The 56,893-nt window shown below is 53.4% G+C and carries 56 protein-coding genes (1 of these 56 cut by a window edge); 37 read left to right on the top strand and 19 right to left on the bottom strand.

The window, feature by feature from the left end:
- The 7 genes from RBB47_RS13945 to RBB47_RS13975 all read left to right on the top strand — a co-directional run.
- Positions 1–187, top strand: the 3' end of a protein-coding gene (locus RBB47_RS13945) for an ABC transporter ATP-binding protein (protein ID WP_305986421.1). It extends 1,700 nt beyond the left edge of the window; only the last 187 of its 1,887 coding nucleotides appear in the window; its start codon lies beyond the left edge, outside the window; it ends in the stop codon at positions 185–187.
- On the top strand, positions 187–2,070 hold the full coding sequence (locus RBB47_RS13950; RefSeq protein ID WP_305986481.1) for an ABC transporter substrate-binding protein: 1,884 nt from the start codon (positions 187–189) through the stop codon (positions 2,068–2,070). The genes RBB47_RS13945 and RBB47_RS13950 overlap by 1 nt, the downstream gene beginning before the upstream one ends.
- Before the next feature lie 52 nt (positions 2,071–2,122).
- Entirely contained in the window at positions 2,123–2,785 is a 663-nt protein-coding gene (locus RBB47_RS13955; RefSeq protein ID WP_305986422.1) for an O-methyltransferase, read from the top strand.
- Between the two features lie 79 nt (positions 2,786–2,864).
- Positions 2,865–3,890, top strand: a complete 1,026-nt coding sequence (locus RBB47_RS13960) for an ABC transporter permease (RefSeq protein WP_305986423.1) — start codon at positions 2,865–2,867, stop codon at positions 3,888–3,890.
- A gap of 2 nt (positions 3,891–3,892) precedes the next feature.
- A complete protein-coding gene (locus tag RBB47_RS13965; RefSeq protein WP_371932790.1) occupies positions 3,893–5,068 on the top strand; it encodes an ABC transporter permease in 1,176 nt (391 codons plus the stop codon).
- Between the two features lie 65 nt (positions 5,069–5,133).
- Positions 5,134–5,724: a trans-aconitate 2-methyltransferase gene (locus tag RBB47_RS13970; protein WP_305986425.1), complete on the top strand. Its 591-nt coding sequence runs from the start codon at positions 5,134–5,136 to the stop codon at positions 5,722–5,724.
- 153 nt (positions 5,725–5,877) lie between these two features.
- Positions 5,878–6,420 (top strand): hypothetical protein, encoded by a 543-nt coding sequence (locus tag RBB47_RS13975; RefSeq protein ID WP_305986426.1) that lies wholly within the window; start codon positions 5,878–5,880, stop codon positions 6,418–6,420.
- Between the two features lie 21 nt (positions 6,421–6,441).
- On the opposite strand, the gene RBB47_RS13980 is transcribed toward RBB47_RS13975, so the two are convergent.
- Positions 6,442–6,729: a DUF1330 domain-containing protein gene (locus RBB47_RS13980; protein ID WP_305986427.1), complete on the bottom strand. Its 288-nt coding sequence runs from the start codon at positions 6,727–6,729 to the stop codon at positions 6,442–6,444.
- Positions 6,730–6,873: 144 nt separating this feature from the next.
- On the opposite strand from RBB47_RS13980, the gene RBB47_RS13985 reads away from it, so the two are divergent.
- Positions 6,874–7,764: a LysR family transcriptional regulator gene (locus RBB47_RS13985; protein ID WP_305986428.1), complete on the top strand. Its 891-nt coding sequence runs from the start codon at positions 6,874–6,876 to the stop codon at positions 7,762–7,764.
- 275 nt (positions 7,765–8,039) lie between these two features.
- On the opposite strand, the gene RBB47_RS13990 is transcribed toward RBB47_RS13985, so the two are convergent.
- The 5 genes from RBB47_RS13990 to RBB47_RS14010 form a co-directional block, all read right to left on the bottom strand.
- Complete coding sequence (locus RBB47_RS13990; RefSeq protein WP_305986429.1) at positions 8,040–8,492, bottom strand: isoprenylcysteine carboxylmethyltransferase family protein; 453 nt, start codon at positions 8,490–8,492, stop codon at positions 8,040–8,042.
- Positions 8,493–8,499: 7 nt separating this feature from the next.
- The gene (locus tag RBB47_RS13995; protein WP_305986430.1) at positions 8,500–8,853 is read right to left on the bottom strand and encodes a nitrile hydratase accessory protein; all 354 of its coding nucleotides are present in this window, start codon (positions 8,851–8,853) and stop codon (positions 8,500–8,502) included.
- A complete protein-coding gene (gene nthB / locus RBB47_RS14000) occupies positions 8,840–9,499 on the bottom strand; it encodes a nitrile hydratase subunit beta (protein ID WP_305986431.1) in 660 nt (219 codons plus the stop codon). Before nthB ends, RBB47_RS13995 begins: the two co-directional genes overlap by 14 nt.
- Positions 9,496–10,122 (bottom strand): nitrile hydratase subunit alpha, encoded by a 627-nt coding sequence (gene nthA / locus RBB47_RS14005; protein WP_305986432.1) that lies wholly within the window; start codon positions 10,120–10,122, stop codon positions 9,496–9,498. The genes nthB and nthA overlap by 4 nt, the downstream gene beginning before the upstream one ends.
- A 110-nt stretch (positions 10,123–10,232) precedes the next feature.
- A complete protein-coding gene (locus RBB47_RS14010; protein WP_305986433.1) occupies positions 10,233–10,790 on the bottom strand; it encodes a GNAT family N-acetyltransferase in 558 nt (185 codons plus the stop codon).
- Positions 10,791–11,090: 300 nt separating this feature from the next.
- Between RBB47_RS14010 and RBB47_RS14015 the strand changes: the two genes are divergently transcribed.
- The gene (locus RBB47_RS14015; RefSeq protein WP_305986434.1) at positions 11,091–11,606 is read left to right on the top strand and encodes a peptide-methionine (S)-S-oxide reductase; all 516 of its coding nucleotides are present in this window, start codon (positions 11,091–11,093) and stop codon (positions 11,604–11,606) included.
- A 182-nt stretch (positions 11,607–11,788) separates the two neighbouring features.
- Here RBB47_RS14015 and RBB47_RS14020 read toward each other — a convergent pair whose 3' ends face one another.
- From RBB47_RS14020 to RBB47_RS14040, 5 genes are read right to left on the bottom strand one after another with little or no spacing between them, the layout of a single operon-like run.
- A complete protein-coding gene (locus tag RBB47_RS14020) occupies positions 11,789–12,547 on the bottom strand; it encodes a polysaccharide deacetylase family protein (RefSeq protein ID WP_305986435.1) in 759 nt (252 codons plus the stop codon).
- Positions 12,544–13,725, bottom strand: coding sequence for a glycosyltransferase family protein (locus RBB47_RS14025; protein ID WP_305986436.1), 1,182 nt, complete (start codon positions 13,723–13,725; stop codon positions 12,544–12,546). Before RBB47_RS14025 ends, RBB47_RS14020 begins: the two co-directional genes overlap by 4 nt.
- Positions 13,703–14,821 carry a glycosyltransferase family 4 protein gene (locus RBB47_RS14030; RefSeq protein ID WP_305986437.1) on the bottom strand — a complete coding sequence of 373 codons (1,119 nt, stop codon included), beginning with the start codon at positions 14,819–14,821 and terminating at the stop codon, positions 13,703–13,705. The genes RBB47_RS14025 and RBB47_RS14030 overlap by 23 nt, the downstream gene beginning before the upstream one ends.
- Before the next feature lie 21 nt (positions 14,822–14,842).
- Positions 14,843–16,063 carry a glycosyltransferase family 4 protein gene (locus RBB47_RS14035; protein WP_305986438.1) on the bottom strand — a complete coding sequence of 407 codons (1,221 nt, stop codon included), beginning with the start codon at positions 16,061–16,063 and terminating at the stop codon, positions 14,843–14,845.
- 43 nt (positions 16,064–16,106) lie between these two features.
- On the bottom strand, positions 16,107–17,324 hold the full coding sequence (locus tag RBB47_RS14040) for a glycosyltransferase family protein (protein WP_305986439.1): 1,218 nt from the start codon (positions 17,322–17,324) through the stop codon (positions 16,107–16,109).
- A 282-nt stretch (positions 17,325–17,606) separates the two neighbouring features.
- On the opposite strand from RBB47_RS14040, the gene RBB47_RS14045 reads away from it, so the two are divergent.
- The 12 genes from RBB47_RS14045 (at position 17,607) to RBB47_RS14100 (ending at position 32,018) form a co-directional block, all read left to right on the top strand.
- Entirely contained in the window at positions 17,607–20,126 is a 2,520-nt protein-coding gene (locus RBB47_RS14045; RefSeq protein ID WP_371932787.1) for an ABC transporter transmembrane domain-containing protein, read from the top strand.
- A gap of 99 nt (positions 20,127–20,225) precedes the next feature.
- Positions 20,226–20,684, top strand: coding sequence for a cyclic nucleotide-binding domain-containing protein (locus tag RBB47_RS14050; RefSeq protein WP_305986441.1), 459 nt, complete (start codon positions 20,226–20,228; stop codon positions 20,682–20,684).
- Positions 20,685–20,694: 10 nt separating this feature from the next.
- Positions 20,695–21,519, top strand: a complete 825-nt coding sequence (locus RBB47_RS14055) for an MBL fold metallo-hydrolase (RefSeq protein ID WP_305986442.1) — start codon at positions 20,695–20,697, stop codon at positions 21,517–21,519.
- 254 nt (positions 21,520–21,773) lie between these two features.
- Positions 21,774–22,994 carry a site-specific integrase gene (locus RBB47_RS14060; RefSeq protein ID WP_305986443.1) on the top strand — a complete coding sequence of 407 codons (1,221 nt, stop codon included), beginning with the start codon at positions 21,774–21,776 and terminating at the stop codon, positions 22,992–22,994.
- 69 nt (positions 22,995–23,063) lie between these two features.
- Positions 23,064–24,422 (top strand): hypothetical protein, encoded by a 1,359-nt coding sequence (locus tag RBB47_RS14065; RefSeq protein WP_305986444.1) that lies wholly within the window; start codon positions 23,064–23,066, stop codon positions 24,420–24,422.
- Between the two features lie 210 nt (positions 24,423–24,632).
- The gene (locus tag RBB47_RS14070) at positions 24,633–24,968 is read left to right on the top strand and encodes an excisionase family DNA-binding protein (protein WP_305986445.1); all 336 of its coding nucleotides are present in this window, start codon (positions 24,633–24,635) and stop codon (positions 24,966–24,968) included.
- An 11-nt stretch (positions 24,969–24,979) separates the two neighbouring features.
- Positions 24,980–25,702, top strand: coding sequence for an HNH endonuclease signature motif containing protein (locus RBB47_RS14075; RefSeq protein ID WP_305986446.1), 723 nt, complete (start codon positions 24,980–24,982; stop codon positions 25,700–25,702).
- The gene (locus RBB47_RS14080) at positions 25,699–26,025 is read left to right on the top strand and encodes a hypothetical protein (RefSeq protein WP_305986447.1); all 327 of its coding nucleotides are present in this window, start codon (positions 25,699–25,701) and stop codon (positions 26,023–26,025) included. The genes RBB47_RS14075 and RBB47_RS14080 overlap by 4 nt, the downstream gene beginning before the upstream one ends.
- Positions 26,018–26,560: a hypothetical protein gene (locus tag RBB47_RS14085; protein ID WP_305986448.1), complete on the top strand. Its 543-nt coding sequence runs from the start codon at positions 26,018–26,020 to the stop codon at positions 26,558–26,560. The genes RBB47_RS14080 and RBB47_RS14085 overlap by 8 nt, the downstream gene beginning before the upstream one ends.
- Entirely contained in the window at positions 26,554–28,038 is a 1,485-nt protein-coding gene (locus tag RBB47_RS14090) for a DEAD/DEAH box helicase (protein ID WP_305986449.1), read from the top strand. The genes RBB47_RS14085 and RBB47_RS14090 overlap by 7 nt, the downstream gene beginning before the upstream one ends.
- Complete coding sequence (locus tag RBB47_RS14095) at positions 28,035–28,970, top strand: toprim domain-containing protein (RefSeq protein ID WP_305986450.1); 936 nt, start codon at positions 28,035–28,037, stop codon at positions 28,968–28,970. The genes RBB47_RS14090 and RBB47_RS14095 overlap by 4 nt, the downstream gene beginning before the upstream one ends.
- Positions 28,971–30,869: 1,899 nt before the next feature.
- On the top strand, positions 30,870–32,018 hold the full coding sequence (locus RBB47_RS14100; protein ID WP_305986451.1) for a hypothetical protein: 1,149 nt from the start codon (positions 30,870–30,872) through the stop codon (positions 32,016–32,018).
- A gap of 258 nt (positions 32,019–32,276) precedes the next feature.
- Here the strand turns inward: RBB47_RS14100 and RBB47_RS14105 are convergent, their stop codons facing one another.
- Complete coding sequence (locus RBB47_RS14105; protein WP_305986452.1) at positions 32,277–32,513, bottom strand: DUF1902 domain-containing protein; 237 nt, start codon at positions 32,511–32,513, stop codon at positions 32,277–32,279.
- 2 nt (positions 32,514–32,515) lie between these two features.
- Positions 32,516–33,400 (bottom strand): Abi family protein, encoded by an 885-nt coding sequence (locus tag RBB47_RS14110; protein WP_305986453.1) that lies wholly within the window; start codon positions 33,398–33,400, stop codon positions 32,516–32,518.
- Between the two features lie 752 nt (positions 33,401–34,152).
- Here RBB47_RS14110 and RBB47_RS14115 point away from each other — a divergent pair.
- The 3 genes from RBB47_RS14115 (at position 34,153) to RBB47_RS14125 (ending at position 40,083) form a co-directional block, all read left to right on the top strand.
- Positions 34,153–36,702, top strand: coding sequence for a lytic transglycosylase domain-containing protein (locus RBB47_RS14115; protein WP_305986454.1), 2,550 nt, complete (start codon positions 34,153–34,155; stop codon positions 36,700–36,702).
- Positions 36,703–36,739: 37 nt separating this feature from the next.
- Positions 36,740–38,077 (top strand): hypothetical protein, encoded by a 1,338-nt coding sequence (locus RBB47_RS14120; RefSeq protein ID WP_305986455.1) that lies wholly within the window; start codon positions 36,740–36,742, stop codon positions 38,075–38,077.
- Between the two features lie 479 nt (positions 38,078–38,556).
- Positions 38,557–40,083, top strand: coding sequence for a B12-binding domain-containing radical SAM protein (locus RBB47_RS14125; protein ID WP_371932788.1), 1,527 nt, complete (start codon positions 38,557–38,559; stop codon positions 40,081–40,083).
- Positions 40,084–40,543: 460 nt separating this feature from the next.
- Here the strand turns inward: RBB47_RS14125 and RBB47_RS14130 are convergent, their stop codons facing one another.
- Together RBB47_RS14130 and RBB47_RS14135 are read right to left on the bottom strand one after the other, a co-directional pair.
- The gene (locus tag RBB47_RS14130) at positions 40,544–41,095 is read right to left on the bottom strand and encodes a hypothetical protein (protein ID WP_305986457.1); all 552 of its coding nucleotides are present in this window, start codon (positions 41,093–41,095) and stop codon (positions 40,544–40,546) included.
- Positions 41,096–41,518: 423 nt separating this feature from the next.
- The gene (locus RBB47_RS14135; RefSeq protein ID WP_305986458.1) at positions 41,519–41,935 is read right to left on the bottom strand and encodes a hypothetical protein; all 417 of its coding nucleotides are present in this window, start codon (positions 41,933–41,935) and stop codon (positions 41,519–41,521) included.
- 429 nt (positions 41,936–42,364) lie between these two features.
- Between RBB47_RS14135 and RBB47_RS14140 the strand changes: the two genes are divergently transcribed.
- The 3 genes from RBB47_RS14140 to RBB47_RS14145 all read left to right on the top strand — a co-directional run bounded on the left by RBB47_RS14140 (position 42,365) and on the right by RBB47_RS14145 (position 44,689).
- On the top strand, positions 42,365–42,763 hold the full coding sequence (locus tag RBB47_RS14140) for a DUF4375 domain-containing protein (RefSeq protein WP_305986459.1): 399 nt from the start codon (positions 42,365–42,367) through the stop codon (positions 42,761–42,763).
- A gap of 151 nt (positions 42,764–42,914) precedes the next feature.
- The gene (locus tag RBB47_RS31020; RefSeq protein WP_371932789.1) at positions 42,915–43,211 is read left to right on the top strand and encodes a YrhB domain-containing protein; all 297 of its coding nucleotides are present in this window, start codon (positions 42,915–42,917) and stop codon (positions 43,209–43,211) included.
- 1,211 nt (positions 43,212–44,422) lie between these two features.
- On the top strand, positions 44,423–44,689 hold the full coding sequence (locus tag RBB47_RS14145) for a hypothetical protein (protein WP_305986460.1): 267 nt from the start codon (positions 44,423–44,425) through the stop codon (positions 44,687–44,689).
- 390 nt (positions 44,690–45,079) lie between these two features.
- Here the strand turns inward: RBB47_RS14145 and RBB47_RS14150 are convergent, their stop codons facing one another.
- Positions 45,080–45,313 carry a hypothetical protein gene (locus RBB47_RS14150; RefSeq protein WP_305986461.1) on the bottom strand — a complete coding sequence of 78 codons (234 nt, stop codon included), beginning with the start codon at positions 45,311–45,313 and terminating at the stop codon, positions 45,080–45,082.
- A gap of 203 nt (positions 45,314–45,516) precedes the next feature.
- Here RBB47_RS14150 and RBB47_RS14155 point away from each other — a divergent pair, with 203 nt between their 5' ends.
- On the top strand, positions 45,517–46,128 hold the full coding sequence (locus tag RBB47_RS14155) for an imm11 family protein (RefSeq protein ID WP_305986462.1): 612 nt from the start codon (positions 45,517–45,519) through the stop codon (positions 46,126–46,128).
- Between the two features lie 307 nt (positions 46,129–46,435).
- Here RBB47_RS14155 and RBB47_RS14160 read toward each other — a convergent pair whose 3' ends face one another.
- From RBB47_RS14160 to RBB47_RS14170, 3 genes are all read right to left on the bottom strand, one after another.
- Positions 46,436–46,969: a hypothetical protein gene (locus RBB47_RS14160; RefSeq protein ID WP_305986463.1), complete on the bottom strand. Its 534-nt coding sequence runs from the start codon at positions 46,967–46,969 to the stop codon at positions 46,436–46,438.
- On the bottom strand, positions 46,962–47,525 hold the full coding sequence (locus RBB47_RS14165; RefSeq protein ID WP_305986464.1) for a hypothetical protein: 564 nt from the start codon (positions 47,523–47,525) through the stop codon (positions 46,962–46,964). The genes RBB47_RS14160 and RBB47_RS14165 overlap by 8 nt, the downstream gene beginning before the upstream one ends.
- Positions 47,526–47,630: 105 nt before the next feature.
- Complete coding sequence (locus RBB47_RS14170) at positions 47,631–47,918, bottom strand: transcriptional regulator (RefSeq protein ID WP_305986465.1); 288 nt, start codon at positions 47,916–47,918, stop codon at positions 47,631–47,633.
- A 277-nt stretch (positions 47,919–48,195) separates the two neighbouring features.
- Between RBB47_RS14170 and RBB47_RS14175 the strand changes: the two genes are divergently transcribed.
- The 9 genes from RBB47_RS14175 (at position 48,196) to RBB47_RS14215 (ending at position 56,589) form a co-directional block, all read left to right on the top strand.
- Positions 48,196–48,471 (top strand): hypothetical protein, encoded by a 276-nt coding sequence (locus RBB47_RS14175; RefSeq protein ID WP_305986466.1) that lies wholly within the window; start codon positions 48,196–48,198, stop codon positions 48,469–48,471.
- 106 nt (positions 48,472–48,577) lie between these two features.
- Complete coding sequence (locus RBB47_RS14180; protein WP_305986467.1) at positions 48,578–49,267, top strand: hypothetical protein; 690 nt, start codon at positions 48,578–48,580, stop codon at positions 49,265–49,267.
- A 347-nt stretch (positions 49,268–49,614) separates the two neighbouring features.
- Entirely contained in the window at positions 49,615–51,405 is a 1,791-nt protein-coding gene (locus tag RBB47_RS14185; RefSeq protein ID WP_305986468.1) for a hypothetical protein, read from the top strand.
- Between the two features lie 68 nt (positions 51,406–51,473).
- Positions 51,474–52,493 carry a hypothetical protein gene (locus tag RBB47_RS14190; protein ID WP_305986469.1) on the top strand — a complete coding sequence of 340 codons (1,020 nt, stop codon included), beginning with the start codon at positions 51,474–51,476 and terminating at the stop codon, positions 52,491–52,493.
- Entirely contained in the window at positions 52,493–54,562 is a 2,070-nt protein-coding gene (locus tag RBB47_RS14195) for a hypothetical protein (protein ID WP_305986470.1), read from the top strand. The genes RBB47_RS14190 and RBB47_RS14195 overlap by 1 nt, the downstream gene beginning before the upstream one ends.
- 191 nt (positions 54,563–54,753) lie before the next feature.
- Positions 54,754–55,185: a hypothetical protein gene (locus RBB47_RS14200; protein ID WP_305986471.1), complete on the top strand. Its 432-nt coding sequence runs from the start codon at positions 54,754–54,756 to the stop codon at positions 55,183–55,185.
- 17 nt (positions 55,186–55,202) lie between these two features.
- Positions 55,203–55,622 (top strand): terminase small subunit, encoded by a 420-nt coding sequence (locus RBB47_RS14205; protein WP_305986472.1) that lies wholly within the window; start codon positions 55,203–55,205, stop codon positions 55,620–55,622.
- 282 nt (positions 55,623–55,904) lie between these two features.
- Positions 55,905–56,168, top strand: a complete 264-nt coding sequence (locus RBB47_RS14210; protein ID WP_305986473.1) for a hypothetical protein — start codon at positions 55,905–55,907, stop codon at positions 56,166–56,168.
- A 43-nt stretch (positions 56,169–56,211) separates the two neighbouring features.
- Positions 56,212–56,589: a hypothetical protein gene (locus RBB47_RS14215; RefSeq protein WP_305986474.1), complete on the top strand. Its 378-nt coding sequence runs from the start codon at positions 56,212–56,214 to the stop codon at positions 56,587–56,589.
- Positions 56,590–56,893 lie beyond the last annotated feature (304 nt).

A 56,893-nucleotide genomic window follows, 5' to 3' on the forward strand; every position in this document is an offset into this window, starting at 1 on the left:
GGATCTGTCAACTCCGCTGGATTTTGCAGCGCTTGATGCCAACAGGGCATCCGAGCCGCATCTCTGGCCAGAACCATTCCGGATCACCGATGACACGGAACCGTCGCTGGTGGAAATGGAACCGGATCACTTTGTCTGCGCACCCGGACTGAAGAACTCCGGGGCACTTGAGGGGACTGCTGCATGATGTTTGTGAACTTGACGAGGACAGGGCTGTTTCTGGCAGCCGTGTTGAGCGCAGCCCCGCTGGCGGCGTTGGAACTCAAAGAAACGCCGGGACTTGACCCTTCGCTGCCGCCGATTGCCGAGCGGGTGCCGTCAGAACCACTGGTCGTCGATCTTGAAGCCAAGGGCCGTACCATCGGCAAGCACGGCGGTTCGCTCGATACATTTATCGGCCGTGCGAAGGATGTCCGCCTCATCAATGTATGGGGCTATGCCCGCTTGGTCGGGTATAACAAGGAGCTTGAACTTGTTCCTGATATTCTGCAGGACGTTGAGGTCGAGGATGGCCGGATCTTTACGTTGCACACACGTGAAGGTCACAAGTGGTCCGACGGTGATCCCTTCGATGCAGAGGATATCCGCTATTACTTCGAAGATGTTGTCAGCAACGACAAGCTGACGCCGTCCGGTCTGCCGCCATTCCTTCTGGTCAACGGCAAGGGACCGAAATTCGAGGTTCTTGACGACACGACTGTCAGGTTTACCTGGGACGAACCGAACCCGCTGTTCCTGCCTGAACTGGCAAAGTCCAGACCGCCCTTCATCTATCGTCCGTCGCACTATCTCAGCAAGTTCCACGAGAAATACGGTGATCCAGCATTCATCGAAGCGGAAGCGGCAAAGGTCAAGGCCCGCAGCTGGGCGCCGCTTCATGCGAAGAAGGACGACATGTACAACGCCCGCAATGTCGAACTTCCGTCTCTGCAGCCCTGGGTTCGTCAGCGTGACGACAGCGATCTGCGCTTCATTCTGCAGCGCAATCCCTATTACCACCGGGTCGACAGCACCGGCCAGCAGCTGCCCTATATCGACCAGATCGTCATGACCGTCGCGGACGGAAAGCTCATTCCGGCAAAAGCGCAGGCTGGCGAAAGCAACCTCCAGGCCCGCAATCTCAGCTTTTCCGATATTACGGTGCTGAAGAAGGGCGAAAAGCTGAACGATTATGTGACCGCCCTTTGGTCGAACACCAAGGGATCGGAGATCTCGATCCTGCCGAACCTGACAGTGAAGGATCCGGGTTGGCGCGAATTGGTTCGCGACACGCGGTTCCGCCGTGCGCTTTCACTTGGCATTGACCGCACCCTCTTGAACCGCGTTCTGTTTTTCGGGCTAGGAACGGCTGGCAATGACACGGTTCTGGCATCCAGCCCGCTCCACAAGGCGGAATACACGAGCAAATGGGCCGACTATGATCCAGAGCAGGCAAATGCGCTTCTGGACGAAATTGGCCTGACCGAACGCAACGGTGAGGGCATCCGGCTCATGCCCGACGGGCGCCCGCTTGAAATCATCGTCGAAACCGCCGGCGAAGCACAGGTGCAGGAAGACGCATTGGAACTGGTGACTGAGATGTGGCGCGAGATCGGCATCAAGCTCTATGCAAAGCCGAGCCAGCGCGACAACCTGCGTGAGCGTTCCATCACAGGTCAGCTTTTGATGTCTGTCTGGTGGGGACTGGAAAACGGCATACCGACCTCCGAAATGCCGCCGGATGATCTTGCACCCGTTCATGGCGATGTCCTGTCGTGGCACGCGTGGGGCGACTACTATGAAACAGGTGGCGAGGGCGGTGAAAAGCCTGACTGGCCACCCGCAGCGCGGCTGATGGAGCTTTATGAAGCCTGGCTTGTTTCCAAGACCCCGGAGGAACGGACCAAAATCTGGGAAGAAATGTTGCAGATCCACGCAGACGAAACGATCCGGATTGGTCTGGTGTCTGGCGTGCGGCAACCCGTGGTCGTCAACAATGTAGAAAACGTCCCCCTGGAAGGTATATATGGCTGGGACCCCGGCGCGCAGTTTGGCATCCATCGCATGGATGAATTCTTTATGTCGGAGTAAGTTGTCAGGCGCATGAGCCGGCAAAGGAATTCCAGTTGTAACAGGAGGAAGAATGGCCGACCGGTTGGAGATGACTTCAGACCTGATCGACTATGTATGCCAACAGGGAACGCGGGAAACAGCACCACTCGAAACGTTGAGAAAGCACACGCAGAGCCTGCCTGAGGCCGACATGCGTGTGCCGCAGGAACAGGGCCAGCTTCTTCACTTTCTAATCAAGACGCTCAATGCCAGGAAGGTGATGGAGCTCGGTGTTTTCACGGGCTACAGCACATTGTGGATGGCGTCGGCCTTGCCGCCGGATGGACGCCTGATTGCGATCGACAAGCGCAAGGACTGGCAGGATCTGGCCGAAGTGCACTGGGAAAAAGCCGGAGTGCGCAGCAAAATTGATTTCAGAGTCGGTCGCGCCGAGCGCACAATGGCAACTCTGCTGGAAGAAGGAGAAGAGGGCAGTTTCGATCTGATTTTCGTCGACGCCGACAAGAAGAGCTATTCCACCTACTATGAACTTGCGCTGCGCCTGTTGCGCACCGGCGGGATCATGGTGTTCGATAACATGCTGCGTCTCGGCGATGTGATCGACCCGAATATCTCCGATCCGGCAGTGGAGGACATACGCCTGCTCAACAACAAACTGCGGGAAGACGAGCGAGTGGTGATATCGATGCTGCCCGTGTCGGACGGGCTGACGCTGGTTTTGAAGACGTCATAATTTCGAAATGGAAGTCGACCTTAAGTGCGGGGCGAAAAAGGCGCACTGAACAAAAGCTGCGGGGCTGAGGGGAACGTAGGTGATTTATTATATTATTCGCCGGATTTTGATGATGATCCCGACATTGTTGGTGATCAGTTTTCTGACTTTCTTCATCATCGAACTTCCGACTGGCGACTACATCTCCAACCAGATCGCGGCATTGAAGGCATCCGGAGAACAGTCCTCGATTGCCAAGCTTGAATTCCTGCGCAAGGAGTTCTCTCTCGACAGGCCGTTTTTTGAAAGATACCTGATCTGGGTTGGTCTGTGGCCCGGACCGCACGGCTTCGACGGTCTTATTCAGGGCAACTGGGGCTGGTCCTTTGAATTCGACAAGCCAGTCGATCAGGTTGTCGGACCTACGCTGCCGCTGACGATTGTGCTCAACTTCGCGACGATCCTCTTCGTTTACGTCGTTTCCTTTCCAATCGGCATCTACTCGGCAACGCGGCAGTATTCCTGGGGCGACTACGGCTTCACCTTTTTAGGCTATATCGGCCTTGCGACCCCGAACTTCCTGTTGGCGCTCATTCTGCTTTACCTGTTCAACCGATGGTTCGGACTGTCGGTCGGCGGGCTCATGGCACCGGAATACATCGACCAGCCCTGGAGCTTCGACAAGGCCATGTCGGTGCTTGCCCACCTGATCGTTCCCACCATCGTGATCGGAACCTCGGGCACGGCGGCGATGATCCGGCGGCTGCGAGCAAACCTGCTCGACGAATTGCACAAGCAATATGTCACGACGGGCCGGGCCAAGGGGCTGAAAGAAAACCAGCTGCTGGTCAAGTATCCGCTGCGCATGGCCATCAACCCGTTCATTGCAGATATCGGCAACCTGATCCCGTCGCTTGTCTCTGGCTCGGTGATCGTGTCCGTGGTGATGAGTCTGCCGACCGTCGGCCCCGTACTCTTGTCGGCGCTTCAGTCGCAGGATCAGTTCCTCTCGGGCTTCATCCTGCTGTTTGTTGCGGTCCTGACGCTCATCGGAATGCTGATCTCAGACCTCCTTCTGGCGGTTCTTGATCCGCGAATCCGTCTCGGCGGGAGGGCGTCGTCATGACCATGGACGCAAGGGATGGCGCCCCGCCGCGCAACGTTGAGCACTACGTTGATCCGACGCCGTTCAATCCGACCGTTACGGAGGAGATGACGCCGGAGCAGGAGCGTTACTATCAGGCGTCCCAGTGGCAGATTATGTGGTGGAAGTTCAAGCGCCACAAGCTTGCCGTCTGGTCGGGCGTCATCCTGATCATCTTCTATCTCTGTGTCCCGTTTGCCGAAGTTATTGCGCCCTATGGTGCCAACACCCGGGACAGCCAACACCTCTTCGCGCCACCCCAACCGCTGCACCTGTTCCATAACGGCGAGTTTGTCGGTCCTTTCGTCTACGGCATGACGTCGGAAATCGACATGGAAACCCTGCAATGGGTGTTTACCGAGAACGAGGACGACGTTCAGCCGGTCCGGTTCTTCTGCCGGGGGGCGTCCTACAAGTTCTGGGGTCTGTTCGACGCGGATTTCCACCTGTTCTGCCCTGCCGAAGGAGGAACGCTCTTCCTGATCGGTACCGACCGTCTTGGCCGTGACCAGTTTTCCGGCCTTGTCTATGGCGCGCGCCTGTCCCTGACGGTCGGGCTGGTCGGCGTCACCATCTCGATTGTTCTCGGGCTCTTCTTCGGCGGCATTGCCGGTTATTTCGGCGGCATTCTGGACAGCATCATCCAGCGCATGATCGAGATCATCCGCTCCTTGCCGGAGCTGCCACTTTGGATGGCGCTGTCAGCCGCCTTGCCGGTGACCTGGAGTCCAGTCTGGATCTATTTCGGCCTGACGATCATCCTGGGACTGCTCGACTGGCCGGGGCTCGCGCGCGCGGTCCGATCGAAACTACTGTCCCTGCGAGAAGAGGAATACGCCAAGGCAGCGGTGCTGATGGGGGCCAAGCCGAAGCGGGTGATCACACGGCATCTTCTGCCAGGCTTCACCAGCCACATCATCGCATCCGCTACCCTGTCGATCCCGGCCATGATCCTGGGCGAAACGGCACTGTCCTACCTAAATCTCGGTCTGCGCAGGCCGGCCGTTTCCTGGGGTGTTTTGCTGAACGAAGCCCAGAATATCTCCGTCGTCACGGTCTATCCCTGGCTGATGGCACCGGTGATCCCGATCATTATCGTTGTGCTTGCGTTCAATTTCCTTGGAGACGGTTTGCGCGACGCGGCAGATCCCTATAAGTGATGCGCATAAAGCTTGATTTGAAACGGCGGGCCGCTTTGGCCCGCCTTTGCTGTTAGGAAGCCGCCATGTCGAAAAACGCTACCACTGCCGAAGGCTGGGACGAGGAATACGAAGCCGGGCGCTGGGCCTTCCTGCGCTCGCTTCCCGAAAGCGGCCGCTATGGCATCATCGGCATGTGGCTGTCCCTGACCGGTTCCATGGACGAGGTCCTCGATATCGGTTGCGGTGAGGGGTTGCTTTATGAGCGCCTGCAGCCGATGGGCATCAAGCGTTACGTCGGCATGGATCTTTCCCCGGCGTCTCTTGAAATCGCCAATGTCGACCCGGACATTGCCTCGCTGAGGGCAGGCGACATGCACACGTTCGAGCCGCAGGATGGCGAGACCTTCTCCGCCATCGTCTTCAACGAAGTGCTCCACTTTGCCGATGATCCCGCCGCCGTCGTCAGCCGCTATGTACCCTTCCTGAAAGAGGGCGGCGTGATTGCGCTGTCCATGTATTCCCCGAAACGGCCTGAATCAGGCGCCAACAAGCTGATCAACAGCCTCTGGGCAGCGACAGACGATGAAGCGAAATGGGACGTCCTCGACGACTACCGCCTCGTCTCGGACAAGAAGGGCGTCACCTGGCGCATGCGGCTGGTGAAGCCGGTGTAACACCTGCTCTTTCCGTGGTTACGCGTCGTTCGGAACAGGAGCTTGGGAAACGGCTTGAGGTTGTTTTCTAGCTGGCTGTAGCGGCCAAAGTGTCGCCGCATGAGGCTGAGAAGGTTGTTGCAGAGAATGGATGCTTCAACCGGAGGGCTCACTTTGAGACTACTTTGTTTGTTGTTTTTGATCGGCACGTTGTCGATACCGGGTGCGCAAGCCTGCACGTATTTCGATGCATCCACGGACGAAGAGTTTTTCCGAAAGGCTGACAGGGTTTTTGCCGGATTTGTCACGGGCGTGGAATATCGACGTCCTCCAAAAGGATCTCCGCAAACTTCTGAATGGGGTACGGGTTCTGAACATGCACCCTTCGGTTGGATATTCGTCGAATATGAGCTGCGAGATGTGTTGAAGGGGCCTAAAGACGATCCGGCGCCGGTCGTCACCTGGAACCTTTACTTTGGTGGTTGCGGTGTTCCGATAGCCGCAGGAACCGAGATGATGTTTTTGGTGTCCGAATTCGGCCCAAGTCTGACTGACGAAGAACGCAAGTTTTTTCCGGACGATGCAATCGGCATGTTGCTTGTCAATTCGCCCATGCTGTCACCAAACCACGTCGGTCGGGACACTGAAATCGAGCGTTGGCGGGAAATAGCGCAACGCGTGCAGGAAAGTGCCTCTCCTAAAGAGAAGCGGCCCTGAGAAACCAGGGCCGTTCAGTATTCATCCCGGCAGCACCACTATCGTCGACTTGCCGCCCTTGTTCCGGAGCGCATGAATGTCGGCGAGGTCCGGGTCTTCGCGCCATGCCTTGGCAGCCTCAACGCTCGGGAATGAGAGAAGTGCGGCAATATTCGGAGTGTCGCCGGCGGCTTCAAGGACGGTGATTTCGGGCGAGGCGGCAACGACGCTGCCGCCATGTTTTGCAAGCGCGTCTGCCGCCTTTTCCCGGTAGGCGCCGAGGCTCTCCTTGTCGGTAACGGTGATCATGGCGAGGGCTTGTACGGTCATCTGCATTCTCCATATTCGAAAGACGTGGACGCTATCTCGAAACCTGTCTGTGAAAAATTCATCAATTTCCAAACAGAGCTGTGCAAAAATGCACAGGCCTGAAAAAGCGATTGAACAGCTCAGTTTGAGGGTGATCGATACCGAATGGATAACTGGGACGACTTGAAATTTGTGCTCGCCGTTGCCAACGCGGGCAATGTGACCAAGGCCGCGAAAGAGCTCGGGGTTACCCACTCGACAGTGTCACGGCGCTTGTCGGCACTGGAAGAACGGATGGCAACACGGCTGTTCGAGCGGCTCCCGGAAGGATTTGTTCCGACAATCGCGGGCGAGGAGGCCGTTGCCGCCGCAAAGCGCATGGAGGCGGAGATCCTGGCGCTCGACACACGTATCACCGCTCAGGACACCGAGTTGGAAGGGCCCTTGCGGGTGACCGCCCCCCAGCTCCTGTTCCAGGTACAGCTTGCGGAAATCATGCAGCAATTCACCGAGCGGCATCCGCGTATCGAACTGGAAATGGTTGCTGCGAACGAAAAACTCAGCCTTCACCGGCGGGAAGCGGATATTGCGGTCCGGGTAACGGACAATCCGGGTGAAACGCTGTTTGGCCGGCTCGCGACCGGTCAGAGACGTTGCTACTACATGTCCCGCAGTTTCGCCCGCAGGCACCGGGAGACCATAGAAGCGAGCCATGACAGCGCGCGGCTCTCCTGCGTGACGTTCAAATGGTGGGGGCGGGGCGTGCCCAAGGAGATCCGCACCCGGTATCCTTCCGCGTATATCAGTCTGGTCGCCGACGACATGATCGCGCTCCTCGCAGCCGTCAAGGCGGGTATGGGCGTCGGGAGATTGCCCTGCTTCCTGGGCGATCCCGACCCGGATCTTGTCCGCGTGCCGGGCATGGAACCGTCGCGCTATCTCGACATCTGGGTGCTGACGCATCCCGATCTCAAGAATGTCGCACGCATTCGAACATTTCTGCGGTTTGCCGCAGATGCCTTCAAGGTAAGAAGCAGTTTCTACATGGGCGACTGACCAGGGTCAGGATCCATTCATTTGGTTGAATTGGCGCAGCAAACGGCGATGAGCTGTTAGGAAAAGTGCGACAAGCGGGCTTCCTGCCCGGTTGAGCGGTTTGACACCGCAGATCGAAGCCGTTTTTGCGTCCCTGGGGGATAGGGTGAATTTGCCCGGCAACGTCGTTGCAAACCTTTGGAAATCGGACGGTTTCCTGCAACTTTGCGCCTCGTATCCGAACAAATTCATCCCCACCAATTCAGCCAAATGAGTGGGTCCTGACCCTTGAGCGGTCAGATCCAGCGGCGCACCTTGTTCCTGTAATCCTGATAGGCTTCGCCGAAGAGCATCTCCAGCTGTTCTTCCTCGGGTCTGATCTGGAATTTGGTCAGATACCAGACGAATCCCGGCACGATCAGGAGCGACAGCAGGGTTCCGAAAAAGAGAGATATGGCAATCAGAAGAAAAAGCAGCCCGAGGTACATGGGGTTGCGGCTGATGCGGTAGATGCCGTCGGTCACAAGCGCGCTGGTATTTTGCGGCGCCATCGGATTGACGGTCGTCCTCCGGCGCATGAAGGCAAGAAGAGCAATCATGTCCGGGACAAGGCCGAGACCGAAGACAATCGCTGCAAGCATGACCTGTCCCGGAAAGGAAATGGTCAGTCCCGGCAGCCAGGACGCGGCCGCATAGGTGATCACTGCGGCAACGAACAGAACCAGCGGTGGCGGGACTTTCAGGTGCATCGACCGTTCACCGTACAAGCTCGATCGGCTGACCGTGCGGCGTTGCCCTGGCGGCGTCGTCCCAGGCGGCCTTGAGGTCTTTGAGCTGATCGCTGCCGGCAACACCTTTGGCGCCAAGGATTGTTTCAAAGGCATTGAGCCAGTGGTCATAGTAGCCAAGGGCCGCGTCGCTGCCGTCGCCATCCTTGGCAAGTTCTGCCCCGAGCACCTCGGCCCACTCGCGCCATTCGAAGACACCAGCTTCGTGCGCCTTCACCGTCATCGCGAAGACCCGTGCTTCCCAGGGAGCCCCGAAAACCGGGCCCCCGTCCTGGTCCAGCGGCAGGCGTGGTATCGACTGGATCGTCTCAGACAGGGTCAAGGTAAGGCTCCCAAAGATCGAGGCGCACAGTAAGCTTCGGGTCGCTGTCCGGCCCCCAGATGTCTGGCCCTTCGAAAACGACGCCATATAGCCAGGTTGGCTGTTCGCCAAGCCCCTGTGCGTTCGTGTCCGGAAAGACGTGAACGCCGTGGACTGCCTCGATTGTTCCAACGGTATCGCGGGCATAGCGCGGCAGGCGGGTATGGTGTTCCGGGTTCATGCGTTTGGTCCGGATCCTGTCGCCCGGTTTGAACCGCGCCGGCTGGTTCTCCGGCCTGTCCACCGGCCCGCCTCTGGCCAGAATGCCGGCAACGTTTTCCGCCTTCATCACCTGCTTGATCTCTTTCGCAGGTGAGGTGGCATGACCAGCGTCAATTTCATCCCGGCCGGCAAGACCGTTTTCAACGAGCAGCTTTTGCAGCCCAAGTGTCCAGATTTCGTAATAGCTGGAGGACAGGTAAACCGGGGGCGGAAGCGACTCCCTGGCGAAACGCGAACGGTCGAGCGTCCATGAGCCGGTGGCGCCCATGGCCAGTGTGACCGCGAAGGCGCGTTCTTCCCACTTGGCGTGGAAGTTCGGCTCGTTTTCCTCCAGTTCGATGGGACCGAAGCCCATCTGCCCGCCGAGATCGTGCGCGCCGTTCATGCGGCCTCCTCCAGCTTGGAGGGATCAAGAGCGAGGCCCGTGCCGATCATGCTGTCGCGGGTGACGAGTTCGGCGAGTTTTTGCTCACTCCATCCGTCAGTCCCTGCAGGACGTTGCGGCACAACGAGGTAACGGACTTCCGCAGTCGAGTCCCAGACCTTGATGTTCGTTTGCTCAGGCAAACTCACACCAAATTCGGCAAGCACGCCGCGTGGGTCGCGTACGGCGCGGGATCGGTAAGGGGCTGATTTGTACCAGACCGGCGGCAGTCCGAGCACTGTCCACGGATAGCAGGAACAAAGGGTGCAGACGACCATGTTGTGGGTTTCTGCCGTATTCTCGACCGCCACCATGTGTTCGCCCTGGCGTCCCGTAAAGCCGAGCTCGGCGATCGCAGCGGTCGCGTCGTTCATCAAACGGGCATGGTAGTCGGGATCCGCCCAGGCTTTTGCCACCACCATGGCACCGTTTTTCGGACCGATTTTCGTCTCATAGGTCTCGATCAGCTCGTCGAGCGCGGGCGGATCGATATAGCCCTTTTCGGTCAACAGCGTTTCCAGAGCGCGCACGCGCAACTCGATATCGGATAGCTCTGAATGCTCATGATCATGATCGTGGGACACGGAGGGCTCCTTGGTCGGTTGGGCACATTTGATGGTCCCCGGCGCAACCTGTCAATCGGCCAAGTGCGCCAGGGTGATCAATCCGATTTGAACAGGCCGGCGCCATTCGGTTAGCGCGCCGTCCTAATCCGCGCCATCGAGTAGGCATCGACAAATTGCCCCGCACGAAAGGCAAACTCTGACAATGTGCCTTCGATCTCGAAACCGAAACGACGGTAAAGCTTGATGGCAGGTTCGTTGTCAATGAAGACGGTCAGCTCCAGACGGCGCAGGTTCATCCAGTTGTCCGCGATATCGATCATCTCTCCCATTAGGGCGCTGCCGATGCCGCGGCCCGAATAGGCGTCGTGCACGCCCATACCGAGGCTGGCCGCATGGCTTCGGCGGCCCTCGTGGCGGGAGAAGCCTCCGTGCGCAACAAGCCGTCCATCCATCAGTCCCACCAAAGAGACGGCCGTGTTGCTGTGTTGTTGCAATCTCTGCTCCACCCCGGCAAGGCTCGGGTAGGGCAGCCGCAGCGTTCCGGCGCGAAAGGTCGGCTGGCTCTGCAGTTCTACAATACCTTTTGCATCGCCTGGCGCGGTTGCGCGAATGGTCAAACCCTCTGGCCAAACGCGCACAGGGTCGCCCGGTTTGTCTGGAGGGGATGGCGTTTCGTTGGGTATCATCAGTGCTCTCATTCCTGAAAGGCTCGAGAGCAGGACCTCAAATGTTCAACCCTGCATCTCGGAGCAAGGTTGCAAGGGGTCGTTTCAGAACTCAGACACGAACGACCGCCTCGCGTTCCCTGCGGGAACGACGATGGACATGGTCAGTAGATGTGTCGTCATGGTTTTCATGGCGCGACAATTACCAATTGTGAGTCCCTTGTCAATTCGCCACCAGATAAATTGGATTGGGGGCAACTGCGACAATGCGTTTTGAAAGTCGCTCTGAAAGCGGCAGAGTTTGGGGTCAGGACCAGGACCATGATGACGGAGGCAGAGGTGAAGATCGGGTTGGGCGGCGGATGCCACTGGTGCACGGAAGCCGTCTTTCAGGCAATCGCCGGAATTTCAAAGGTGGAGCAGGGCTTCATTCGCTCCGATCCGCCAGATGACAGCTGGTCGGAAGCCGTCGTCGTGACTTTCGACCCGGTCGCCTTGCCGCTGGAAAGCCTGATAGAAATCCACCTCAGAACCCATTCCAGCACCTCGCACCACAAGATGCGGGGCAAGTACCGGTCGGCGGTCTACGTCTACGATGCCGGGACGGGCGTCAAGGTCGGACGTATTCTGCGCGCCTTGCAGCGGGAGTTCGAAGACCCCCTTGTGACCTTGGTGCTCACGCTGACGGAATTCAAAGCGTCCGATCAACGATTCCAGAATTACTACGCCACCGACCCGGACCGGCCCTTCTGCAAGACCTATATCGACCCGAAACTGGCACTGCTCAGAAAGCGCTTTGGAAGCAGTTTGCGGGAGAATACCGAAGCTGCTGAGTAGCTATTGACAGTCATCCCCGACTTGATCGGGGATCCAATGGCCGTTCAATCCGAGACCTTCATGTCACGTCTCCCCGGGACGGCATCAAGCGCACTTTACTTTCACAAGTGCTTCGGAATTGAGTGGATCCCCGATCAAGTCGGGGATGACACCGCGAATTGAAGTGGCACCCAACCATTCAATTACCCAAACAACGCCTTCACTCCCGGCCACTCCGCGCCGTTGTGATGCGCTGCAATTGCCAGAAACTCTTCCAGAAATTCAAAACAGCCTTCGTCGTGCGCCAGATGGTGTGTCAGCAGTCCGACCGGTTCGGCGCGCACATTTCGCCGGCGCGTGAGCTGCAGGTCGAAGCGCAGGCGAGCGCTTTCCCAACCGATGAAGCGGACCTGCTTCTTCCATTTCAAAATGTCGATATGCGATTGAACCTGGTGGTCGCGCGGGAAGTTGTGCCAGGTGAAAGTGGAGAGCCCTGGCAGCCCGATACCGGGAAGGCGCCGTGAGATCTCCGGGTCGATACGGTTCCAGGGTGGGACGATTGCCGGAATGAATTTTTCGCCAAAGAGCTGTTCGAGCCTGGTTCTGCCCTCGGCAAGCTGCGTCATCAATTCGTCCGGATCGCGCCGGGATCCGAGTTCGGCCGCTTTTTCACGCCTTTCCTTGAGCTGGAAATTTTTGTGCTGCCAGCCATGTTGCAGAACGACGGCGTGCGGTTCGCTGGCAAGCCGGTCCGCGAGCGCCTTTGTGGCATCCTTTGGAATGACGGCAAGGGCCAAGTCGATCCGGTGCTGATTGGCAAGCGCCAGCATCCGGTCGAGGGCAGGGGACGGCTCGATCGCATCGTCGTCCCGCCACCAGAACCTGACCTTGCGGCCACGGTCGGCAAACCAGTCGAGGTGTGCGGTCAATTCATTTTTGAAACGGTGCAGGTCGGACTTCATGCGTTTCGGGTTTCCAGGTCTTTGATCAGAATGTCGGCACTCTTGTCCGCGCCGCCGAGCAACACCTGGTGATGGCTGCGCGGCAGGGCAAGGGCATCGTCGATCGCCGCTGCGAGTCGTTCCGGCGTCAATCCCGTTTCGGGCGCAACGATCGCCCGTCCGTGCCGTGCGAGCGCTTCGGCGCGTTGGGTCTGCTCGGTCTCGTTCTCCTGCGCAAACGGAACGAACACTGCCGGGACACCAGCAATCAGGATGTCGAGAACGGTGTTATAGCCGGCCTGGCTCACCGACAGGCGTGCCCGTTTCAAGAGGTCCGGAAAATCCCGGCGGGCCCGCTCGACGATGACACCGTCCGTTGCACTTTTTTCGTATATGGCGAAGGCGTCGTCGGAAACGTCGTGGCCAATCAGGACGCGCCAGACAGCGTCTTCGGCGCGGCGGCAAAGCGGCCTGGCGTCAAGGGCGGCAGAGAGCAGACTTTCCGCCACCGCGCCGCCGCCACAGGAAATGACGATTTCGTCGTCCCCGTCTGCTCCCTTGGCTTCTGGACGTGTGTCTCCACCGACATACCCCGTGTAGCGCACCAGATGATCAACGCGTTCCGCAAACGGAAAGCTGTCGGCAAGCTGGATGAAATCCGGGTCGGCGTGGATCAGAACGCGGTCATAGTATTTGAGCGCCTGATCTGCCATCCATTCTTCTTTCCAGAGTTCTTTCTTGCGAACCAGAATATCTCGGATTGAAGTGGCAATGAGCGGCGGCCTGACTTTCGCCTTTGCGTGTTCGAGGAGTGGTGTCAGCTCGAAACCAAGTTGTCGGCGGCCGAAAGGATAGGTCTCGGTCAGCACCAAATCGAATTCGTCCGCTTCAAACGCTTGAATCGATGCATTAACACGGTCCGATTTCCATTTATCGTCAATATCTTGCCCATCCAGCGTGACAAGGCGCTTGAAGGCTGCGTCCGGGCTCTTGCAGGCGGGCAGTTCGACGATCTTGAGCGGTCCGGTGTCGAGGGTTGGCGGAATCTTGTTGCCGCTGGCCAGCGTGATATCGACGCCCTTTGCCGCCAGTGCCTTGCCGATGCCGGTTGCGCGGACCACGTGACCGGTGCCGAGCAGATGTTGAACGTGGATAAAGGCCTTGAAGCGCACCAGTCTATGCCTTTGCGATCTTTGCATGATTGGAAACGGCCCGCTGGACCAAGGCTTCGAGCCGCGCGGCGCCCGCGCTTAGCGTGTGCTTTGCAGCGACGTGATCGTACGCGGCTTGACCCATCCTGTACGCCAATTCCGGGTGCTCGATAACTTTCCTGACGTTCTCGGCAAAGGCAGCAGCATTGCCTTCAGGAGACAGCAAACCCGTTGATCCGTTCACGACAATGTCGGGAACGCCGAACGTGTCCCCTGCGATCACTCCGGTGCCGGTGGCCTGGGCTTCCAGGAAGACAAGTCCAAACGCTTCGCGGATGGCCGGCCAGACCAGAAGATCGTGGCAAGCATATTGTTCTGGAACCTCGTTCGGCAGCAGCGCTCCGAGCCAGGTGGTTCTGCTCTCGGGCAAGAGCGCCAGAATATGATCCTTTGCCGGACCATCACCGACGATTGTGAGGTGCCAGGGCAGATCGACCAGACTTGCAAGCGCTTCTGCCAGAACCTCGTAAGAGCGCGTCTTGTCGCCCTCCCGCATCATGCCGACAGCAAGCAGCTTCAAAGGTTGACTGGCCGCAGGACGGCGGGGCACCGCTGCAGCCTGAAACGGAGCTGCATCCAGAAACGGCAACAGCACCGTCAGGCGTTCAACCGGAACCACCTCCCGCAAACACTCCGCGTCCGCGTTCTGGATCGCTGCAACCGCGTCGGCCCTTTGCAGAGCCGCGTCGGCGGCTGCAAAGCCGAAGGCCCAGTTCCCGGTCCGGCGTTTTGGTGCGCGACTGGCTTCGACGATGGCGTAGGGCAGGTCGAACCGGTCTGCGAGAAACGGCCCGATCCAATCCGGGGCCTTGTGGTAAAGATGATAGGTGAGAAAGAGATCAGGCTTGTAGGCCTCGCGCGACCAGTCCTCAGCGATCTTGTCTGCTTCAGCAAGAGCCTCCGACTTGACCTGCGCCTGGAGTGCGTCGCTGCCGTCCTTGCGCCACGCCCGGAAGGTGCTCGCAACGCGAACCTCGTGTCCAGCCGTTTCAAGTGCCTTCACAATCAGGCGCCCCATGGTCCTGTCGCCGGATGGTACCGGATGATCAAGGGGTTTCATGGGTGCGGTGAAGGCGATTTTCATGAACGCTTACTTCGTCGGGTTTCACAGTACTTTGCGAAACTTCTCGGCAAGCCGGTCGAGGCCCGGGTCGGTCGAAAAGTGCGTGCGCACCCGCTTGGCCGCCGCAAGTCCGAGACTGTGCCGCATTTGAGGATCTTTGATAAGGGCCTCAAGAGCAGCGGCCAGCTGGTCGGCGTGGCCAGGTTCTACCAGAATGCCGGTCTCCTCGTGCAGGATCAGCTCGGGAATTGCCGACACACGCGTGGACAGGCAGCACAGGCCCATCGACTGGGCTTCCATCAGCACGTTCGGCAGGCCGTCGCGGTCGCCCGTCTTTGCCAGCTTCGACGGCAACACAAACAGATCCGCCTGCTGACAGGCTGCGATCACCTCTTCTCTCGGCTGTGCGCCTCGCCAGGTGATCCGATCGGAGAGCCCGAGATTGTCAGCCATTGCCTTCAAGGCTTCTGAAAGATCTCCGCCACCGATATGTGTGAAATGCCAGTTGCAGGCTTCCGGAAGCTGCGCAAGCGCTGCCAGAAGATCGTCGTAGCCCTTTTTCTCCACGGCACGCCCCACCGAGACAAGCCTCACCGGCTCGCTGCTGCCGTCCCGCGGCGAGACCGAGCCGGCAGGCTCCGGAAAGCCGGAAAAATCGAGGCCGTGATAGAGCAACTCGACCTTGTCCGGATCGTCGGACAGGCCCTTCAGAAAATCCACGTTCACCTTGGTGCAGGTCACACCCCAATCCGCATCATTGATCTTGGTCCTGAGATCCCACTCCGGACTGGTCCAGATGTCCTTGGCGTGGGCGGAAAACGACCACTTGCGGCCGGAAAGGTGCGCCGCGTAGCGTGCGGCTGAACATGGTGTGTGCAGGTAGTGTGTATAGATCCAGGAGATGTCGTCCGGCAGTTCATGCGCGAAAACGCAGCCCTGCGCCCACCGCCGCCTGCGGTCCGCATTGGGCTGATTGGCGAAATCCTTGTCGAACAGCGCTTTTGCGGCCGCATAGGTTGGCTGCGCTTCTGCCCATCGTTTCGCCCTGGCAACCCGTGCGGGGTCGTCCTTGACATACTCGGGCAGATACAGGATTTCGGCCGAGATTTGTCTGTGCAGCTCGTGGATATAGGGATCGTAGGGCTTGCGCAGGGCGACAATCAGTATCTCGACTCCACGCCGTTCCAGCCCCAGCATTTCCTGGGCGATGAAGGTTTCGGACAGGCGCGGGTAACCTTTGACCACAACGGCAATTCGGGACATTGGGCAGTTCTGTTCCAGAAGTTTGTATGTGCGCTGGCAGGTGTCAGAAATTGACCAGTTTGCGCTCGCTATCGGGCTGTTGCGTCTCGAGGATTTCGCCGACCCGGGCAGAAATGACTTCCAGCCCATCCAGCAATTTGTCGACGCCGGCTGACGACGGCGACTTCAGCGCCGGCAGATCGGAAAGCGCAACAGCCATGAGGTCGGTATCGGGGTACCGGTCGATCGGAAGCACCTTCAAGAGACCGCTCCGTTCCGCGCGTTCTGCGCGAATAGCCTGCTCCCGGCGCGGAATGACGCGCGGGACCATCAGTGTCGGTTTGTCGAAGGACAGGATTTCGCAGAAGGTGTTGTATCCGCCCATGCCGACAATTGCCGTTGCGTTGGCAAGATAGGGTTCGATCTGCGGCGTGAAACGGATGATCTCGACATCACGAAGATGTTCCGCGCGCTCCAGGAACTGTGCGGTTGCCGCTGCAGGCATGAACGGCCCGAGCACAATAAGTGCAGGAAAGAGCGGTCGTTGCCGCGCTTCGTAGGCCCGCATGACCCAGTCGACCATCTCCACTCCGTCACCGCCGCCGCCCGGTGTGACGAGAATGTAGGGCTCTTCGCCGAAGGGGGAGGGGGCCGGTTGCTCGAGCGCGGAAACCGGCAGCTCGCGGCGCAGGTAACCCGTATAGCGCAGCTTTTCCGTGACACTATCTGAAACACCGATCCCTTCCAGGGGATTGCAGATACCGTCGGGACCGTACACCCAGATTTCGTCGTAAAGATCCTTGAGAGCCGGGTAGACGTTCTTGCGGTCCCATTCTTCCTTCAGCACCTGCGGATCGTCCATGACGTCACGCAAGCCCAGAACAAGTCGGGTATTGCTCTGTTTCAGCGCTTCCAGCGTTCCCAGCACCTCGCCGCGCAGGCCCAAGGGCTCCTTGTCCACAATGAATATGTCGGGGTCGAAGACCTTTGCGGTGTGTTCGATTATGGAGGAGCGGATCGCGAGCGTCTGATCGATATTGATATGAAGGGAAAGGGGGGTGTACTCGCCGTTGCGCAGCTTGATGACGCCTGGAATACGAACGAAATCGACCCGGGAGCGGAACTCGAAACTGCCGATGATAGGAGACCCTGACAGGATCAGGACGGAGAGTGTATCGAAGTCGCCGACAAGAGAGTGGGCGATTGCGCGGCATCTTCTCAAGTGACCCAGGCCGAAGGAATCATGGCTATAGATCAGTATTTTCGGCGTCTTGGAACTCATACTGCCCCTGAATTTGTAAAGCTGCCCCCGGGAGCTTATGTCTCAATTTATTGGCCGTTGTCACGTCCGGATATGCACGAACACGTGATTTTTGGCGGAGAGTGGTTTTAAACTGTTTGGGTCAAATGCTAATCCTGGCTGGCGCTTCGAATTTGGATCGCTAATATACCAAATTGGTCTGCTTGAACATAATAGATCCATAAGTGTTTGGACAAGTTAATGGAAAAAAGCCTTTTTCGCTTTATTTGGAAGTACAGTTCCCGACAGCAGATCTTTATTATCTTGGTCACCGTTCTCACCTACCCGGTGGTCTATTTTCTGCTCGAACTCCCCAAGCTGATCGTCAACGACGCGGTTCAGGGGGACAATTTTCCGCGCGACGTTTTTGGATTCGATTTTGACCAAATTCCGTATTTGGTGTTGCTTTGTCTCACTTTTCTCGGACTGGTGGTCGTCTCCAACGGTTTGAAGTTTTACCTCAACGTCTACAAGGGACGGCTTGGCGAGCGCATGCTGCGCCGGCTACGTTTCGAGCTTTTTCAAAGAGTTCTGCGGTTTCGACTTCCACACTTCCGTAAAGTAAGCTCCGGTGAAATCATTCCCATGATCACATCGGAAGTCGAGGATGTCGGCGGTTATATCGGAGAAGCCTTTGCGCTGCCCGCCTATCAGGGCGGCATGCTGGTCGTTCAAATCGGCTTCATATTCATGCAGGACCCTTTGCTGGGTCTGGCGGCCATCAGCTCCTATCCGATCCAGGGTTATGTCATTCCGCTGCTGCAGAGGAAGGTGATCCTTCTGTCCCGCAAGCGGGTTAAGAACGTGCGTGTCATCGCCGACAAGGTCGGTGAAAGCATCACGGGCGTTGCCGAAATCCATGCGAACGATGCAGCAGCCTGGCACTCGGCGGATATCTCCGACCGCCTCTATGAGAACTTCAAGATCCGCTACGAGATCTTCAACAGGAAGTTCCTGATCAAGTTCCTGAACAATTTCATGAACCAGCTGACGCCGTTCTTTTTCTATCTGATCGGTGGATACCTGGTGATTCAGGGCAATCTCAGCATCGGCGCGCTTCTGGCCGTTATCGCCGCCTACAAGGATCTGGCTGGACCCTGGAAGCTTCTGTTGTCCTTCTATCAGATGACCGCCGATGTCAGCGTGAAATACCAGACCGTGGTAGAGAATTTCGATCCTTCCGATATCTACGACACCGACCGGTTGACCTCAGACGACACCGTGACGCTGGACGGCGACGTCAAATTCGACCGCGTCAGTTTCTCCGGCGGAGCCGCCGGGCAGGAAGTCATGGATATTTCGCTGACGGTGCCTGCCGGAGGCGATTGCGCAATTGTCGGGCCGGACGGGTCCGGACGATCGGAAGTTCTGCAGCTTGCGGCAGGGCTGGTATCGGCTTCCTCAGGCAAGGTGTTCATTGGCGATCACGATCTCGACAAGTTGACCGATGCCACCCTCGGCCGGGAGATTGCCTATGTTGGCGGCGCGGTCCATGTGTGGACCGGCACCATCAGAGACAATCTTTATTACGGTTTGCGGCACCGCCCGCTCGCGCCGCCGGAACGCGTCGGTGATGATCTGAAGAACTACAAACGCCGTGTGAATGAAGCCAAGCAGACCAAGAACCCGATCTACGACCTCGCAGCAGACTGGAGTGATCTGAAGGCTGCCGGTGTTGGCTCGGACGAGGAGCTTGATCAGAAGGCTCTCGAACTTCTGGAAACAGTGAGCCTCGACAACGACATCTACCGGCTCGGTTTGCAATCCAGGTTCGATCCGTCAATGAACGACACGTTCGCGGAAAAGATCCTGGAGGTGCGAAAAAGCCTTGCCGGACGGATTGCGAGCGACGCCAAGCTTGGCGGACTTGTGGAACTCTGGGACCGGGACAGCTTTAACGCAAGCGCGAGCCTTGCAGAAAACCTGTTCTTCGCGGTTCCGTCCGATCCCGAAATTTCGATGGACGAGGTTCCGGATCTGGAGGAGGTCAAGAAGTTCCTCGCTGAAACCGGCTTTGACGAGAAGCTGCAACAGATTGGTCTCAAGATCGCCGAGACCATGCTGGAACTGTTTGCCAACGTTTCCGGTGACAGCGGGCTTCTCGGGTCCTATTCGTTCATCAATCAGGACGACCTTCCGGAATTCGAGCGGATCGTACGGATTGCGAAGTCAGGCCAGCAAAGGCCGGGCCTGACCGATGCCGATCGGTCAAAGCTGACAGGACTTGCCTTCAAGCTCGTTCCCGCCCGCCATCGTCTTGGTGTCATGACCGACGACTTGCGGGACGAGATCATCGTCGCCCGCAAACGGTTCCTGGAAAGCGTGGTCAAGAACGGCGACAGTTTTGTTGCCTTCGATCCCGACGTCTACCTGCCGCCGCTGACGATCGAAGACAACCTTCTCTTTGGCCGCGCACGCGTCGATCGCAGGGACGCGCGGCGCCGGATTGATGAGGTGATCCGGACCATCGTGGAGGAAACAGGACTGCGGCGCGCGATCATCTTTGCCGGCTTCAGTTATCATGTCGGCGTGTCGGGTTCCCGGCTGTCAGCAGGCCAGCGCCGGAAGATCGCACTGGTGCGTGGTCTTTTGAAAAACGCAAAAATCACCATATTGGATGATATCGCGACCGGTCTTACAGAAGACGACAAGATATTACGTGACGGCCTGAGGCAGTTCTTGTCTGAAAAAACCTTCTTGTACGGCACTTCGAATGCCGAAATAGCTGCTGAATTCAGTCAGAGCATAGTTTTGGACCAGGGGCGGATCTCAGATAAAGGGTAGATAAATTTCGGGGTTTGTGGGAAGGCAGGGGACCTGCGGCACCCGATTGCATGACAAGATGAAAATATGCCAGAAGAATAATGAAGCCGGGAGCAAACCATGACGCTAGAAACTGAAGTCGAAGCCCTTCGAAAGGTGCCGCTGTTTCGTGGAATCGATGAGACAAAACTGCGTCTCCTGGCATTCATCAGCGAAAGGACCGAATACCCCTCTGGTGAACGGCTTTGCTCGCAAGGAGAAGACGGCGACTGTGCATTTATCATTCTGTCCGGTGCCGCCGATGTTCTGGTAAATACGCCCGAAGGGGAGAAAAAGGTCGCACAGGTTGCAGAAAACTCAATCGTCGGCGAGATCGCCATTTTGTGCGATGTTCCGCGCACGGCGACGCTTGTTGCTGCCAACGACATGGACGTATTAACTGTATCCAAAGACGATTTCTTGAAACTATTGAAAGAATTTCCGGATATTTCACTGGAAGTTATGCGAACACTGGCGTTGCGCCTGGAGCGGACAACCCGCGATCTGGCCGATGCCCGCCGGGGAGCCTCCGGTGGTTAGGGAGTAAAACGTGGCAGATGAATTCTTACTTCGCTGCTGGGGCGTGAGGGGGTCCACTCCGACACCGGGGTCGAGCACGCTACGTTATGGAGGAGAAACCTCCTGCTTTGAAATTCGGGCGGGAGATGCATTGGTGCTTGTGGACTGCGGGTCCGGCGCGCGCAATTTCGGCATGGAGCTTTGCAGGGGCAAGACCCGCAAGTTCGATCTCATGTTCACGCACACGCATCTCGATCACATCTGCGGACTGCCATTCTTCAAACCCGCCTATGATCCCAATTTCGTCGTGGCTGCCTGGGCCGGACACTTCCAGGACGATACAAAGCTTGTCGATATCGTCAGCCGCATCATGTCGCCGCCGATTTTCCCGGTCGCTGCCAAGACGCTGAAGGCGGTCGAGTTCAACTCGTTTACGGCAGGTGAAACCATACCGCGCACGGACGATCTGAAGGTCAGCACGATCAAGCTCAACCACCCGGGCGGCGCCTGCGGTTACCGCTTCGACTACAATGGGAAATCGATCTGCATCATCACTGACCATGAGCATGGCGACCCGGACGTTGATGCGCGCTTGCCCGACTTTGTCCGCGGCGCCGATGTCATGATCTATGATGCCATGTTCACGGATGAGGAATACCCGAGCTTCAAGGGATGGGGGCACTCAACCTGGCAAAAAGCGGTGGAACTCGCCAAGGATGCCAACGTCAAGACCCCGGTTCTGTTTCACCATGATCCGCGCCGTTCCGACGACGAACTCGACGAAATCGGCTTGGCAGCCCAAGATGCCTATCCGGGAACGCTGGTCGCCAGCGAAGGCATGGTCCTGAAGCCGTAGCGCCAACTTCTCACTGTCAAACTCGCTGCTGGAACTCGGAAAACCGGCAAGGCGAACGTGTTCGCCAAAGAAAAAGTGGCGGCCCAAATGGCCGCCATACATGATTCTCTGGTAATTTCTCAGCACCTCTCTACACCTCAAATATCCAAGCTTTCTCGCGCTTCCTTGTATTGAATTGCCTCTGTGTTACGCTGGATGCCTCTCGGCAATGCCTACTTCAAAGTAGGCAAAAAAGTAGACACAGGCAAAACACCATGGCGCGCGGACTCCACAAACTGAATGACGTTCAAATTCGTTCCTGGAGTAAGCCGGGGAGGCTTAGTGACGGTGGGGGATTGTACCTGCGCGTCTCAAAGGCGGGTTCAAAGTCTTGGTCGTTCATGTGGAACAAGGATGGCAGGCGCGATGAATTTGGGTTTGGCGGTTATCCAGCCGTCACCTTGGCCGCCGCCCGGAAAAAAGCTGCCGAGTTTAGAGAGCTTGTAGCGAACGGCGTGAATCTGATTGAGGAGAGAAAGAAGGCTAAGCAAGAGCCGACATTCGCCGAGTGCGTGGAAGACTTCATGGGCAAGGGTCCAGGCCGGGACTTCAAAAATGAAAAGCATCGTGCCCAATGGAAGATGACACTTGGACCGACATACTGCGCTCGCCTCCAAAACTTAAGGCCGTCACAAATCACGGCGAATGATGTCTTGGCGGTTTTGTCGCCCATCTGGCGAACCAGAACAGAGACCGCTCGCAAGCTTCGCGGTCGAATTGAAAAAGTTCTCGATAACAAAAGGCCGCCTGAGGGGTGGCGGGGAGGGATTAACCCCGCAAGCTGGAACGGCAATCTCGCAAAGCACCTGACTCAGCCTGCGAAGCTTCGTGAGTTGAACCCTGTCAGACATCATCCGGCTCTGCCGTATGCTGAAGTTCACAAATTCTTCGCCGAATTAAAAAATCAAAAGACGCTATCTGCTCGCGCGCTTGAGCTTTTGGTTCTCTCCGCTTGTCGGACCGGTGAAGTTCTAAAGGCCAAATGGCCTGAAGTTGATTTCGAAGGCCGGACTTGGACGATTCCGGCAGCGCGCATGAAGATGAATAATGAGCACATCGTTCCCCTGGTAGACCCGGCATACGAACTTTTACAGTCGCTTCACGCGTGCCGACGCAACGAATGGGTCTTTCCCGGCAACAAGAGAGATAAACCGCTCTCAGATATGGTTATGGAAATGCTCATGAGGCGCATGGGCTACGGGCAATACACGCCGCACGGATTCAGATCCTCATTCCGAGATTGGGCCGGTGACGAAACTGAATTTGCCCGTGAGATCGCAGAAGGCTGTCTGGCGCACAAAATTGGAGATGACACCGAAAAGGCGTACCGGCGCGGCACCGCAATTAAGAAGCGCCGCAATCTGCTGACCGCATGGGCGAACTACCTTACCGGCGCATCCGGTGAAGTCGTCCAGATCAATCAGTATGCGGGGTAAGCTGTATGTGCGCATTTCCCGTTTTAATGAGGGCGGAAAACGGCGCCGGGCTGCAAAAGGAACGTTACGGTGCCTAGTCTTGAAGAGCAAAAACGACAGCACGATTTCCGTCAAAAGCTGCTTTATCGCGTCTCCAAAGGCGACATTTCGCCAAACGATGCCACGGCCTTGAGCATAGCAAAGGGTTGCGGAGATCTGCTGAACAGGGCGGATCGGGCGAAGCATGACCCGATGAATTCGGCGTCCTGGTCGATCACCATGACTATGGCGTGGATCATGTTTCGAGACCTGGAAAAGGTTCTTTTGTATTCTGAAGGTTATAGATCCGAAGAGGAAATTTGGTGTTCGGTCAATTATTTCTCTAAATACGACGCGGACCAGAACTTCGTTCCTGAAAATCCTATTCATCATAAGGGTTATGAACCCAGACGTTTGGACGATTTGGACGATTTGGGCAATATGGCGGCATTTACCGCACTGGAACTTGAGGCCATCGAAGACATTGACGAACCGGAAATAAATCAAGGCGAACTGTTGTTCTATGGGGTTGGCGCGGCATTTGAAGATATTCGTGAGAGCGCATTGAATGAAGAGCTATCTGTCAGCGCTCTGCCCGTCGGTAGCAATGTACCTGTTGCAATAGATGCAATGGATTGGAGCTACTTTAGCATTGGGTCACGCCAAAAGGACGCGGCTCTTTATCGGGACAATGTTGACCCAATTTATGAAGGTGTCCGGTTACGACGCATCGATGTCATGAGGCTTTGGCCTGCGTTCGATCCTAAGACCACGCCTTTCCCCGAAGAAGAGGTGACGTTAATTCAGGCTGTTCTCTGCATCGCCCGCAATATTGCTCGAAACGGCGAACAGTTGACTGACCAGCAAATTGTTAACCGTGGTCTGTTTGCGCCGTGTGCACGTCTTCTTTTTAGGATTTTGCAGAAAGCCGAGATAGCGACGGCCACCGGATGCAGAATTGAAAACATGGAACGTGAGCCAATCAAAGCAGAGTGGGGGCAGGCATACGAGGGTGACGAATTCCAAGACGGTAACTTGATAGAGTGGACGGATAAGCGGGCGTTTGACGGCAGCGGCTTGGGCGGAAAAATGACGCTTGAAGGCCAGAAAGAGCCAACGTGGTGCGACATCCGCGTGCGGTTCGGAATATCTCAAAATAAAAAGATTACGGCTAAGAAGAAGGGTCGCAAGACCCGCGAGAATCCACTCATTGCTGCTCAGCACGACTGGATTAGGCAGGAGCTCAGCGACCGCAGCAAATGGGGTGACGGGCAGGTTTACGATAGCGAGCGTGAGCTTGCTAGGGTGGTTAGTAACAGGATCGAAGAAAAAACCGGCGAGACAGTTAATGTTAACACTTGTCGCAACCATGTCCTTAGGATTTCAAAGGAACTTGGATTGAGGGATTGACGCACACCCCTGGTTAGTAACTAGCGATCATATCTAACCACCCGCTAACCATCTAACCATCTGATATCGCTATTGTTTTTTTGAACTCCTGATGTCATTTTCTGTCTCGTGAGGCACGCAGTTGCCGCTCAGCGACAGAAGGTTTTGTGTTGATTTCGCCTTTTGTCCTGTGAGGTGCACGGCGCCACCATTGACAGAAGGAACCGACACATGCCGAGCGCATATCTGGAAGGCAAGGCCGCGAAGCAAAAAGAGCTTGCGGAGAAGGCCCGCGCGATGCGGGATAGCCAGAACCCCCCGCCCGATGCCGACGAAATCAAAAGCAAACTTGCAGAATTGCTGAAAGAGCTACGGGAACTTAAAGAGCGCGCCGCTGTAGGCGGAGAAGGTTGGAAAGGCTTTGAAGACGCCTGCAAGTTCATCGGGTGCAGCCGCGAAACTCTCTACCGGAAAGTCAGGGCGAATGAACTGACGATGTACCGGATTGGATCCAAACCCCTGTTCAAGGTCAGCGAACTCAACCAGCTGCCCAAAGCAGCGGCGTAAGGGGGTGATCCATGATTATCGAAAAGGAAAACCCCGACACTAAGGCCGGGGTTAATGAAAGTGCGCCAACACTTTCAATGCAATATAAGCAAGACTCAATATGCCCCTGCGCCGGAAAAACGTCAACGGGTGGCGGCTGTCATTTTGGGAAAAAAGAGGCCGCCCGCAACGAACGCCACGTTCGTGCACAGCATGAGTCACGTCCTCCGGCAAAAGCACCGGAGTGCAATCCAACGCCAGCGCAGAAGCGCTGTCTGACGCTCCTTGATTACGACAAAGAGACGGGCAACCTGCTTAGCCGCGTATCGCGTGGCGGTCGCCGGGCTGGTGAGGTCTGCGGCACAGACTGCCATGGCTATGTTCAGGTAGCGATTGACTGCAAACTGTATCGGGCACATCGCATAATTTTCAAAATGGTGTATGGCCGTGAGCCGGTCGGATTCATTGACCACATCGATGGCGATAAATCCAACAATCGCCTGGACAATCTGAGGGAAGTCCTGCCTTGGCAGAACGCTCTCAACCGGATTGCTCCCCCAACGTCCAATACCGGTCACCTTGGCGTCTCATGGGATAAGACGCGGCAGAAGTATGTCGCCAGCATTGGGGTCAGCGGCAAGGTCATAAAGCTCGGATATTACCCCAATCTCTGCTGTGCCATCGCAGCTCGGAAACATGCCTTCGACCTCGTGGTCAGCTCCCCCGCGAACGACAACGGGAGGGCGGTCAAATGAGCAATCCGATTCTTGAATTGGGGCCGGTCGCGGACCTGAAAGAAGAACTCGCGAAGTTCGCGCATCTCCCCCCGTACCTCCTAACGGGACAAGCTGCAAAGGTCATGAAGCTCTCATCGCCGGGCGCGGTAAAGCTTCATGAGCGCTGCGAGAAAATTTCAGCCGGTCGTGACGACCTGGGACATCGCTTGTATCGGCGCGATGGCTGTGTCGCCCATCGCTGGTTCCGTCTGAGCTTCCTGAGCTTGGGCGCCAATGCAGAGCCTCAAGGTTGGGATGCCTCTGATGGCAACCTGACCGGCAAGGGAGGCGCTCATGAGTAAGAAAAAGATGTCTTGGTTCAAGTTCTACCCGAGCGATTGGCAGGGGGATTTGAACTTGCGTTCTTGCTCAATGGCGGCACGCGGTCTGTGGGCGGAAATGGTGTGCATCATGCATAGCTCCGAGCCCAAGGGCTATCTCAGCATGAGCGGCGCAAAGCTGACCAATGCGATGCTTGCAACGCTCTGCGGAGCATCCGAAAGCGAAGTGAAAAAGCTCATCAAAGAGCTTGAAGGGGCGGCTGTCTTCAGCCGTCTCAACGACGGCACAATCTACAGCCGTCGCATCGTCCGGAATGAAGAGCGTGCGGAGAAAAATCGGCGGAACGGCGCTAAAGGAGGTAATCCGGCGCTGGGCTCTGACAAGCCTTCGGGGGGGCAAATGGATAACCCCTCGGATAACCCTTCGGATAAGGCCGGGGTTAAGCCCTATATACTAGAGACTAGAGACTACAATCTAGAAGTACCTTTCCCTACCAAAGGTGAGACAGGCACTGAGGTTGTTAGTTACTCTAGGGCGGGGGGAAAGTCATGCTGAACCAGCTCCGTCCTCACCAGCTCCGCGCCATGTCCATGCTCCGCCAATCTCTTGGATCGGGAAAGCGCAGGCCGATGCTCCAGGCTCCGACCGGCTTCGGGAAAACCATCCTTGGCGCGTCCATCGTTGACGGCGCGCTGAAGAAGGGCAATCGGGTTACGTTTGTGGTCCCCGCGTTGTCGCTGATCGACCAGACCGTGCAAGCCTTCTGGCGGGAAGGGATCAAGGACGTTGGCGTCATCCAGGGCAATCATGAGCTGACCAATTCGGCTCGTGCCGTCCAGGTCGCCAGTGTTCAAACCCTGCAGCGCAGAGCGTTCCCAGACACCGACGTGATCGTCATCGATGAAGCTCATCGGTGGTTCAAGACTTACGAAGACTGGATGACAGATCCGCTTTTCGAGCGCGTACCGTTCATCGGCCTGAGCGCCACGCCCTGGACCAAGGGGCTCGGAAAGTATTTCGATGACCTGCTGATTGCCGCGACGACTGCGGATCTGATTGAAGCGGGATATCTGTCGAAATTCCGCGTGTTCGGTCCCTCCAGCCCGGACTTGTCCAAGGTCCGCACTGTTGCCGGGGATTACCACGAGGGCGATCTAGGCGAACTGATGGATAAACCCCAACTGGTTGCCGATGTCGTTTCTACCTGGTGCAAGCTCGCGGACAATCGACCGACACTCGTGTTTGCTGTCAATCGAGCGCACGCCAAAAGCCTGAGAGACCAGTTTGAGCAGGTTGGCGTTCAGACCGGGTACATCGACGCCTACACCGACGTTGATGAACGCGAAGAAATTCGCCGGCAATTCCATAGCGGAGCGTTGCGAGTGGTCTGCAACGTTGGATGTCTGACCACGGGCGTAGATTGGGACGTGCGCTGCATCGTTCTGGCCCGTCCGACCAAATCCGAAATGCTGTTCGTGCAGATGATCGGGCGAGGATTGCGGACGGCGGACGGCAAGCAGGATTGCCTGATACTCGACCACTCAGACACGCATCAACGCTTGGGTTTCGTGACGGACATTGGTCACCAGACGCTTGATGACGGCAATTCGAAAAAAGCTCAGGGCACGCAGCGCGATCAAGCTGAAGCACTGCCTAAGGCTTGCCCGGCTTGCTCGTTCATGAAGCCCGCCAAAGTTCACACATGCCCGTCATGCGGCTTTGAGCCCGAACGCAGGAGCGACGTTGAAACTGTTGACGGCAGTCTTGTCGCGCTGGATGGATCGAAGCGAAAATACTCACCGGACGAAAAGCGCCGCTGGTATGCGGAGTTGCTAGGCTTTGCCTGCGAAAACGGCAAAAGCCAGAAGTTTGCGCTTGCGCAGTATCGTCAGAAGTTCGGCGAGTGGCCGTACAAGAAAAACGGCGTCAGACCGGTGAAGCCATCCGATGAAGTCAAATCCTACGTGAAGAGCCGAATGATCGCTTATGCGAAGCGGCAGGCGCAGGTACAAAACAGGAGTGCAGCAGCATGAGCAAGCTGAGAGAACTCTGCAAAGACCGGTGGCCGAGTCTGCTGGCGATGATGGGTGTTGATGGCCGATATTTGAACGGACAGCACGGGCCTTGCCCGCTTTGCAACACCGGAAAAGACCGGTTCCGTTTCGACAACAAGGACGGCTACGGAACTTTTTTCTGCAACGCGTGCGGTGCCGGTGACGGTTTTGACTTCCTGATGAAGTTCCAAGGCTGGAGCTTTGCCGAATGCGCACTGGAGCTTGAAAAGATCGTCGGAAAGGCGGATGTCTCGAAGCCACGGCAGAAGATTGCCAACGACAGGGTTCGGGACTGGATGAACAGCCTTTGGCAGGGCGGTAGATCCGTTGAGGCGGGTGATCCGGTTGCGACCTATCTGGCAGGACGTGGAATCCACCTGGAATCATTCCCGGACGCTTTGCGCTACCACAATCGCTGCGGCTATCGCCACGAAGGGAACAAGACCACCTATCACCCCGCAATGATCGCGATGGTAACCGGGCCGTCTGGCCCAACCACGCTGCACAAAACCTACCTGGATGCATTCGGGCGCAAGGCTTCGCTCCCCAAGGTCCGCATGCTCATGCCGATCTCACCGGAAAAAGGCGCATCGGTTCAACTTGGCCCGGTTGCCGAAGTCATGGGAATTGCAGAAGGCATCGAGACGGCGTTGTCTGCTTCGCAGATCTGGCGGATGCCCGTCTGGGCAGGATTGAATGCGGCAATGGTCATGCAGTGGAAGCCGCCGGTCGAAGCGCATGAGATTCACATCTTCGGGGACTACGATGCGAACTTCGCCGGACAGTCCGCTGCGTTTGCACTAGCTCACCGGCTATCGGTCGAAGGGAAAGACGTTCATGTTCAGCTGCCGGATGAACCTGGAGACTGGAATGATTTCTTGCTGCGGCAGCTATACCCGAAAACCGGATAGTTGAGGAAAGCTAAAATAAGACACGCTGAGCGCGCGGTTTAAATTTTCAGGTAGGGTATCAGCCAAAAAGACGAAAACACGCGCCAGTGACTCTTATTTTGAAGATTTGGGCATGTCTGGCGCCGGGGTGTAGTGAGTTGAGGCTGATTCACGGGAAAGGAGCCCGAAAATGAGCAAGGAAGTGTAAAAGACTGTCCGGCTCAAATGCATAGCGGGCGTACGAAGGAAGCGGTTCAGATGCGGAAGTTGGCGAATGAACTCGTGCGATCATTTAGATGTCCGCTTTAGTCCTAGAAGCGGACATGACTGTCCCAGTTTTTCCGTTGTAGCCACTACAACGTCACCAGTATGTTCCTTCTCTGAACGCTGGGTTGTTCTTCGGGCTCCTGCTCGTCAAAACGTTGAATATTTCCCCAAAATCTGGCATATTTTTCGTGCTTGAGCGGACGTATTAGGTGTCGATCCCACGAGGTGTGCCTTACTCCAAGACGGCAACGTTTAGGGGCGCGGATGCCTAGCCACAATCGCGAATGACACTTTCATTTAGAATAATGAAAGGTGCGGCAGTGACCTTCGACATAGAACTGGCCATACGCTCCAACAAACGTCTTCGGGAACCTCGATCTATGGGAGGTCTAGGGTGGGGTTCTTATATAACGGATATTGTTCGCATATTGGGAAACGGTGGCTCCGCCGGGCGGGGAGAAAGGGACTTTGCCAAGACGGTTCGGATTTGGCAACAATGTCAACGGTTCGCACATTTAGCACCCGACGGAATTGTTGGAGAAAATACGTGGAGAGTGATTCAGAGCCTTTTGAACGAGATAGAGGCGATCATCATTGTTCCGACGGAAGGCCACGGAACAGAACAATTCGTAAGCGTTGCAAGAAGCTTGCGGCGAGACATCTATCATGGCAGAGCAAAAATACTAAAAGCGAAAGTTACCGAAATCGGGTTCACTCCGAGTCCTGGCAACGGAGTCGTATATTGCAATCGCACCACGCAAGTAAACAACCATCAGATTACGGTACGATGTCCAGTTAAATTACACAACGATGACGGCGGACTTAACTGGCCAGACTTCAGAAATCTGCGAACAATTATTACGATCAGTCACGGCGGTAGCGACGGTCCAAATCTAAAATCTCATATGGGTGGTCATCAACCGTGGAATCGGCATGAAGAACGCTGGCGAGAGTTGTCAGAGCCCGGCAGGTTACACTGGTCTGCGGCGGGCTTTCAGCTAGCCGATGATGGCAAGATAATCTTCTTGGGGTGCAGTATGGGACGTGCTGACAGGTCCTATGCCAAACTAGTTGCCACGGCAGCAAGGAAAAAAACATATGCTGCGACAGGTAGTTTCGCTGCCGCAAACGTTGCGACATCATTGACGCACGTTAGGCAAATTGAAAACGGAGCACCGCGATCGCCTATGCATGAATATACGCCGTGAATGTTGTTGTTTGACTGCATCCTTCGTATAAATTGCGGAATGTACACCGTGCTGTTGTCGGTTGCGCTCGGAGCGCTTGCCGAAATCAGACGTACATTGCTGCGGATCGAAAAAAGTACCTGATACAAACCGGAATTCCCGGAACCTAACATAGAGCGAAACAGGCATATGAGGCGCTGTCTGCAAGTGCTGGCCGATCGCGTGAGTATTGTGCAGCTGGGTTGCAAAAATAGTGACTAAAGTCGTTGCCGCAGTCTTTTGGATAGAAGATGATTACTACAGGTTGTTGAGTTATTGAGAGCGTCAAAATAATTGGGCACGTTGTAGTTACGAGAGACGTTTCCCACTATCGCTCCTAGCGATCACCAGAGCTTGACTCATCAATGCTACACGATAGCACAAATTAGACAGTGGTTCTGTCAGACCGAAATTGGTGAAATGACTGATGAGATTTTTTACTGCAACCGAAGAACTTCAACGAGCCGCTCGATTGTCTAGGTTACTAGGAGATGTGATTTCCGGATTTTGTAATGATGATAAATTTAAAGGGCAAGATGACCTTTCAGATATACGGAAAATATCAGCTAAACTAACTAACTACATAGATCAAGCTGCGCGAGGGGATAGAACAGCAGATTGGTTCAAACGCGAGGCACTAGTACTTCGAGCTGAGCTAAATCGATTGGCTATCGACTTTGCGCACAAATCAGACGTAGAAACTGACATAAGCCAAATAAAAATCACCCAGAACAACAAAATTGTCACTGGAGCTGAAATTAAGAAGCAAATTGCTCTGGCTGGTATCGAAGACAGTGATCAAGCACGTTATTTTTTAAAAATTGCTCACGAAATCTTGGACAAAATCGACGATATTTCGGACTTTTCTAACGACAGTCCTTACCGCTCGAGAATTGTGAGGACAATAAAGCCCAAGCCAGAGCATGAACAGATTGTCTCTTCAGTACTCAACTACTTTTCAAGAATTCTAAAAATGAAGGGCATTAGTGAAAATGTAAAAATAAAAACAGAAAGCAAAGGTGGAGAAATACTATTTGTGGTCGAATTTGATCCATGTAATGCAACAGTCATAGACAAGATGTTTTATGATTATGGGGATGTTGTCTCTGGAAAAATGTTGCCAGGAGATTTGTTTGATTCGTCCGCTCATGCGCTTGAGCTAAAAAATAAACTTGAAATCACAGAACTAGAATTGAAGCAGACTACTCAGATTCTTCATCTCGAACGTGAAGGAACTTCTGCTCGAATTTCTGATTTGGAAAGTGAAGTTGAATGGCTCAGGAAAACATTTGAGAAATCGATACACCAATCAGATAAATTGTCCGAAGAGATTGCAAAGATTGCAAAGCAAAGTTCGTCCTCCGTAAGGAAAAACTTTGATATTATTTTGCGGCGAACTGAGAATGGTTTATCGGAAAGCGACAGGTCTCTAGTCGAAAGAGAGCTTGTTGAGCTTGCCAAACGTGAACCAAAGGCACTCAAGTTATTGAAAACAGTCATTGAGAAGTCGGTCGTAAGCGCCTCTTCCTCGCAGTTGGGACGGTGGATTGATAGTGTGATGAGAAGTATCTCATAACACTCGAGTTCCCTCGATTTGAATTAGAGTTTTCTGTGATGATTTTCTTGGTTGGGAAGGAGCGGAATTGATGAAGGCAACGAAGTTTTCGGACGCGTAGAAAGCGTTCATGGTGAAACGCCGCTTCAGCCAAACCATGTTGCATCAATTCATTAAACGTGTGAAGCGGCTAAAAGACGAGCTTCGCGACGTTGTTACCCAGGGTAATAGTATGGGCGCCAAGATCAATAGAGTGCATTGAACGGAGCGAGATTCGGCTTAAATGGGCGAAAACTCGATTCTCGCACAAAGCTTCATCCCATTGGGTGGCACTCCAGTACCTTGCAAATTGTCTTGTATCAGTTCTGGCAGCACGACTAGCGCACGATCCTTCAGTTCATCCAGCGTTTCAGCTTCTGTAACAAGTCCGATGTTTTCATCTTCGCTTGTGGCCACCCATACAGAGGCTTCATCGTCCCACTCAGCCGTAACCACCACGATGGTCTGGTGTTTCATGATTACGCCCCCTTATTCTGCGTTGCCGACAAATTCCAGGCGGGTCGATTGCGCCAGTCTTCGGGAAAACCCATAGCGCTCCTTTCCTCGTCACCAACCGTGTCAAGTAGGTCTCGAAGTCTCTTAGAAAAAGTACTGTCAGTGGATTGTTGGTGAAGCAATTGCACCAAAATAACGATAACGTTGAAGATACGGTTATCTGGCTGGGTTTGCCCACCTGTTGTCACAGCGACTAAGTCACTTCGGTATCTGCGAATCCAAGGAACGCGCTTCACAAGTCTGCGATTCCATAGCCGCCCGTGATGAGCGCAGATGTTGCGCACGTATGAAAACACTTGAAGTACGCTTTCCAATAGCTCTCTGCTAGGTAGGTGCAAATCTCTGCTCACTGCTGATTTTATTGAGTTGTTTTTTGTCGCCTGCACCCATTTCGACAACTCGCCAAGGGTCATCAACTCGGTAGCTGCCCATAAAGGTGGCGTATATGGCTCTGTGTATTTCGACCTATAGTGAATAATGAAAGTTTCTTCAGATTTCTCAACGGCACGCGCGAGACGGACTAGCTGTTCTGCGTGCTTGAGCGCCCCAGTAAATAACTCGTGACTTAAGTGTGCATGTGAACCGTGCTCGTGAACCATATGGTAGGTCCAGCGAGAACGAACATGAATTTCAATTCTTTCGATTGCTTCAAGCAACAACACTCGAAGCTTTCGATCAAAGATGTAGATATCTCGAATTTTTTGAAGATTTGTGCCTGACCGAAATCTCTTGCTTCTGGTTTGGCCATGCTCAGGTGGGTTTTCGAAAGGAAGCCAATATGCACTTAATCGATAGTAGCCCACGCCTTTGAGCCAATTTTTTGCGTCTTCGTCATTGTCAACGCGCATTCCGCGTTCGCGAAGCAACGCTATTTGTTCGTTAATTGTCGTGGGTGATTTGTTGAATCGCAATTTGCTCTACAAAAAAGTAACCCCCCGGTATTGAGCTCGGTCTTGCGACCGGTCGCCTGGGGGGTGTTGTTGATTAGATGGTAAGCGCCAGCCGTTAAGAATTCAAGAATATTCGTGCAAAAAAAGCACGCAGTCAAATTTTCTAGCGACGACTTTCTATGCGCAAAATTGCATCGATAGTTTACACGTACCTGTCCAGAGCTGCTTATCTCAGCAGGCGGGGCGACACAACAATTGAACGTCAAAAGCCGTTCATATATTAGTCTGTCAAACGGATTTTTCTTTGACGTGACAGGTGTTTGGGCGATAGGTGTCAGCGCAATCCTCTGTGTTGTCATTCTCATAGCGGTGCTTCTATGAAAACTCAGGTCACGTTCAAACAAGTCGATGTCGAACGGGCGATCAAGGCCGCTCGGAAGGCAGGTCTTGAGATTTCGGGAGTCGAGATTTCGTGATCTGAAGATTCAAAAATTCACAAATATTGTTAAAAGAACGCAAAAAATAGATGTTCGTTGTGAATGTAGCGACAAATCCAAGACCCAGAAGCCTTTGAGTTTATTGCGCGAATCGATGAGTTAAATTCTTCGCTGTTTCAAATTTACTCGCTTGGATTGATTCAATAATCTGATGTGTCATAATAATATACACGTTTTAATGGATCGGGCTTTTTTGATACCCGAGTTTTAAGTATGTTTAACAGGCATTTCGTTTTACGTTTATCTGTGTTGATGATCGCCGTCATCGCATCAAATCTCGCGGCAGCGGCACAAGTTGGACCGTGGGAGCCGCGGGAACTTGAAATCCTGCTAAAGCCGAGGAACGCATCGTTATCGCAGGATTCGAACCTAACGATTCAACAAGACCTTATTTCGCGTTTGGCCGACCTCGATCCTGCTTCGCCCGACTGGCCAATCTACACGTTTCTGCGGGCAGAGGCTCACTTGGAAAGGCGGGAGATCCAAGACGCGCTGGAGCTGTACAAGGATGTTATCCAAGCGTCTGCGACGCGACTAAATTCTGACACTTTGGGTGGTACTGCCATCGCCCCATTTGCAGTTTACCGTTGGCTGTCGATCAGTGTTAAAGGACAAGCGACTTTCCAAACAAACAAAGAAGAAGTCCGTCAGGTCGCCGCGTGGACGATTGAACTCATGGCTTCGCGGCTTGGCTATGCAGTTTCTGCGTATCATCCAAATCTTCCAAGATTGCCGTTGCTGGAAGAGGCAATCTTTCATCTGCTATCTGAGGTGGCATTCAAAGCGGAAATGCATGATGAGGCTGGTCAATACTATCTATATTACCTCAGCAAGTTACGTTCGGAGAACAAGAATCCACAGTCAGATCCGCTTTATCGTTTCGTTTTGGATGAAAAAATTGTCAGCAAGGATCGTATCGCCCTGATCCGCGGCCGTCACTTTGTTCAATTTGCGATAGAAGAAAAAAAGAACAAGCGATCTGAACACTTTAAAAAGGCGATTCCATTTCTGGAGGAAGCAGCGAAGTCTGAAGACAGTCAGGTCGCAGTCGAAGCGATGTTTTGGATGGCGCGCGCTACGCCAACAAGCGAACGAGATGACAAGGAGAAAGTACTAGACTGGTACGAAAAGGCTTACAGGTATTCTTCTCGAAACAAGTTTGTTGAAGAAGCTCTCTTTCGGAAAGGCATCATCCACTGGAATATGGGTACCGGACATAAAGAGACTTTCGAGCGAGTCTTAAAAGAGTTTCCAAAGGGAGAGTTTGCGGATGATGCACTTTTCAACAGGGCGCTAGCTGAGTTGATCGAAAACGGCCTCGAAGCTGCGAAGCCTTGGTTCATAAAGCTTCAGGATTTTGAAGGTGAAAACGACCGAGTTGATAGCGCAAGCCTACTGCCTGCACTCTCACTCATCTGGAAGAATACTGCGGAAGCCGACGAAGAGGCCCGATTAATTTTAGAAAAGTACCTGGAGCGACACCCCCAAGGTGAGCTGATTAATCGAGCGCGCTTTTGGCTAGGGCGTATTGCTGAAGACAATGGTCAATACGAAGTGGCCAGGCAACACTTCCAGATCTGTTTCGAAAAGCACCCTTTCGACTATTACGGAATTCGTGCGCTCATGCATCTTCATGCCGGAAAAGAAGCACGTCGGCAATTGCTGCCGGAGGACGCAGAGCTGATGTTAAAACTACGCCGCGCCTATGCCCAACTGCCGACAAACAGGTTTTACTCTCAAGCCCCGGTGCTTACGAAAGAAGAGTCAATTTCAGAAGCACGCGAAGCTGCTGGAACGAAAAAATCCGGCAAGGCCAATAGAAGAAGCCTGTCGGGACCCTACAAAGAGCGCGTTGAATCTGCCCTTGGCAGCGGACTCTATCGAGCTGCGATGAAAAGTGAGATAGAATTGCTGGAATTTGAGGCAACCCGAAGGGTTGAAGAATTCGCACCAGCAGAGATCGATGCGTATGGTTTGTTTACACGAATTGCCGTCATCCTTTCCCTAAGGCAGGAAGCACTTACAGCTGTCGCAGTCGAAGACACGCCGCAGACTCGACTTTACATCGCGGATGCGGTTGCGCGTTATGCCGAGGATTGGCCACTAAGCATGACGCTTCTTTACTCAGGTATGACAACTTACTTCCCGCAAAAATCCGCACTCATGAACGAGCCAGGTTTTCTAAGGGTATCCTATCCGACAGTTTATGAAAGCGCGATAATAGAGCAGTCACAGGCTTATAGAGTGGACCCAAAGCTGCTCTATGCAGTCATGCGCAATGAAAGTAGGTTCTACGCTGCTGCACTTTCGCATGCTCAGGCTCTAGGATTGTTCCAGTTCATTCCAAGCACATTTGAGAGTCTCGACCTTAAGCATCTGTCAGATGGTACGTTGGGTCAGGGATGGAAACTTTCAAACAAACAAGAAGGTTTGGACCGTGTCGCCTTTTTGCAGAACGCGGATAACTCGATTTATCTTGGAGCCAGATGGTTTGGGAATTTGCTTTTGCCAAACAACGACAACAACGAGCTGCACGCTTTGATGGAGCATCACTCGGGCGGAAGGCGAGTCTCGGAATGGAAAAACACCTGGGAAAAGAAGGGATGGCTCAACGATGTTGAGCTAATGGTAGAGTCGTTCAGAACGGTGGACTTGCCGCCGCACGGTGCCTTCAGCTGGGGCATCGAGGCGAGAGTCTTTGTCCGCGGCGTCGTGACCGACTACATCATTGCGAGTGCACTAGGACTTTATGATGAGCAGTAGGATTGAGTCTGGTAAACCGAATTGATGGGTGCTTCATATGTCAGAAAAGGAGGTCGCTGCGCCGATTGAAGACAGGAAAGACGCGCAGGAAAGACCAGGAGAAAAAAAATCCAAATCTGCTCCTAACGGGAAAGCGGAAAAAAAAGGCTCTGCGCTGGTAAAACAATTGAAGATGGCGGCAGCGATCGTCGCCGTGTTAGGCACCATCTCAGCTGGCGTTGCTGCGATTGTAAAGGATTGGAAACCATTTTTTAGCTCCGAAAGCCCATCGAATTCGCCGGTCACGCGAAAGACTCTTAAAGAAACGATCACGACCGTAAGCAAAAGTCCAACCGAAACTAGCATGGAATGCATCGATCTGAATCCGCTGATGCCGAATGTTATTCCGCACTATTTACTCAACTCTATCGGTTCTGAAAACTTTCCTTACTGGTTGCGAATTGAAGGTGAGAACAAATGCCGGAAGAAGTGGCGCGTGATTGTTAGATTTGAGCCGAAAGAAAACGTTATATTGAAGAGCCAGTCCACCGAATTTGAAATCGATCAACTCTCCAAATTCGGGGAAACTATCACGCCCGATTTCGATCTTCCAAAACCATTCGTAGAAAAGATTTCCATCTCATGGACTGTGTACGATGACGTTACGGGGGAAAAAATAAGTCCCCAAAACAGTATCAAGACAACTGTGCTACCTCCGCACACGGTCTCGTTTGACTTGAAGAAGCCTGCCAAAAAGGATCTCGAAGAAGGTTACATCCTTGCGTCTTTGGGTGCATGGACCCTGAGGCGCTACGATGCTGCTGAAATCGGAACTAACTGCAGGCTTCCCGACGAGAGATCCCGAAATTTGCGAGAGGTAGACGCACTTAGATCGTGCTATTCACGATTGTTTTCAAAGGAAGCCGGCAACGCTGCGGTGGCTGTCTTAGACAGGCACATTGAGTTTCCCGCCCGTACAAGCATAACAATTTCGCCGCCATCAGACCTTTTGAAGGATAAAGAAGCGAATTCGCTCGAAGCAGCACTCCTTCTGATGGCGGTGTATGATGTAAAGCGCGACAATAGTACAGAGTTTGAACTTGTTCTGGTGATCTCGAAAGATGAAAGAGTTTTCTCTAGAAGAAATAAGCGGGTGTTTGTTGCTTGGCGCAAAGGCAGAAGTTGGCAAGCGCTGAACATGATGAAGGCGGCAAAACTAAGTTTTGATGACAACGTTGCACAGTCATCGACCGAAATTGGCCAGATATTCTCTAATAATCCGAGTTTGATGCGAAAGATTGACGAACGTGGAGTTGGGTACAGTTACGATCAAAGCATTGCCGCCGCAGAATTCCATGTCGCACGTGATCGCTTTGGAATTCAAGGGCTTCCCTAATACATCCTCGACTCCGGATGTGTTCGAAACGCGATTGATGCTAGAGAAAATCCGCATCCCACGCCTCGACGCCAGGAGCACCAAAAAGCTCTTGCTTTCCTTTCTTCGACGACCGGTCTTCGTTCTTCGTGACAATATGCCCGCTTTAGCTCTGGAGCATCGTATCCTGAAACGAATGGCTTTCCGTCGCCCTTTTCACGCACTTTCATGCCATCGCAAAGAATTGAGACTCTGTCCAATGCGAATCGAGAGGCGTAGACGAGGAGAGTGGCGCTATCCATTTGGATTCCTCGAGACGCGATAATTCGTTCGCGTTTGAACTGCAACGTTGCTTTAGGTGACGGCGCTTAATACAATTTTGGGACCGTGCATTCCACAGTCACGAAAGCATCTGATGCATCATGTCCTCAACTAAAGTACTGATGGTTCATCCTAAGTTTGTTGCGGGTTCCTTTTGGAACTACACAGACACGTGTGAGATGCTTGGTGCCAAATACCCAGCTCCGCCGCTTGGCTTAATCACGGTCGCCGCGATGCTTCCCGATAATTGGGAAATCCGGCTTGTCGACTGCAACACAACGGAGCTGAAAGACGAAGATCTAGCCTGGGCGAACCTCGTCATGTCGGGCGGCATGCTTCCGCAACAGGACAATCTGTTGAAGCTGATCGGGAAATGCAGAAAAGCTGGTGTCCCAGTTGTTGTCGGCGGACCGGATGTGACATCCAGTCCGCAGATTTATGAAGAGGCGAATTTCAGAGTCCTGGGGGAAGCCGAGGGGATCCTTGATGACTTCCTTAATGCGTGGAATACCGGAGAAAGCTCGGGCGTTTTCACGGCAGAGAAGTTTAAGGCTGACGTGACGACAACACCGATACCGCGCTTTGATCTGCTTGATTTCAGTAACTATGTTCAGGTCGGCGTACAGTATTCGCGGGGGTGCCCGTTTACCTGTGAGTTTTGCGACATTATCGAGCTTTACGGGCGCGTTCCTAGAACGAAGACAAACGACCAGATCCTGGCGGAGCTGGACAGGCTCTACGAGCTCGGTTACCGGGGGCACGTTGATTTCGTCGACGACAACCTGATTGGCAACAAGCGCGCAATAAAAGGGTTCCTGCCGGATTTGATTGAGTGGCAGAAGCGTCACGGCTACCCGTTTGAAATGTCGACCGAGGCGTCTTTGAACCTGTCCGATGACAATGCATTGCTGGAGATGATGCAGGAAGCCGGATTTTTTGTGGTCTTTATCGGTATCGAAAGCCCTGACCCTGAGGTTTTAATCGCAACGCGCAAAAAGCAGAATACGCGCCGGGACATCGTTAAGAGCGTCCACAAAATTTACGACTACGGCATCTTCGTAGTCGCAGGGTTCATCGTCGGTTTCGACGAGGAAAGCGATCAAGTCGCCGACGAGATTTCTGCGCTAATCAAAGACACAGCTATTCCGGTGGCCATGGCCGGTCTGCTCTTTGCGTTACCAAGCGCACAATTGACGAAACGGCTGGCAGCCGAAGGACGTCTATACGACCACTTCAATAGCATCGATCCAGATATTCCATGGGGCGACCAATGCACAGCTGGGCTCAATTTCATTACTAAGCGCCCACGCGCCCAGATTCTCCGAGATTACCGGACTGTGATTGAGAGGACCTATGACGTCGACAGCTATTTCGAGCGCGTGCAATCGGTCGGTAAACTTCTGAAAATGCACGGCAAGAATGGCGACATTTTCAGCGCAAGCTTTACGCGCGATATCCGGTATCTTCGCAAGCTGATCTGGTCCATGGCTACAAGAAAGTCGAGCTATCGCGCCCACTTCTGGCGAGTTCTGTTTTCAACAGCTGTTTCAAAACCCAAGGCAATCAAGCCGGTTTTATTGATGATGGCAATCTATGCGCATTTAGGGCCCTACGCCCAGTTTGTAGTCGAACAACTTGATAAACAAATTTCAGAACTGGAAACTGGCACTTGGATTGAACCGCAGGTGGTGGTCGCTGCCGAATAGTGTGGGCGCGTGCACCGTTTTTGTTTCACAGCCGGGAACCTGAAGCTTTCGCTGTCGGTTACCGATCAAGACTGGGGCAGAGCTACAATAATCATTGGTCGATAAAGGGTGTTTGTTCAGAAACGCGGGTGTCCGAGTGTTGGACACCAATCTATCTGGTGGTCTGGCCTCCAAGCAAAGGCTAGACGTTCCTCAATCAGGATAGATCCGACCGTCTCGCCATCCGAATTCATCGCACGAATTAACGGACGCCGAAACCGATCTTGTTCACATCGGGTACCACGAATTTCAAGTGCGTCGATTCCAGACACAAACGGAATGCCATTGCCAAGGAGACGCATGTTCATGCCGTCACACTTGATGGAGTCGCCATCTACCGCGAAGAGTGAAGCGCTGATCAATAGGGGCGCACCGTCCATCGGTTCCGCTTCTCAGGCTCCGGCTTTCAATTTAGTGCTCCTTATCTTACGCGCTCAATTGCCACAAAACACTCATCGCTAGAGGGCAACGTATTGAACTGAACACGAAGTTTCTTTTCCCATTTGCGGGCATGTGTGATCGCCGTGTGCGGGCGATAGCCGGTAAATTCCACTTGGTCGCCAACTTTCATCACACTGAACGGGTAATTTTTGTCATCCCATTCCATGCTTTCAAAACGCTCAACCTCGTAAACCATTGAGTTGGGGTCATTTAGGGCTCTTGGAAGGTAAGAAGCCTTTGCTATTCGACCAGTGATCCAGCCTGTATGAGCAATCAACGGGCTACACAAAGAAATCAGTGGAGTTAAAATCGCGTATCCCAGCCCAAGCGTATTCGGGCCATTTCCGAATGGAATAATGGATAAGGTCAGAAAAAAAATAAAAAGGAATGATATTGGGAAACCGAAAACGAAGATTACTCCATTGATGGTGCCGATTGGTCTACGGGGCCAGAAAGCTCCCACCAGATATCCAGTGCCAAAATAAATGTACGGCCCGAACAATAGAAAAATAATGCCCAGTTTAGCGTCCAAAGGTATGGGCTCCTTGCAAATGGCCGCGTATTTTCCGAACGCCTTGCCGCACATAAGTGCCTACTGCCAAACCTCCATGAACAAAAATTGCAAATGAAATTGGCCACAAATAAATGGCAAGCCAGAGTGGTGCGATAAACAGCAATGGCAGCGGGTTTATGGGGTCAAATTTTATGAACCAAAGTATGCCTATAGCCACAATGCAAATTACCAAGATCAGAATAGTAAAAATTGATACTATTCTCTGGGTCTCTCCAAGTTTCAAATTCAACAGAATTCCTATCAGAAATCCTAGAACCGGTGAGGCGAGAAGCAGAATTTGTACAAGACGGTCCTCACTCATTGCGGCATAGGCTCCCTATGCGTCGTTCCTCGATTGCGCACGTCCGGTTGTGATTGGACATCGGGATCTTCTCCGAGCGGCTATTGGCAGGCCAATGTGCCAGCAAGAGTGGTTGTGCTCGCTGTTGCATCGAGTAGCTGAGTATCTGTTTGGAGAGTTAAATTCAGAGTACCATCCCTGTTTTTCCGCTCCTCAATGACAACGCTTACGTCATTAGCGTACGTATCGGATTCTATACGTTTCTCACCGATACGAATGACCATCTTCTCATTGTGAATATCCACATCGAGCACCTGACGCTCCAGCTCAAAAACGGTGTCTCCGTGCGTTCCCTGACCTAACAGCTTTAGGGTTCCGCCTTGAGGCGTTTGTTCAAAAGCTACGCTTATCGGTGGCAGCCATAAAAAATTTGTTTTCAAAACGCAGTTTGACGCCTCTGTCGCGCTCGCTTCGTGGTTTCCAAGGATCAAAGCAGCATAAAGCAGACACTTTCGCATCGCTCAGGCTCCTATTTCTGTAGACAAAATTCCCAGCCGTGACCCGGTGGATTCTTGCCAGGCTCTCGCAATTGCGCGTCACGCACACAAACATTCAGCGGGTGAAAATACGCATGAACAAACGCAGCAAAAACCAATCCGGCAGCTATGATGATTGCCGACAGTAAGACAATTCCACGCACCTCAGCTCAGTCTCCTCTACTTACACTTCAATCTGCTAACATTCTGGCCTAACACCTGATCTTGTAACGACGGCGCAAAATTTTTTTTTGCTTTTTTGTTCATGGTGCAAAGTTGTAAAATTTATTGCGCGCAACTATTGAGAAAAGGTATTTTTCATCTATCAGGTTTGAAGCGATGTCGATCAAGTTTGTAGTCTTTTTGTCGTTGTTTTTTATTTCGACTTCAGTAATCGGAGATGAATTAAGGATGAACTATCCCGACGATTTCAATGATATTCCCGATGCGGCCTATAACTCGCTTAGCGAAGTCGAGCGCCTTGCATATTGCATTTTCTGGCTAGAAGCCGAAGTGAACAACGGTGGTTTCCATCAATTTTTTCACAATGCCAGTGGGTTGCGAACCCCTGAAACTTTGAAAGCGCTTGATACGATTGGGGCTCAGAAAACTAAAGCCCTACTGAGGAGTGCTTCGACGGTCGCTTATGAGAGTGGATTTCCGTCAGATCCGACAAACCATCAAGAACTTTTGCGAGACGACGACGCGGCGTTCGATAGCCTCAACGAATTAGATTCGCGATTTTATATGTACGAAGACGACCTTCCAGCACTAGTTAATCAGTTTCTCAAAAATTTCAAGGAGTGTTAGCCAATTCCAGCTGCGACTAAAATGAGCCCTTGGTAGATAGCCGACATCAAGCAACCATATGGAAACGTCTATGATGGTCTCTAAGCGGTCGTTGTGCGATCGATCAGCCTGCTATCTTATTTCAACTTAGTAGTCAGTTGGAGTCTAGAACATGCTCACGCAGGATGATGCGGTAGCCTTGGCGAAGCAACATGTCTTTCGGTTAGACCCCGATTTTGTGGTTTATGCCGAGCCAATAGTAAGTGGTGATTTTGGATGGGTGTTTGGGTACGAAAGCAACGAGTTCCTGAGGACCGAGAACTCTGGCGACATGTTGGCAGGCAATGCTCCTCTACTGGTTGAACGGCAGACAGGAGCGATTCACACTCTTGGTACTGCTAGTCCTGTGGAATTCTACGTCGAAAATTATCTAAGAACTGGAGATCCGCATTCCTCAGATTGTGATTAGTTTGTTTTTTCTAGGTCAACGTTGCGGGACTTTGCTGACCATGGGATCTCGGTCCAGTGTTAGCAGATGAGTCGGTTTGCCAAGATTAGAGATGCGCTCAACGAAACAGGTTGGTCCATTCATCCTGTAGAACTGGCAAGTGATTGTTGGTGGGCTAAAGAAATCTGGGAGCTCAGGTCTCTCTGGTCGCCCAGGGACCTCACAATTTTTGTTGTCTTCTTGATTGACCCAATGTTTGAAGGTGATTGGAACCGAGCTCCCGAGTCGGCGGTTTGGGCGGTTGGCATCACCACACAACTTCCGAAGGAGCGTTCTGAGGCAGAGACAAATGCTACTTCGATAACGCGGAAATTTGAGACAAAGGTCGAGGAAATCACTTCATTGGCAAGTAGTTTTCGAACGAACGTTTAACCCAATTGAGAACCCCTTCCGTAGTCGCGAACGTCCGCTAAACTCTGATCTGGCAGTAGAACTTGAAACAAGGGCTATTCTTCGACCATGAGACAGTCAGCTTCAAAAAAACTTAGTCCATCGTTTTCGGGCGCGCTCAGGACATTTTCCTTTTGGATTGCAAATGGAACCGTCGGGCAACCGCTCCTGGATGGAGTCGATTATCGCAGCTGTCTAAGTGAAGAGCCGAGCGCGCTGGAACAAACCTATGCAATCTTTGCAAATGTAATCGAGATGGACGAGGAAGGAACTGTTCTGAACGCCAAGCACGCGGAAAGAAGGGCTGCACAGTATCTTCGAAGCTATTGTGATCCTTCATACCAAATTGAACCGCCACTCGAAGACTGGGAAGTTGAACTTCACGAACCCCCGCCTCGCGTTGATTTAGTATGAAGTCCAAATGCAGATTGGCGTCTAGAACCCGCTAACGGCCATCAAGCATGCAGCAAGAACGGCTAGGACGAATAAGGTGATCCTATAGGCTTTCCAGTTCCAGCCGCGCCTTCTGAAATCTTCGCGCTCTCGTCGGTATAGTCGGTTCCACACTGTCGTTTGCCAACTAGCGAGGGCAAGTAGCACCCCGAACAGCACTGGAAAGGCGAAAACACGTATGAAATTCGGCTCAAGTCCTCGGGTGTGAATCGAATAAATCATCAGGCATGTGACGCCAAACCAACCAACAAAGAACGCAATTAGGTAGTGTTTGTGCCGTTTCTTCAACGAGGAGGCGTCCTTTGTGTTCACCGTGTTTGGGAGCCCTGATGACCGCTTTCGGCGAAACCTCCATAGGAGATAAACCGACCACGCAGGTCAGCATTGCGGACAAAGCGGGCATGGCCGGTTCAAGATTCAAAAGCAGATTTAGTCAATCGAGTTCATTCCCATCTTGCCTTGAGCAACTTATCGACAAAGATGCCTATCTTATCGTCCAGAGGTGCGCTTCTGCTAAGTCCCATGTGTCCGTAAACGCAAGTTTCAACATGTTTGGTGAGTTTTTGTTTGTCGGCGTCCACGAGCAACAGCTCTAGTGTACGCCACAGGTAGGAACTGTATTCGGGGTCATCGAAACCATCTTTGCCGATGTCGATTACACCTATAGGATCAAAATCGTTCCAATGGACCTGGCATTGGTAGAGCAATCTGTTTCTTGTGTTCTTTTTCATCGACAGCTATCGCATCAATCTCTTGCTTGGTTAGGGGATTTATGGGCCAAATCCAATCTCCCAACAACGCCCACAGCGCAATTCGCCTGCACGCAATTCGAATGCCATAGTGTTCCAATCTTGGCTCGGGTCGAAAGCTGAGCGGTCATAGTGTCGGGTTCTGGGTCCTGTGGGCATCCCAAACTCCAATGTCTGCTTCGCCCTCTAACGCTGCGGCATAGTCCGCCAGGTCGACCGACCGCTTCGAACCCAGACCTACTGGTACTTTGCCTTCTCAAAAAGTTCTAAAAAGTAACTCTCTACACCTTGGCGCTTGGCGTTTAACATTATCTTCTCGGCGATTTCACCTTCAGGACTTCCAGCGCGTATCATCGTCGGGACGTTATGAACCACATCGGCGAAAATGCGCGCCTTTTCAAGGTTTTCTGTTGCCCTGATTTCGATCAACGCGACGTAAAGGACGTACAAACTTTCAGAGTGGTCGGTCATCGTGCCTCCTTCGTTCTTAGCGTATTAAGCTGCGCTGATCGCAGCAACTCTATTGAAAAGCCCGAGCAGCGCGAACAGCAGCAAAGTGGCCAATGCTGAACTGCGTAGTTGATTGCTCGTCTTCGGAGGTTCCGACGCGAGTGGCCATCGGAACTCACTCGTTCATGAGTACTGGGCGGCACAAACGGCATGAGGAAAAGACGATGAGCAATGATTTGGTCTGGGCAATGGGACGCAAAGAAGAAGCCGGGTTTCTCGTGGAGCGAGAGTTTCTCGATGGGGACCCGCGAAAGATTGAATATGTCGATACGACCCTGGATATGGGAGATAACCCGCTATTCGAAGCAGGGAGGATGTATGCTGGTCGAGAAGTAAAGCCCGAGCATATTCCCACAAAGATGATGTGGTCCAGCAAGAAACATCGTCCTTATGACGTCTTCATGCAGCGTGGACTTATCCTGGTTTCCCAAGAATTCAAGGATATAGTCGAAAAACTCGAACCTAGTACGCACCAATTCTTTCCAATTGAAGTTGTCTATAAAGATGGATCCCATGCGAGGCCGATGTATTTTTTTAACGTCTGCGTCCGTCTAGACACGATGAACCGTGCACACGCAACGGCGAAAATGCTGCACGGCATTTCTTGGGATCCATCATCAGGCGAGTTTATCTTCAGTAAAGATCAGATAGGCAGTCGAAAGGTCTGGATCGATAAACACGTTATACATGGCTTGTTCTTTTCAAACGACATCAAAACCGAAATCGAAAAAGAAAAGCTGACAGGAGCTGCATTTAACGGTTTCCCGGTTTTTTAGACTTGGGGTTACAAAGCCATGGGCAAAATTCTACCAGATCTTCCGGACCTGAATGCAGTTGCACCGATCCATCGCTTAGGAAATGGAGGTGATGGGTTTCAGGAAGCCCACGGCATTGGAAGAGGCTTTGCTTCCCGTATCATCGACGGTGACACGTTTCAGTTAAGCTGTCCCCTAGTCCGCCTCCGGCTGTGTGCTGTCGATGCACTGGAAAGAGGACAACGGAACTCAGGGGGAGCAATCTTGTCTGCTTGACATGGACGTCTAGTTTCAAGTTCTGCCTTTAATATTGATGCAGATTAAGTGATCATCGATGGCGAGTTAGGCTATTAACAACATCTTTAAGAACAAACACGCATTTCTGGTTCCACTCTTCTTGATTTTCTCGTAGTGATTTTCCAACTTCAACCATTCCAATTTTTCGCCCAATAATGTAATTTGCGCTCATCAAGTCGAACGCGAATTGAGAAGCAAGCTCTTTATACAACTCATCGACGGTATTGCGCAGTTCAGTCTCGTTATGCAATGGGCACATCCAATATGCGCTTTCAAATATGCCTAGTTGATATTCTAGCAAGCTGTCGTCTGTTGTCTGCGCACTGACAACCACCGTTGACGACAGTAGAAGATGCAGTGACAAGAGCGTTGCATTTTTCATTGTGCTTCCAATCAAGCTTTTCTTAGGTGCCTGTTTTGTGATTATCGCCTGATGCACTTCGCGTTGCTGACGTAATGCCGCCCTGAGTATTTGGGCCAAGCACAGGCGTGACCGGCTTTCACCAGCGCCTACTCGGTCATGATAGTCGATCGACAAACCGCGCCAGTAGCTCGGATCAGACATCGATCAGAGCTCCCGAACGCAGTCTCTTGTCAAGACTCTGAGAAAAAAGCACTTCCACTATGTCTTTTTTTCCATGAGCGGCAGAAAGTGCAGTTGTATATTTGGAGAGTGATGCGACCACAAATTCCAAGGCACTGTCTTGCTGCGCTTGCGAAGAAAAGCGCTGAGCGTTTGTTAATGGGTAGTACGTACGAGCTCTATATTTGTCCTTGTGTTTGAATGGCAATCCTATCTCATCTATCTCCCAATATTTTGTTCCGTCGTCTCGCTCTTCCGGCCCACCTAGCCAACCAAGCACTCCCTCTTTGTGCGAAAATGAAATAGAGCGACTCTCTATATGAAGTACAAAAACTCGCCCACCTTCACCTTGTCCTACATTCATATACTCGAACAAAAACATATCGAGCCGATCACAGCAAAAGCTTCTCTTCGAGTAGTCATACCAACAATTGATATTTGAGATTGGCAATTTAAAATGAAGAGCATTTTCGATTGGAATCTTCAGATTACCGTCGTTTTCGAATGTATGCTTTATTCCATTTGCATCGATTATCATTTCTTAGTTCCTTGTTGCGACCATCGATGCTCGTGAGTAGAGCTACTTCATCGCGTTCTTTCCAGCGACGGTTCCCAGCATTTAGGAACGTATCCAAGTCTCGCCCTATTTTTTGTTATTCAACTCCTCTTTCTTGAGACGCACTCCTGGCCCACCACCATTCTCAGGAATGAATTCGACCCCGGCTTCTTCGAGTGCGTTCCGGATGGCCGCTTCGACTGCGGGTAGAAGGCCGAGCTTCCCGTCATCACGACGTTCTGCCCTGCGTATTGAAGCAACGCCGACTTTAGCGGCATCCGCACACGTTTGAGCGCTCCAATCAACAAGTGAGCGCGCTGCACGCAATTGAGCTGGCGTGATATTAAAAATATCTTCTGATTTTATATTGATCATCTTGCAATCTCATGATATGAAAAATATCAAACGATATGTAATGCAGCTCTGCGATGCGTTCAACAGTTGGACGTAAATGCCTTCAGTATTCTTGCGACGGTAGCTTGGCAACCATACGCCCGAGGGCTCGTTTACGAACGATTAACCATAAGGTTAGTCATTTTTAACCATACCAAAATACAACAATAGATAGCTATGAGTATTACAGCAATTTAAAGGAGAGTCGCCGCTTTACACCTATACCATGCACGCTTGAACACGAACTCAGGAGCATTTGATGAGCGAAGAAAACAAACTCGAGCAGTATCTTGACGAGCGAAATAGGCGTGAAGCGCGCCAACTAGCAAAGTTGCTTATTGAGATTGATCGAATTGGAATTGAAGTTGTGCAGCTGGCCATAGAAAGGTTCCTCGAAAAGCGAGGGAACCCTGAACTGGGCAAAGTCGAGTGTTTTAGGTCTACAGCTGGCCCTGTCATTGACATCCTAGTCTCGTCAACCACGAACGACAGTTTGTCCGCCCTCTCGGGGGGCGTCGATCGCAATTCAGTTTGAAGCTTAATCGAGAGCCGATTGGATATTTCGCGCTCGGACAGGGTTGACGCAGCAAACACCAGTCCTGTCCTCACCAACAGCAAAGCCAGAAAACAGGATAGTTCAAATGACCTCGGAAACAGTACCAGCAGTCGTTGCAGACGGCAGCACCATGCGGATTGGTCGCCATATGCCTATGAACAGTGCCGACGCCACTTGTCCGGCAATCTTGACACCAATCACACATACAGCGTTGGAAGGTTCTGCGATGCTGGTTGCATTTCAGGAGTGGGCAGCTCTTGAACTGGCATTCGAGGACTATTCCAATCGTTTTGGCCTCGATGACCATGAGTTTATGTATTTCAGTCGATACAACGAGTTGTTGGATTTCCTGGAGGCTGAAACGCCAACAACGTTTCTGGATATCACCGTGCTAGCCGCAACAACTCAACTGCGCTATCCAGATTTCATTGACGGGCGGGCGGTGAAAAGCGCTTGCAGCAATGCAATTGAAGTATTGTCTGAAGCAGGCCTCATGCCGGAACCGATTAAATTTCCGCCCGATGAAATCGCGAGACTTCAAAAACTCAGCGTAGACAAAAAAGCAAAGAAAGCCGCAGCAATCACGGCGAAGCAGAAAGAGGAAGTATTACGTGAGGAAGGAGCCAATGACGACAATGAGTCAAAGCTACCGCCGCACCTTAAGCGACAATGGAACGTAGCAACGATGGTTGCCAAGATGTTTGAGGGATTGAACGATGGCCAACAAGCACTCGCCTTTTGCCTTATTAAACGAACTCAGGGTATATACGATTAATAGGAGATAAATTTCATATTCAAGCGCCCGGATTTAAGTATCTGGGCGCTTTCTTTTTGCCAATTTCCCTAAACTTCAGTTTACCTCCAAACAAAAGTTGATAATTTACATGTAATTAACTCTGATTTATATTTACATCAACGTAAATCGGAGTGCTTCAAATGCGAATGGCGCAGTATACGGAGAAATTTCCACTTACGCTCACTAAGTGGCAGCGTAAAGAATTGGCGAAAGCCGCTGAAGAGCGTGACGTATCGCAGGCGCGCTTAGTTCGGATGGCTATCGGGCAATTCCTGGAAAGCGCCCCGGAGCATGTCGGGCAATAGATGCTCTGAGGCGATCAAGCAATGCGACTAAAACCATACAACGTATCCGAGATGGAAGCGTACATCAGGCAGGCCGCTGAAGCGCGTGGCATTGATCCTGATGTTGCAGTGAAGGTTGCCCGGACTGAGGGACTTGGTCCAGGCATCTGGCAATCGAACTTTCGCAAGGGCGGCTATCGTGAGCCGAGCTATGGTCCGTTTCAGTTACTTGTTGGTGGCCCTGGAACCGGCTTTCCGAAAGGAATGGGAAACGAGTTTCTCCAAGAAACCGGACTTCACCCCGCCGAACCAGAAAACGCATACAAGGCCGTTGATTACGCGCTCGATCGTGTCGTGCAAGACGGTTGGGGCGCTTGGTTCGGTGCGAAGCACGCGGGTATTGTCGGGCGGCATGGAATCCGGGCAGATGCGAAACCGCTTGGAGTGCGAGGCAATCAGCCGGATGCTGTCAGTGATGATCTTGGAGCATTTGCTGCGAAAACAGAAGCCAACGCTGGTCTTGCGAACATCATGGCCGGGGAATCGGGCATTCCGCAGGGACCGGGCATCTTCGGGATGTATCAAGCGCTGAATGACATGAACGTCACGGCGGCACCGACGCCGCCCGATGCCAAGCCTGAGAATCCAGCCAATCCAACCTATCCTGATGGCGCGGTTGGTCCGTTGATAAGTCGTGACACCGGACGAACAATTCCGCGCACTGTTGCAGACATGCTCTCAGGAGCGCTGGAAGGCTCGTTCATTCCGGGCGGTCCAGCTGAGCGTGCGCTGTTGGGAGATCCGAGTGAGGCTCAAACCACAAACGCAAGAACAATTGCGCCAGTAACGCCAGAGCGCGTAAGCCCGATGCAGGTCGCTTCTCTTTCTCCTGTGTCGAATAGCTCAGCGATTTCCCCAAGCTCAATAGATATGCCTGCAATCTCTCCGGTTTCAGAGAGCTTGTTGAATGTCGATTCGTTGGGGCCGCACACGTCGAAGAAAAGCATGCTCGATGGGTACACCAAATATGCCGCTAGCCGGAATGAGCCAACTGGACTGCTCAACGTTCCGGGTGTTCAGGTCGTGCAGCCGTCATCCGTTCCCGCTGTTCCTCCAACAGTGCCGCAAGCGATGGCTCCGACACCGACAACGCAAGCCACAGCACCAGTTAAAGCACCAGCTGTCCCGCCTGTGCAATCTCTGCCACCCTTGTCTCCAGCGGTCAATGTGCCGGAAAGGCCAGCCCCGCAGCCTGCACAGACACCCAGCGTCAAGACCGTTGCCGGTGCCGTACCTTCCGTCGCTGAAACCGTTAATCAATACGGGCTTGATCCAAATCCAGAGGGCGCAGCTTACGGCATTAGTCCTTGGGGCTTAGGCATTGCCAAGGTCTATGACAACGCATCTGAGAACGTGAAAATCGCCGCGTCAGGACCTGGATTGTTTGGGGCCTTGAACGACGAGTTTGGCACGAATTTCGGATTGTCACCGGGCCGCACAGCTGGACCGCTTGCGATGGCGCTAGGCATCGGTGCTGCGGCAGCGGGCCTTGGTCCATTCGGGCTCGCAATACCGGCAGCAAACATGCTGGGCGGTTCACGTTGGGCGGCAAATCGAATGGATCTCGTTCCTCGCAATCAGCGTCAACCGATTGAGCCCGAGCGCAAAGGCCTGTTCGGTAACGTCGCAGAGAAGGTCGGCGGGCTGTTTGGAAACAATGACCGCATTTCATTCAACGGGCCACTTGGCCGCAATCAATCCAACGAGCGCGATTCCAAGCTGTCAGAAGCAGCTCAGAGAGAAATCGATAGAGCCACAAGGGGGCTGTACTAATGGCTGGATTATTTGACAGCATTTCAAATGAGGGTGGCGGGCTGTTCGGCAATTTCCAGCAGAACCTAATGCCGTTCGCGCGCAACAATCAGGCGGCGCTGTTCGGGGCAGGCATGGGCCTTTTGAGCGGACGGGGCTGGGGCGCTGGCGCTCAAGGCTTCTTCCAGGGCACGCAAGCAGATCAGGGCCGTAGAAACGCGCAGCTTCAGCACCAAATTGCGATGGAACGCTTTGGAATGTCGAAGGAAGAGCATCAAAACCGCATGTCTGCCGCCAATCGTGCACGATCAATGCAGAACCAGACGGCAAATTGGTTGCGAAAGAATGCACCTGAGTATGCCAACTTGCCGCCTGATCAGGCGCTTAAGCTTTACATGGCTCAGAATAGGCCGGGTGGCGGCACTTCATACGGCAAAAATCCCGTGTTCTTTACTGACAAAGAAACCAATGAGTTGGGTATTGCAGTCATCGGGGATGACGCATCAGTGAGGCGGCTTGATACCAGTGGCATGCAGCTTGAGCCCGGAATTCGCACGGTCGATACCGGCACCGGCACGGCAATTCTGAACAATCGCACAGGCGGCGTTCAAAGCACCATCGACAAGGATATTGCTGGGGCAAAGTCGCAGGAAGTCGTAGGCAAGGCCGAAGGCGAGAAGATTGCCGGTCGCGCATCTGCCTTAGCTCAAGTCGATGAAATGTTAGACGCAATCGACGGCGTTCTTGATGCTCCTGGACGAGAATATGTCACAGGTTTCTCAGGCATTTTCAACGCTCCGTTTGGGCTCGCATTGCCCGGCACAGATAGCGCCAACTTCCTCGCGCGTCTTGAGCAACTAAAGGGCAAAGCCTTCCTGCAAGCTTTTGAAACCCTGAAAGGCGGCGGCCAGATCACAGAGCGCGAAGGTCTTGCCGCTCAGAACGCAATCGCCCGTCTCCAGACCTCACAGAGTGATGAAGAGTTCAAGGCGGCGCTCGAGGAGCTTCGCCAAATCGTCATGACGGCGAGAGCTCGGATCTCGGGAGCTTCTGAACCGACATCTGCGCCACGTAACCCGACGCAATCCGATCCTTTGGGGATTCTCTAATGCCGACGCTTGAAGACATTCGCCAGCAGTATCCGCAGTATGACAGCCTGTCAGACGGGCAGATCGCGGATGCTCTTTATGAGCGATACTACGCGGGGAAATTGGACCGTAGTGATTTCAACGCCCGCATTGGCTTCACGCCAGAGCCGGAAAAGCCCTACCTCGAAAGCGAATACGACAAAGCCATGGTTGGTACGCAGGGCATGGTTGAGGGCATTCCCATTATTGGGCCGTACCTTAAAGACGCATCAGAGAGCTTTGCAGGCAGCGTTTCGTCTCTGATCACCGGCAGGCCCAAGGGCGAGTTGATGAAAGAGTACAGGGCTCGTCAGAATGACCGTATCGAAGATAATCAGGGCGATTATGTCACCGGACAGCTTGCAGGCGGAATAGCTCCGTTCCTTGGAGTTGGCATGGCTCCGAAGGGTGTACAGTCCGCGCTTGGAATGACCGGTAGCCTTGGTGCACGGACTCTCAAAAGCGGCGCAAGCAGTCTTGCAATCGGCACCGCTGATCAAGCGGCGCGTGACTTCTCGAATACCGGAGAACTCTCAGGGGAAAATCTGTTAGATGCTGGCCTAATGGCCGGTGGCATTGGCGCTGCCATTCCAGGCGTGGGCCATGTCGCCGGTAAGGCTGTAAATGCTGCTGCAAACAAGGCCGGCGATGCCTTCCACACAGTTTTTAACCCCACAAAGCAAGCGGCTCGTAGAGTTGGTCAGGCCATCAACCTGGATCGGGCGAACGAGCAGGGCGCATTGTCTCGAAGCGATATTGCGAGCGCCACCCGAAGCAATCAACCATTGCTCAATGTTGATCTTGGCGGGGAAACGACGCGGGCCCTTACGCGCGCAACCGTCAACCAGTCGCCAGAAGCACGCGGCGCAATTGAAAGGGCGGTCCAGGATCGGTTTTCATCACAGGCCGCCCGCCTTTCCGAAAAGGTTCGGGGAATTGCCGGAAACGTCGATGATCTGAGCACGATCGAACAGATTCGGAGTAGTGCGTCTGCTTCGAACAAACCCGCGTACCAAAAGGCTTTCCTGAACCCCAAGGCGCAATCGCTTTATACTCCCCGCCTTCGAGAGCTGATGCAGTCCCCGACATTCCGGTCGGCTGTAAACCTCGTTCCTAAGCGGAGCGCTGACCGTGGTGCGGTTGAGGGTTTCAAGGAAATCCCGAATCCGTTCCGCAAGAACGCACAAGGCGGCTACATCCTAAAGCAGGACGGGCAGGGGACGGTCGCCGTTCCTAACTTGGAATTCTGGAACCAGGTCAAAATCAACCTGGACACAGCGATTGATCGCGCAAAGCGCTCTGACGGCAAAACGCGTGTTGCGGAGCTGACTTCGCTTAAGAACGCGCTTGTTGAGGAACTGGATAAGGCTGTCCCTGCTTATCGAGAGGCTCGGCAAGGCGCCGCCGTTTTCTTCCAAGCTGAAGACGCAGTAGACGCTGGCCGCAAGTTCTTCAAATCATCTCGCATGATGCCTGAGTATCGAAACGGCATTCTCAAAATGACCACTGAAGAGCGGGAAGCCTTCAAGGTAGGGTTTGCATCCGAGATCCTAGACGCGGCAGGGGCGACCGCTGACAATCACAACGTGATCAACCGCTACTTTAGATCGCCGGACGCACGAGAGAAAATCAAGCTGGCATTCGGGAAGTCCATGGCGCAGGAATTCGAGGCATTTGTTCGCGTCGAAAACGCCATGGATCAATTACGCAATGCACTCGGCAATTCGACGACTGCCCGCCAATTGCTTGAAAGCGGCATGCTTGGAAACAGTCTGGTTGGCGCGGCTGCATGGACCTACACAGGCGACTTCTCCACGGGCGTTGCTGCCGCTGCGGGGCGTATGGGAACGCGGGTTCTTGGCAGAAAGATCAGCGACAGGGTTTTGAAAGAAACAGCTGACTTGCTGCTCTCTAATGATCCAAAGGCAATTGAGAGGGCCATACAGATGGCAGCACGCTCACCGCAGCATATGGCGTCACTCGATGCAATCTCGCAAATGCTGGCGCTGAGCGCGCGCGGTGCTGCAATCCAGGTCTCAACTGAAAAATGACATGACCCAGGCCCCAAAACCAAGGTTCGGAGACCACTCACGAACAGCAAAAATCATAAAGCCGAATCCGAGCGCGGTAACGACCGCCTCTGTAAATCGCTGGATAGAAGTACGCTTGTCTTCTGAATCATCGTCCATGGAAAAAACCTCAAGGTATACCTCAACGATACAACCTGACTGGAGTCCGTCAAGTGATAGACAATCAGACCGGCGATGATTTCAGCTCTCTTGAAAGGCTTCGACTGGAACTGGAGCTTAAACGGGAATCCGTCCGGGAGCTTGAATTGAAATGTGAGCTTGAGCGCATGGAGCTTGAGAACCTGCGTGAAATCTCCGCCGCCTGTCCCAATGTCCCGGCAGATCCGCCGCAGTATGTCTATCGTGAAGAATTCCCGCCGCCGGACTTCGCAACGTTCTATGTCGAGGTGGACCGCGCACACGATCATACTCCACTCGATGAGACGGAGCTTTTCACGGTCGCCGCATGCAACCGCGCTGGCGTCGTCGGAGAAGTCTGGTATCGCACATCGCCTAATCGAGCCATGGCGCTGGCGGAATGGATTGTAAGCAATCACCCACGCTGCGAAGGCATCATCAATCGCATCGATGCGAGCTACCATTAAGGAGAATGGGGCAACAAATGACTAGACTGCTCAAAAACTCAAGGCACGAGAAGTTCGCGCAGGGCGTTGCGAGTGGCTTGAGCGCCATCGAGGCATACGAACAGGCTGGTTACAAAGCTAACCGTCAGCACGCGCACCGTTTGGCTACAAAAGGTGACGTGAGAGAACGAATTGCCGAAATCCAGGCCAGCATATCTGAAAAGGCTGAATGGACCTCGGCGGAGCGCCTAAATGCTCTGAAGGAAATTGCGGAAAGGAACAAGGTTTCCGATCCCCGTGTCTCCGTTTCTGCGATTGCGGAAGCGAACAAGATGCAGGGCTCTCACGCTCCATCCAAAACGCAAACCAAGGTTGAGGGTGGCGACAGTCTATCGGCTCTACTCGAAGACATCGCAAGGAACGGTGCGAGGATCCACGACCGGGGAATGTCGCATTGATCAAATCGACTGTGAAATCATTCAGGTGAAATCAGATGCAGGCTGTATCCAGACGACTTTCCAAACTAGAGCAGAGCTTTTCTGCGCGGGGACAACCTGGTCGCGTTTTTCGCGTGAAATGCGGCTCGCAGACGGGTGATGAAATCAACGACTTCCTTCAAAGGCAGGGTTTTGATCGCGCGAACGATAGGGCGATGGTTCGTCGTTTAGTCCAACCAGGCACCGATGGTCCGCTCGTTTGTGACAGCCCAATCAGCCTCTTGAATCCGACGGAGGTGTGTTGTGGCTAACTTGGCGAACCGACTTTCAAAGCTCGAACGGCGGATGAATCCCGCTGGCAGTCAGCCCGAATACACAGTCTTCATTTCTGTAGGCGATCAATCCGAAGAAGAGATTGAGGAGTTTCTGAACAGCGAGGGATATTTCTACGAAGACGATCTGATGGTGGTTCGATTCACTGGCTATGAACGCGGGCCCAACGGACCAATTCCGGCCAAAATTCCCATGGGGTTCATTGGCGGAAAGCCGGAGCGTAAGAGTGGCTAAGGTAGGCGGTGCGAGACCGGGCGCTGGTCGTCCGAAGGGCTCATTGAACAAGAAGCATGCTGAGATGCTCGCTTCCATCGCCGAGTCTGGTCAAACGCCCGTCGAGTACATGCTGTCGATCATGCGGGACGATAAAGCCGACGCTAAAGATCGCGCCTGGGCAGCGGAGAAGGCAGCGCCTTACATTCACGCACGTCCTGCACCGCTGGCAAGCCGAATTGAAATCGAATTGCCGGACACGTCCACTATCGACGGCATCAAGGATGCGATGGCAGCGATTACCAAGGCTGTGTCGGCAGGTAAGGTTGCGCCCTCAGAAGCGCAAGGCGTCGTGTCTATCCTTGAGGCTCAGCGGAAGGCGATTGAGACGGGGGAAATCCTTGGAAGGTTGGAAGCCTTGGAGAAGAGTATGACCCGCTAGCCCGATCAAATCCAAACAGTTGTTGCGCAACTTTCGATTGTTCAAAATTACCACCAATGCAATGGGTTCAGCGCCCTTCGGTAAAGGCTACAAATCGCGACAAAACTCAATGAAGATAGTCCAAATGCACTATGAGTTGCATTTCATCTCGTGATATAGTTCCGTTTGTATTCGCGCATGAGCGTATTTCCTTCAAGAATTATGAGTTGTGTCAGGTCAACGTAGTGCTCGTTAGATGTATAGAAATTAAAAAAGAAAATATTTCCACAGTAAATTTTTGAAATAAAATATTTTTTATTTGAAA

Source organism: Roseibium sp. MMSF_3544 (genome assembly GCF_030732845.1).
Taxonomy (GTDB): domain Bacteria; phylum Pseudomonadota; class Alphaproteobacteria; order Rhizobiales; family Stappiaceae; genus Roseibium.

Bases quoted from the DNA above. Each gene is read 5' to 3' on its own strand.
- RBB47_RS13950 (WP_305986481.1), top strand. From the start codon at position 187: ATGTTTGTGAACTTGACGAGGACAGGGCTGTTTCTGGCAGCCGTGTTG.
- RBB47_RS13955 (WP_305986422.1), top strand. From the start codon at position 2,123: ATGGCCGACCGGTTGGAGATGACTTCAGACCTGATCGACTATGTATGC.
- RBB47_RS13965 (WP_371932790.1), top strand. From the start codon at position 3,893: ATGGACGCAAGGGATGGCGCCCCGCCGCGCAACGTTGAGCACTACGTT.
- RBB47_RS13970 (WP_305986425.1), top strand. From the start codon at position 5,134: ATGTCGAAAAACGCTACCACTGCCGAAGGCTGGGACGAGGAATACGAA.
- RBB47_RS13980 (WP_305986427.1), bottom strand. From the start codon at position 6,729: ATGACCGTACAAGCCCTCGCCATGATCACCGTTACCGACAAGGAGAGC.
- RBB47_RS13985 (WP_305986428.1), top strand. From the start codon at position 6,874: ATGGATAACTGGGACGACTTGAAATTTGTGCTCGCCGTTGCCAACGCG.
- RBB47_RS13990 (WP_305986429.1), bottom strand. From the start codon at position 8,492: ATGCACCTGAAAGTCCCGCCACCGCTGGTTCTGTTCGTTGCCGCAGTG.
- nthB (WP_305986431.1), bottom strand. From the start codon at position 9,499: ATGAACGGCGCGCACGATCTCGGCGGGCAGATGGGCTTCGGTCCCATC.
- RBB47_RS14010 (WP_305986433.1), bottom strand. From the start codon at position 10,790: ATGATACCCAACGAAACGCCATCCCCTCCAGACAAACCGGGCGACCCT.
- RBB47_RS14015 (WP_305986434.1), top strand. From the start codon at position 11,091: ATGATGACGGAGGCAGAGGTGAAGATCGGGTTGGGCGGCGGATGCCAC.
- RBB47_RS14020 (WP_305986435.1), bottom strand. From the start codon at position 12,547: ATGAAGTCCGACCTGCACCGTTTCAAAAATGAATTGACCGCACACCTC.
- RBB47_RS14025 (WP_305986436.1), bottom strand. From the start codon at position 13,725: ATGCAAAGATCGCAAAGGCATAGACTGGTGCGCTTCAAGGCCTTTATC.
- RBB47_RS14030 (WP_305986437.1), bottom strand. From the start codon at position 14,821: ATGAAAATCGCCTTCACCGCACCCATGAAACCCCTTGATCATCCGGTA.
- RBB47_RS14035 (WP_305986438.1), bottom strand. From the start codon at position 16,063: ATGTCCCGAATTGCCGTTGTGGTCAAAGGTTACCCGCGCCTGTCCGAA.
- RBB47_RS14040 (WP_305986439.1), bottom strand. From the start codon at position 17,324: ATGAGTTCCAAGACGCCGAAAATACTGATCTATAGCCATGATTCCTTC.
- RBB47_RS14050 (WP_305986441.1), top strand. From the start codon at position 20,226: ATGACGCTAGAAACTGAAGTCGAAGCCCTTCGAAAGGTGCCGCTGTTT.
- RBB47_RS14060 (WP_305986443.1), top strand. From the start codon at position 21,774: ATGGCGCGCGGACTCCACAAACTGAATGACGTTCAAATTCGTTCCTGG.
- RBB47_RS14070 (WP_305986445.1), top strand. From the start codon at position 24,633: ATGCCGAGCGCATATCTGGAAGGCAAGGCCGCGAAGCAAAAAGAGCTT.
- RBB47_RS14075 (WP_305986446.1), top strand. From the start codon at position 24,980: ATGATTATCGAAAAGGAAAACCCCGACACTAAGGCCGGGGTTAATGAA.
- RBB47_RS14080 (WP_305986447.1), top strand. From the start codon at position 25,699: ATGAGCAATCCGATTCTTGAATTGGGGCCGGTCGCGGACCTGAAAGAA.
- RBB47_RS14085 (WP_305986448.1), top strand. From the start codon at position 26,018: ATGAGTAAGAAAAAGATGTCTTGGTTCAAGTTCTACCCGAGCGATTGG.
- RBB47_RS14090 (WP_305986449.1), top strand. From the start codon at position 26,554: ATGCTGAACCAGCTCCGTCCTCACCAGCTCCGCGCCATGTCCATGCTC.
- RBB47_RS14095 (WP_305986450.1), top strand. From the start codon at position 28,035: ATGAGCAAGCTGAGAGAACTCTGCAAAGACCGGTGGCCGAGTCTGCTG.
- RBB47_RS14100 (WP_305986451.1), top strand. From the start codon at position 30,870: ATGAGATTTTTTACTGCAACCGAAGAACTTCAACGAGCCGCTCGATTG.
- RBB47_RS14105 (WP_305986452.1), bottom strand. From the start codon at position 32,513: ATGAAACACCAGACCATCGTGGTGGTTACGGCTGAGTGGGACGATGAA.
- RBB47_RS14110 (WP_305986453.1), bottom strand. From the start codon at position 33,400: ATGCGCGTTGACAATGACGAAGACGCAAAAAATTGGCTCAAAGGCGTG.
- RBB47_RS14115 (WP_305986454.1), top strand. From the start codon at position 34,153: ATGTTTAACAGGCATTTCGTTTTACGTTTATCTGTGTTGATGATCGCC.
- RBB47_RS14120 (WP_305986455.1), top strand. From the start codon at position 36,740: ATGTCAGAAAAGGAGGTCGCTGCGCCGATTGAAGACAGGAAAGACGCG.
- RBB47_RS14125 (WP_371932788.1), top strand. From the start codon at position 38,557: ATGCTTGGTGCCAAATACCCAGCTCCGCCGCTTGGCTTAATCACGGTC.
- RBB47_RS14135 (WP_305986458.1), bottom strand. From the start codon at position 41,935: ATGCGAAAGTGTCTGCTTTATGCTGCTTTGATCCTTGGAAACCACGAA.
- RBB47_RS14140 (WP_305986459.1), top strand. From the start codon at position 42,365: ATGAACTATCCCGACGATTTCAATGATATTCCCGATGCGGCCTATAAC.
- RBB47_RS31020 (WP_371932789.1), top strand. From the start codon at position 42,915: ATGCTCACGCAGGATGATGCGGTAGCCTTGGCGAAGCAACATGTCTTT.
- RBB47_RS14145 (WP_305986460.1), top strand. From the start codon at position 44,423: ATGACCGCTTTCGGCGAAACCTCCATAGGAGATAAACCGACCACGCAG.
- RBB47_RS14150 (WP_305986461.1), bottom strand. From the start codon at position 45,313: ATGACCGACCACTCTGAAAGTTTGTACGTCCTTTACGTCGCGTTGATC.
- RBB47_RS14155 (WP_305986462.1), top strand. From the start codon at position 45,517: ATGAGCAATGATTTGGTCTGGGCAATGGGACGCAAAGAAGAAGCCGGG.
- RBB47_RS14160 (WP_305986463.1), bottom strand. From the start codon at position 46,969: ATGTCTGATCCGAGCTACTGGCGCGGTTTGTCGATCGACTATCATGAC.
- RBB47_RS14165 (WP_305986464.1), bottom strand. From the start codon at position 47,525: ATGATAATCGATGCAAATGGAATAAAGCATACATTCGAAAACGACGGT.
- RBB47_RS14170 (WP_305986465.1), bottom strand. From the start codon at position 47,918: ATGATCAATATAAAATCAGAAGATATTTTTAATATCACGCCAGCTCAA.
- RBB47_RS14175 (WP_305986466.1), top strand. From the start codon at position 48,196: ATGAGCGAAGAAAACAAACTCGAGCAGTATCTTGACGAGCGAAATAGG.
- RBB47_RS14180 (WP_305986467.1), top strand. From the start codon at position 48,578: ATGACCTCGGAAACAGTACCAGCAGTCGTTGCAGACGGCAGCACCATG.
- RBB47_RS14185 (WP_305986468.1), top strand. From the start codon at position 49,615: ATGCGACTAAAACCATACAACGTATCCGAGATGGAAGCGTACATCAGG.
- RBB47_RS14190 (WP_305986469.1), top strand. From the start codon at position 51,474: ATGCCGTTCGCGCGCAACAATCAGGCGGCGCTGTTCGGGGCAGGCATG.
- RBB47_RS14195 (WP_305986470.1), top strand. From the start codon at position 52,493: ATGCCGACGCTTGAAGACATTCGCCAGCAGTATCCGCAGTATGACAGC.
- RBB47_RS14205 (WP_305986472.1), top strand. From the start codon at position 55,203: ATGACTAGACTGCTCAAAAACTCAAGGCACGAGAAGTTCGCGCAGGGC.